General features: G+C 39.9%; 42 protein-coding genes and 2 tRNA genes (1 of these 44 only partly in view). 23 read left to right on the top strand and 21 right to left on the bottom strand.

Annotation, left to right across the window (positions count from 1 at the left end; all coding sequences use genetic code 11):
- From DYI03_RS01900 to DYI03_RS01870, 6 genes are all read right to left on the bottom strand, one after another.
- Positions 1-1580, bottom strand: partial view of an inorganic phosphate transporter gene (locus DYI03_RS01900; RefSeq protein ID WP_021670294.1) — the 5' portion only. It extends 667 nt beyond the left edge of the window; only the first 1580 of its 2247 coding nucleotides appear in the window; its start codon is at positions 1578-1580; its stop codon lies off the left edge, out of view.
- Between the two features lie 175 nt (positions 1581-1755).
- Positions 1756-2616, bottom strand: a complete 861-nt coding sequence (locus DYI03_RS01895; RefSeq protein WP_004356564.1) for an OmpA family protein — start codon at positions 2614-2616, stop codon at positions 1756-1758.
- Positions 2617-2799: 183 nt separating this feature from the next.
- Positions 2800-3204, bottom strand: coding sequence for a hypothetical protein (locus DYI03_RS01890; RefSeq protein ID WP_004356544.1), 405 nt, complete (start codon positions 3202-3204; stop codon positions 2800-2802).
- Positions 3205-3413: 209 nt separating this feature from the next.
- Positions 3414-3911, bottom strand: a complete 498-nt coding sequence (locus tag DYI03_RS01880; protein ID WP_025064514.1) for a thioredoxin family protein — start codon at positions 3909-3911, stop codon at positions 3414-3416.
- 113 nt (positions 3912-4024) lie between these two features.
- Positions 4025-5362 (bottom strand): SLC45 family MFS transporter, encoded by a 1338-nt coding sequence (locus DYI03_RS01875; RefSeq protein WP_021670291.1) that lies wholly within the window; start codon positions 5360-5362, stop codon positions 4025-4027.
- Between the two features lie 48 nt (positions 5363-5410).
- Complete coding sequence (locus DYI03_RS01870; protein WP_021670290.1) at positions 5411-6436, bottom strand: LacI family DNA-binding transcriptional regulator; 1026 nt, start codon at positions 6434-6436, stop codon at positions 5411-5413.
- 263 nt (positions 6437-6699) lie between these two features.
- Here DYI03_RS01870 and DYI03_RS01865 point away from each other — a divergent pair, with 263 nt between their 5' ends.
- Genes DYI03_RS01865 through DYI03_RS01850 form a run of 4 tightly spaced genes read left to right on the top strand, consistent with a single transcriptional unit; the run spans position 6700 to position 14134 of the window.
- A complete protein-coding gene (locus tag DYI03_RS01865; RefSeq protein WP_021670289.1) occupies positions 6700-9798 on the top strand; it encodes a SusC/RagA family TonB-linked outer membrane protein in 3099 nt (1032 codons plus the stop codon).
- A gap of 19 nt (positions 9799-9817) precedes the next feature.
- A complete protein-coding gene (locus tag DYI03_RS01860) occupies positions 9818-11449 on the top strand; it encodes a RagB/SusD family nutrient uptake outer membrane protein (protein WP_021670288.1) in 1632 nt (543 codons plus the stop codon).
- A gap of 60 nt (positions 11450-11509) precedes the next feature.
- The gene (locus DYI03_RS01855; protein WP_004356557.1) at positions 11510-12697 is read left to right on the top strand and encodes a SusF/SusE family outer membrane protein; all 1188 of its coding nucleotides are present in this window, start codon (positions 11510-11512) and stop codon (positions 12695-12697) included.
- 24 nt (positions 12698-12721) lie between these two features.
- Positions 12722-14134 (top strand): Outer membrane protein SusF domain-containing protein, encoded by a 1413-nt coding sequence (locus tag DYI03_RS01850; protein WP_021670287.1) that lies wholly within the window; start codon positions 12722-12724, stop codon positions 14132-14134.
- A 290-nt stretch (positions 14135-14424) separates the two neighbouring features.
- Here DYI03_RS01850 and DYI03_RS13375 read toward each other — a convergent pair whose 3' ends face one another.
- Together DYI03_RS13375 and DYI03_RS01845 are read right to left on the bottom strand one after the other, a co-directional pair.
- Positions 14425-14565 carry a hypothetical protein gene (locus DYI03_RS13375; RefSeq protein WP_157755955.1) on the bottom strand — a complete coding sequence of 47 codons (141 nt, stop codon included), beginning with the start codon at positions 14563-14565 and terminating at the stop codon, positions 14425-14427.
- Between the two features lie 313 nt (positions 14566-14878).
- Positions 14879-16909: an alpha-amylase family glycosyl hydrolase gene (locus DYI03_RS01845; protein WP_025064578.1), complete on the bottom strand. Its 2031-nt coding sequence runs from the start codon at positions 16907-16909 to the stop codon at positions 14879-14881.
- Between the two features lie 593 nt (positions 16910-17502).
- Here DYI03_RS01845 and DYI03_RS01840 point away from each other — a divergent pair.
- From DYI03_RS01840 to DYI03_RS01830, 3 genes are all read left to right on the top strand, one after another.
- Positions 17503-18012 carry an isoprenylcysteine carboxylmethyltransferase family protein gene (locus DYI03_RS01840; RefSeq protein ID WP_021669693.1) on the top strand — a complete coding sequence of 170 codons (510 nt, stop codon included), beginning with the start codon at positions 17503-17505 and terminating at the stop codon, positions 18010-18012.
- 114 nt (positions 18013-18126) lie between these two features.
- The gene (locus tag DYI03_RS01835; protein ID WP_021669694.1) at positions 18127-19023 is read left to right on the top strand and encodes a leucine-rich repeat domain-containing protein; all 897 of its coding nucleotides are present in this window, start codon (positions 18127-18129) and stop codon (positions 19021-19023) included.
- 193 nt (positions 19024-19216) lie between these two features.
- The gene (locus tag DYI03_RS01830; RefSeq protein ID WP_004356581.1) at positions 19217-19651 is read left to right on the top strand and encodes a hypothetical protein; all 435 of its coding nucleotides are present in this window, start codon (positions 19217-19219) and stop codon (positions 19649-19651) included.
- 48 nt (positions 19652-19699) lie between these two features.
- On the opposite strand, the gene DYI03_RS01825 is transcribed toward DYI03_RS01830, so the two are convergent.
- Together DYI03_RS01825 and DYI03_RS01820 are read right to left on the bottom strand one after the other, a co-directional pair.
- Positions 19700-20482: a glycosyltransferase family 2 protein gene (locus tag DYI03_RS01825; protein WP_021669695.1), complete on the bottom strand. Its 783-nt coding sequence runs from the start codon at positions 20480-20482 to the stop codon at positions 19700-19702.
- Positions 20479-21747, bottom strand: a complete 1269-nt coding sequence (locus tag DYI03_RS01820; RefSeq protein ID WP_036870385.1) for a glycosyltransferase family 4 protein — start codon at positions 21745-21747, stop codon at positions 20479-20481. The genes DYI03_RS01825 and DYI03_RS01820 overlap by 4 nt, the downstream gene beginning before the upstream one ends.
- A gap of 811 nt (positions 21748-22558) precedes the next feature.
- Between DYI03_RS01820 and DYI03_RS01815 the strand changes: the two genes are divergently transcribed.
- The 4 genes from DYI03_RS01815 to DYI03_RS01800 all read left to right on the top strand — a co-directional run bounded on the left by DYI03_RS01815 (position 22559) and on the right by DYI03_RS01800 (position 28834).
- A complete protein-coding gene (locus DYI03_RS01815; protein ID WP_021669698.1) occupies positions 22559-23680 on the top strand; it encodes a hypothetical protein in 1122 nt (373 codons plus the stop codon).
- Positions 23681-23893: 213 nt separating this feature from the next.
- On the top strand, positions 23894-27637 hold the full coding sequence (gene purL, locus DYI03_RS01810; RefSeq protein ID WP_036870387.1) for a phosphoribosylformylglycinamidine synthase: 3744 nt from the start codon (positions 23894-23896) through the stop codon (positions 27635-27637).
- Between the two features lie 3 nt (positions 27638-27640).
- Positions 27641-28255: a chromate transporter gene (locus DYI03_RS01805; RefSeq protein WP_021669701.1), complete on the top strand. Its 615-nt coding sequence runs from the start codon at positions 27641-27643 to the stop codon at positions 28253-28255.
- Between the two features lie 3 nt (positions 28256-28258).
- Positions 28259-28834 (top strand): chromate transporter, encoded by a 576-nt coding sequence (locus DYI03_RS01800; protein ID WP_021669702.1) that lies wholly within the window; start codon positions 28259-28261, stop codon positions 28832-28834.
- Between the two features lie 249 nt (positions 28835-29083).
- Here the strand turns inward: DYI03_RS01800 and sucD are convergent, their stop codons facing one another.
- From sucD to DYI03_RS01780, 4 genes are all read right to left on the bottom strand, one after another.
- Positions 29084-29956 (bottom strand): succinate--CoA ligase subunit alpha, encoded by an 873-nt coding sequence (gene sucD, locus DYI03_RS01795; protein WP_004356600.1) that lies wholly within the window; start codon positions 29954-29956, stop codon positions 29084-29086.
- A 29-nt stretch (positions 29957-29985) separates the two neighbouring features.
- Entirely contained in the window at positions 29986-31119 is a 1134-nt protein-coding gene (gene sucC, locus DYI03_RS01790) for an ADP-forming succinate--CoA ligase subunit beta (protein ID WP_004356569.1), read from the bottom strand.
- A gap of 347 nt (positions 31120-31466) precedes the next feature.
- Positions 31467-32474 (bottom strand): 2-oxoacid:ferredoxin oxidoreductase subunit beta, encoded by a 1008-nt coding sequence (locus DYI03_RS01785; RefSeq protein WP_021669703.1) that lies wholly within the window; start codon positions 32472-32474, stop codon positions 31467-31469.
- Positions 32475-32491: 17 nt separating this feature from the next.
- Complete coding sequence (locus tag DYI03_RS01780; RefSeq protein WP_021669704.1) at positions 32492-34390, bottom strand: 2-oxoacid:acceptor oxidoreductase subunit alpha; 1899 nt, start codon at positions 34388-34390, stop codon at positions 32492-32494.
- A 509-nt stretch (positions 34391-34899) separates the two neighbouring features.
- Between DYI03_RS01780 and DYI03_RS01775 the strand changes: the two genes are divergently transcribed.
- From DYI03_RS01775 to DYI03_RS01750, 6 genes are all read left to right on the top strand, one after another.
- A complete protein-coding gene (locus tag DYI03_RS01775; RefSeq protein WP_021669707.1) occupies positions 34900-35631 on the top strand; it encodes a helix-turn-helix domain-containing protein in 732 nt (243 codons plus the stop codon).
- A 121-nt stretch (positions 35632-35752) separates the two neighbouring features.
- Positions 35753-35825 (top strand) — tRNA-Pro (locus DYI03_RS01770).
- Positions 35826-36024: 199 nt separating this feature from the next.
- Complete coding sequence (locus DYI03_RS01765) at positions 36025-37173, top strand: leucine-rich repeat domain-containing protein (protein WP_021669708.1); 1149 nt, start codon at positions 36025-36027, stop codon at positions 37171-37173.
- 40 nt (positions 37174-37213) lie between these two features.
- On the top strand, positions 37214-38077 hold the full coding sequence (folP, locus tag DYI03_RS01760; RefSeq protein ID WP_004356660.1) for a dihydropteroate synthase: 864 nt from the start codon (positions 37214-37216) through the stop codon (positions 38075-38077).
- 92 nt (positions 38078-38169) lie between these two features.
- Positions 38170-38946, top strand: coding sequence for a diadenylate cyclase CdaA (gene cdaA / locus DYI03_RS01755; protein ID WP_004356530.1), 777 nt, complete (start codon positions 38170-38172; stop codon positions 38944-38946).
- 396 nt (positions 38947-39342) lie between these two features.
- The gene (locus DYI03_RS01750) at positions 39343-40440 is read left to right on the top strand and encodes a mannose-1-phosphate guanylyltransferase (RefSeq protein WP_025064579.1); all 1098 of its coding nucleotides are present in this window, start codon (positions 39343-39345) and stop codon (positions 40438-40440) included.
- Positions 40441-40531: 91 nt separating this feature from the next.
- On the opposite strand, the gene DYI03_RS01745 is transcribed toward DYI03_RS01750, so the two are convergent.
- From DYI03_RS01745 to DYI03_RS01725, 5 genes are all read right to left on the bottom strand, one after another.
- Positions 40532-40927 carry an HIT family protein gene (locus DYI03_RS01745; RefSeq protein WP_004356536.1) on the bottom strand — a complete coding sequence of 132 codons (396 nt, stop codon included), beginning with the start codon at positions 40925-40927 and terminating at the stop codon, positions 40532-40534.
- Positions 40928-40953: 26 nt separating this feature from the next.
- On the bottom strand, positions 40954-41424 hold the full coding sequence (gene greA, locus DYI03_RS01740) for a transcription elongation factor GreA (RefSeq protein ID WP_036870384.1): 471 nt from the start codon (positions 41422-41424) through the stop codon (positions 40954-40956).
- A 214-nt stretch (positions 41425-41638) separates the two neighbouring features.
- The gene (secDF, locus tag DYI03_RS01735; RefSeq protein ID WP_021669711.1) at positions 41639-44653 is read right to left on the bottom strand and encodes a protein translocase subunit SecDF; all 3015 of its coding nucleotides are present in this window, start codon (positions 44651-44653) and stop codon (positions 41639-41641) included.
- Positions 44654-44760: 107 nt separating this feature from the next.
- Positions 44761-45861, bottom strand: coding sequence for an endonuclease/exonuclease/phosphatase family protein (locus tag DYI03_RS01730; RefSeq protein WP_021669712.1), 1101 nt, complete (start codon positions 45859-45861; stop codon positions 44761-44763).
- Positions 45862-45905: 44 nt separating this feature from the next.
- On the bottom strand, positions 45906-46853 hold the full coding sequence (locus DYI03_RS01725) for a rhomboid family intramembrane serine protease (protein ID WP_004356602.1): 948 nt from the start codon (positions 46851-46853) through the stop codon (positions 45906-45908).
- Positions 46854-47239: 386 nt separating this feature from the next.
- Between DYI03_RS01725 and DYI03_RS01715 the strand changes: the two genes are divergently transcribed.
- Positions 47240-47515, top strand: a complete 276-nt coding sequence (locus tag DYI03_RS01715; RefSeq protein WP_004356604.1) for an HU family DNA-binding protein — start codon at positions 47240-47242, stop codon at positions 47513-47515.
- A gap of 352 nt (positions 47516-47867) precedes the next feature.
- On the opposite strand, the gene DYI03_RS01710 is transcribed toward DYI03_RS01715, so the two are convergent.
- Positions 47868-49871: a KUP/HAK/KT family potassium transporter gene (locus tag DYI03_RS01710; RefSeq protein WP_021669716.1), complete on the bottom strand. Its 2004-nt coding sequence runs from the start codon at positions 49869-49871 to the stop codon at positions 47868-47870.
- A 227-nt stretch (positions 49872-50098) separates the two neighbouring features.
- Positions 50099-52915 (bottom strand): M16 family metallopeptidase, encoded by a 2817-nt coding sequence (locus DYI03_RS01705; RefSeq protein ID WP_021669717.1) that lies wholly within the window; start codon positions 52913-52915, stop codon positions 50099-50101.
- A 449-nt stretch (positions 52916-53364) separates the two neighbouring features.
- Between DYI03_RS01705 and DYI03_RS01695 the strand changes: the two genes are divergently transcribed.
- The 5 genes from DYI03_RS01695 to DYI03_RS01670 all read left to right on the top strand — a co-directional run bounded on the left by DYI03_RS01695 (position 53365) and on the right by DYI03_RS01670 (position 57620).
- A tRNA-Leu gene (locus tag DYI03_RS01695) sits at positions 53365-53446 on the top strand.
- A gap of 237 nt (positions 53447-53683) precedes the next feature.
- The gene (locus tag DYI03_RS01690) at positions 53684-54604 is read left to right on the top strand and encodes a hypothetical protein (RefSeq protein WP_021669719.1); all 921 of its coding nucleotides are present in this window, start codon (positions 53684-53686) and stop codon (positions 54602-54604) included.
- Positions 54605-54728: 124 nt separating this feature from the next.
- Positions 54729-55022, top strand: a complete 294-nt coding sequence (locus tag DYI03_RS01685) for a helix-turn-helix domain-containing protein (protein WP_007174946.1) — start codon at positions 54729-54731, stop codon at positions 55020-55022.
- Between the two features lie 3 nt (positions 55023-55025).
- Positions 55026-56216 (top strand): primase-helicase family protein, encoded by a 1191-nt coding sequence (locus DYI03_RS01680; RefSeq protein ID WP_021669720.1) that lies wholly within the window; start codon positions 55026-55028, stop codon positions 56214-56216.
- A gap of 474 nt (positions 56217-56690) precedes the next feature.
- Positions 56691-57620 carry a toprim domain-containing protein gene (locus DYI03_RS01670; protein ID WP_021669722.1) on the top strand — a complete coding sequence of 310 codons (930 nt, stop codon included), beginning with the start codon at positions 56691-56693 and terminating at the stop codon, positions 57618-57620.
- Positions 57621-57671: the final 51 nt, after the last annotated feature.

Below are 57671 nucleotides of genomic sequence, written 5' to 3'. Positions count from 1 at the left end.
AAGCGGAAAGTAGAGTCGCTCCCCTCTGCCAACATCTTCTTTTTATACTTACGATTGGAGTCAATTAATAGGAAAACAACCAATGCCATGAAACCCATTTGTGCCAAAATGCCACCATAAAACATGATTAAACAAACAACACCAGAGAGGAGAAAAGCAGCACCAGCAGTAATAAACCAACCACCAATGACCGACAAAACACCTGTAACACGGAACACTGCGCTCTCTCTTCCCCATGCTCTATCGGCTAAACTCGAACCCATTGCCACCATGAACGTAACGTAAGTAGTAGATAAAGGCAACTTCAAATTAGTACCAATGGTTATCAACATGGAAGCAAGAACTAAATTAACTGCTGCACGAACCACATCGAAAGCGACATCAGTAGGAGCATCTTGGGCTTTTTCTTTAAAGCGTGAATCTATCCAATTGACTATTCGAGCTGGAATAAGCCCCGACAACGAACTATTAGTTGTTTGAGATAGACGAACAATGGCACGTGCTGCACGTGAACTACCAAACATTTCGTCGCCTTCATCTTGCCGACTTAAATCGACACTTGTCTTGATAACGTTCTGCGCTTTCTTCGATGTTGCCATGGCAATAATCATAATGATACCTGCACTCAATAGCCAAATTGGCGTAGTAGAGGCACTTTCCATTAATGAAGTCATCATAAATCCCGAAGCAGCAACACCATTTCCGTTGGTAGCAAAGTCTTTATAAGTATCTAAACCTGCCAATGGCACACCAATAAAGTTTACTAAATCATTGCCAGCAAAGGCCATTGCAAGCGCAAAAGTACCCATGAGAACAACAAATTTGAAAATGTTTACACGCAACAAATAAAGCACTTCCATAACCAAAGTGGAAACGATGAATGTTCCGAATAGTAAACTTTTTATATTGACATCGATAAATTCACGAATATTATCAGGCAGATACGGACTTTTTCCCAATCCTTTCATAAAGATAAAATAGGATAAAGCCGTAAAGGCAATGCCCCCAAACAGGGCAATAGAGTAGCGAGAATGCAGCTTATAATTAAAGGTAAAAATGATGCGAGAAAGCCACATCACAATGACACCGAAGACAAAAGCAATCGCCACCGATACGAAAATGGCAATAATAACCTTCAAGGCTTGCTCGGTATTCATCAGGTTTGAGAACGTTGCATTGTCATCATGCAACAGTTTTACACACGCTATCACAAATGTTCCACCCAAAAGTTCGAAGACCAAAGATACGGTTGTACTCGTCGGCATGCCCAGCGTATTGAATATATCAAGGATAATTACGTCAGTAACCATTACTGCAAGGAAGATTGTTATCACCTCTTCAAAAGAATATTGACTCGGAGTCATGATGCCATGACGGGCTACGTCCATCATTCCAGACGACATTACTGCCCCCAAAATAACTCCTACTGAAGCGATAATAACTATAGTTTTATAGTTAGCTACACGCGCTCCAACTGCTGATTGCAAAAAGTTTACCGCATCGTTACTTACGCCTACAAACAAATCGAAGACGGCTAAGCAAAGCAGAAAGACAACGATACAAAGATACATTATTTCCATTTTACGAATTAATTTTTAGTGCTTGCAAAGGTATTACGACTATATTACAAGCAAATTACAGCTATATTACGATTTGGTTACAATCGTTTAAGTGGGCGCAAAAAGTAACCTCCAACCGCTTTTTATTGCGATTGGAGGTTCACTTTTATCTATGTTTTAACTATTTTGCTATGCTTTATTTTGCATCTTCGGTTTCTGGTGCTTTACCAATAAGCTCCATGAATTGGTCGAGCTTAGGAGTAATGATAATTTGTGTACGGCGATTGCGTTGCTTTCCAAGTTCTGTGTCGTTGGTAGCAAGCGGATTGTATTCGCCACGACCACCAGCTGTCAAACGCTTAGGGTCTACACCGAAACGAGTTTGCAAGTATTGTACCACTGAAGAAGCACGCAAACAAGAGAGGTCCCAATTGTTTCTAATGTTCTTCATGCGTTCGCTTTGTGCATTAACAGGCACGTTGTCGGTGTTACCTTCAATGAGAACATCGTAATCGCTGTAGTCTGTAATGATTTTAGCAATCTTGCTCAATGTTTCTTCTGCACGGTCGCTGATTTCGTATGAGCCACTCTTGTAAAGCATATTGTCGGCTAACGAGATGTAAACCACGCCCTTCAACACTTGAACATCAACCTCTTTGAGTTCTTCTTTGCTAAGGCTACGAGTCAAATTATTAGAGAGAACCAAGTTGAGCGAGTCGCTCTTGCTCTTTACCTCTACCAAGTGGCGAATGTATTGATTGCTTTCGTTGATTTGGTCTACCAACTTTGAGATGTTGATATTGGTTGAATTTGTGTTTGATAAACTCTTATCCAAACTGCCTTGCAATGCTTGTGCGCTTGCTTTGGCTTGTGCCAATTGGTCTTCAAGGCTCTTAATGCGTGCATTGTTTGCAGCGATTGTTTCTTTAGCATTTTGGTATTCGCTATTCAAACGGCGGTTGTCGCTTTGACAATTCTCTAAATCTTTCTTGCTGGCACAACCTGAAATAAGGAATGCACCTGTAAGTAAGGCTACAATTAAAAGATTCTTTTTCATATCAATTGATTTTTTGGGTTATACTTATTGTTCTTGATTTTTATTTTTAGGTTTGCTTTTGTCGGACAAGGCGGACGAATCTGTCAGGTCAGACTTGGCTATATTTATGCAAAGATATGATTATGACGCAAGAAAACGATAAAAGTAAAAAAGCTTTATAGTATTTTAAGTGAGTTTAAGCATTTATTCTATGGGTTCTATCTTAGGTGTTTTCACGTCAGGGGTGGTTGTTGTGTTAGGTTGCGCCTCCTCTTTTGGTGTTGGTGGCGGTGTACTTGGCACAACGATAGGCTCTGGTTCGGGTACATTTTCTATGTTGATTTTTTCTGTTTCCGTTTCAACATAGTCCACCTTTTTGTTTTCTTTCACTTCAACATCTTTAGCTTCTTCTTTTGTCAGCACAGGTATTTTCGAAGTCGTATCAATACCAATTACCGCTCCCGACATATCTACTTCGTATTTACGAGGGGGCGCCATATCTCTTGTTGCCATCAAAATTGATAGCAAAATTGAGCCTCCGAAAAGCACAATTGCACAAACTGCAACAGGCTTTGTGTAGGTTGGTTTTTTGTTTCCTTGTGAACTCATAATTCGTTATTGCCTGACGAAAGCGTAAGCTATATCGTTTCCGTTGGTACAAAATTAAATAAAAGATTCAAAACCACCAAAGATTTATCAGAAAAGTGCCATTGCCTTATCTGCCACATTGTTGTTTTAAAATCAAAAGAGCCTATTTTGGAGTTCAAAATAGGCTCTTTTGCATCGCAAAACAATAGGTTTTGAATTTTATCCCTTTCTTATTTAGAATTTGGCGCACCTGCTACGGCTTTTGGAGTCCACGAGGTGAAGAATTTAAGCACTCTTTTTGTGTCGTAACCTTTGCCTTCTTCAAGATAGCCACTATCTTGAATGTGTATAACCTTACCATTTCCATCGAGTACCACCATTACAGGGAAACCAAAACGTTGTGGATTGCCCAAACGGCGCAACAGTTTTTCTGGCGAAACCGCTTTGTTACGTGGGTCATAATTGACGTGAATATACACAAAATTGTCGTCTATAATCTTCGCAATGGCTGTATCTTTCTTGATAAAGTCAGCAAAACGAAGACACCATGGACACCAATTGCCGCCTACTTGACAAACAACATACTTGTTGGTTTGCTTGGCTTTTGCCACAGCGCAGTCAATCTGAGTCATCGGGTCTATCTTTTCGTCATAAACCTTGGCTAACTGTGCATTGGCATTCAATGCGAATAGCACAGTCATCAAGAGTAATAAAATTTGTTTTTTCATTGTTGTATGTCTCTTTTTTATCATTCTTATAAATCAGAATACTATTTTATTCGAACAAATCATCGTTATTAGATGTCTGTTTGATATCGTTTCTACACTTTCATTAATAATGTTTATTGTCTGTCTACATCTTTAATGATTGAAACAGACAGCGCACCCAAGACAAGGGCTATGCCTGCAACAAACATCATGTGGCTTTGCACAGAACCAACGAGGCTCAAAATGACACCACCCAAGGCTGCGGCAATAATTTGTGGTATGCAAATCGTACCATTGAACAAACCAAGATAAGCCCCCATATGACCATAACCTTCGAGCGCATTGGTTACAAAGGTGAATGGCATGGCTAACATGGCTGCCCAAGCGCAACCGATGAGCAAGAATGGAATGAACATTACATATTGGTTGTGAACAAACACGGTCATGGCAAAACCAATGGCACCCAAAATAAGCGAAAGACTATAAGCCAATTTGCGGTTCTTGAATTGTGGAAGTATCATAGCCCATAGAACAGACCCGATAGCTTGAACGGCAAAAAGAATGCCTACCCAGTTGCCAGCCTCTTGATAGCCGAGCGTTGAAGTAGCATTATGGGCACTCATATCCACATTCCAGCAGTTGGCAGCCACAGTTCCGTTGGTATAAGTCCACATGTACATGAAAGCAAACCAAGAGAAAAATTGAACTAAACCCACTTTCCAGAAAGTAGCTGGCGCACCTTTCAACAAGTCAATCCAATTGGCTTTCGACTCGTTGTCGGTTTCCGTTAAGTTATGATATTCAGCATATTCCTTCGGAGGCATTTCCTTTACTTTCGCCGTTGTGTAGAGTACGCAGAGAATAAGAATGGCTGCGCCAATATAGAACGAATAGATAACCGAATCGGGAATGACGCCTTTTGGGGCTTCGTTGGCAATTCCAATGGCGGTAAAGAAGAATGGAAATACATAGCCCGCTAAGGAACCAGCATTACAAAGAAAACTTTGAATAGAATAAGCCAAAGCCTTTTGCTTCTCGTTCACCTCATCGCCCACCAACATTTTGAAAGGTTGCATAGCCATATTGATGCTCGTATCAAGGAACATTAAGGAGATTAAACCGAAGACCATAGCCGTAGAAACAGCCATTCCGAACGAACCTGCATTGGGCAAAAGACACATCACAAGTACTGCCACAGCTGCTCCTATAAATAAATAAGGTATGCGACGCCCGAAACGAGTCCATGTTTTATCAGACAAAGTACCGACAATCGGTTGCACAATGATACCCATTAATGGGGGCAAAATCCAAAAATAGCTTAAGCTATGAGGGTCGGCGCCGAGCGTTCCGAATATACGAGAAATGTTTGCACTCTGCAAAGCGTAAGCAATTTGTACCCCAAAGAAACCGAAACTTAGGTTCCATAGTTGCCAAAAGCTTTTGTCGGGGCGGGTTTTTAGTTCACTATTCATATCCAAATCTTTTTATTTGAGTTTTTATTATTCCTAAACATCTTGTTATCAACGTGTTGTACCACGCACAATTAACCTTGTTCTTACCACACGTTTCTCAATAGAATCGATAGGCAATGCACCTTCTACCTTATCCATAAGGATATTAGCCGCCTCTTCGCCCACTCTTATGCCACGTTGTTCAACGGTTGTCAGCATTGGGTCGCAGGCTATGGCACGTTCACCATTGGTAAATCCACAAATAGAAATATCCTCTGGCACACGCAATCCCATACCTTTGCACGAATAAAGTATTCCGATAGCAGTGTCATCGTTTACTGCAAAAAATGCATCAGGTGGATTGGGCAAGTCCATTAATTCTGGTGTAATCGCCTCAGCATCAGCTCTATTATCACACATACGAATGAGTTGGTCATCAGGTTGTAGCCCATGTTTCAACAAAGCATCACGATAGCCATTATAACGATTCTTGCCAATTTCCAAATTAAGCGACAATCCGTAGTAAGCAATGCGTCTACAACCTGTTTTAATAAGGTGAGTAACTGCTCCAAGCGCACCCATATAGTCGTCAATAACAACACGGCTTGCATTCACACCCATACTAACACGGTCGTAAAAAACTAAAGGAACATGCTGTTCAATAAGGAATTGAAAGTGAGAATACTTAACCGTATTCTTTGCTTGCGACACAATGATGCCACAAACTTTATTCTCATAAAACGATTTACATATTTCAACTTCTCGCTCATAGCGTTCATCACTCTGTGCAACCATAATCCGATAACCACGAGCAGAGGCTTCTTCTTCGATGCCAGCAAGAACGGAAGAAAAATAAAAGTGTGAAAATTTTGGAACAATGACACCAATAATTTTCAATGGTTGCACTTTACTTTTGCGCAAAGCCTCTGCAATGATGTTGGGAGTAAAGTTGTGTTCCCGAGCATAACGCTTTATCTCGTCCCTCTTTTCTGCCGAAATGCGAGGACTATCCTTTAAAGCACGAGAAACAGTAGCCACCGAAACACCAAGTTCGCGGGCTATATCTTTCATCGTTACATTTCCTCCATCTTTCATATTTCAATTGGTTTTTTATTCTTGTTTTTATGTTAGTTATGCAAAAATACACAATTTTACATTAACATTGACTCATGTCAAGATTTTCTTTCATCTTTATTGATGCAAACGATTGCATCTGTTAATTAACGTTTTAAGCATATAAAAATTGACTTTATAAAATATTAGGCCTAACTTTGCATCAATTAGTCTATAAAAGACTATTAACCAATATTTTTAAAGCAGAACAATTTACACAATATTAATAACTTATCAATAAAAAGATGAAGCAGGTAAAAAGAAAATTCCCCGTCAGGCTAATGACACTTATGTTAGGTCTTATCCTGTCTATTGGTGCCTTTGCACAGTCGACTATCAAAGGTCTTGTAAAAGATGCTACGGGTGAGCCAGTTATTAGTGCGTCAGTTCTCATTACAGGAACTTCCAATGGCGTACAGACTGACCTCGATGGTAACTTTGAACTCAATGTAAAACCAGGCACTTCGCTTACCATTTCTTATATCGGATATGTTAAGCAAGTAGTAAGCGCTGCTAACGGAATGGTTGTTACATTACAACCAGATGGTGCAATGCAGATGCAAGAAGTTGTTGTCATCGGTTACGGTGCAGTAAAGAAAAGCGACCTTACAGGTTCGGTGCTCGCTATGAAACCAGATGGTAAAAACAAAGGTTTAGTAGTAAACGCACAAGACATGATGCAAGGTAAAATGGCTGGTGTGAACGTTACGAGCGAAGGCGGTACCCCTGGTGGTGGCGCACAAATCCGTATTCGTGGTGGTTCTTCATTGAATGCTTCTAACAATCCGCTTATCGTGATTGACGGAGTTCCAATGGATAATACAGGCGTAAAGGGTATGGCAAACCCACTCTCTATGGTCAATCCACAGGATATTGAAAGCTTTAACGTCTTAAAAGACGCTTCTGCAACAGCTATTTACGGTTCACGCGGTTCTAATGGTGTTATCATCATCACCACAAAGAAAGGTCGTGCCAACCAACCTCTCTCTATTTCATACGCAGGAAGTGTAACAGCAAGTATGAAAAAGAAAACTATCGATGTAATGAATGGCGACCAATATCGCAAGTTTGTTACTGAATTATTTGGCGAAGGTAGCCCACAGGTTGCTGCATTGGGTAAAGCTAACACTGATTGGCAAAACGAAATTTACCGCACAGCATGGGGTCAAGACCACAATTTGACACTCACAGGCTCTTTCGGAAACGATGCTTTTTCTGTTCCTTACCGCATCTCTGGTGGTTATACAAACAACCAAGGTATTCTCAGAACTTCACAATTTGAACGTTATACAGCTGCTTTGAATTTGAGTCCTTCATTGTTTGACAAGCACTTGACCTTCAATTTAAATGCAAAAGGAATGTATGGGAAGAACCGTTTTGCCGATGGCGCAGCTATTGGCGCAGCCGTTTCATACGACCCAACACAAAGTATTTACGACAGAGAGTCGCCTGATGCAGCTAACTTTGGCTTCTATCACACATGGCGTGGAAATGGTTTAAATCCAGCAGACGACCCTACTTGGCCTTCAACATTCAACTCATTGGCAACCAAAAACCCAATGGCTATCTTGAATTTGAAGAACGACCGTTCACACAGTCGTGATATTATTCTTAATGGCGAAGTAGATTACAAGGTTCACGGATTTGAAGATTTACGCTTGCATGTAACTGCTGGTGCTGACATTGCAGAAGGTAAACAAAATACACACATTGAACCAACTTCTCCATTGGCATCATATTATGGTTACGATGGTTGGAGCAAGCAATTGAAGCGTAACCTTTTGTTCAACTCGTACGCTCAGTATTTCCATGATTTCAAGGATAAATACAACAATCATTTCGACATCATGGCAGGTTACGAATGGCAACATTTCTGGAGAAAAGAAACAAGTCGCTCGTTCCAATACTATCCTTCTACAAACGTTAAGGCTGGTCAAATCTACAAAGATGGTGGCAAGGATTACAACAAAGACGGTATAAAAGATGATTATCGTTACCTCACTGAAAACTATTTGGTATCTTTCTTCAGCCGTGCTAACTGGAGTTTAATGGATCGTTACTACCTCACAGCAACTGTGCGTGTTGATGGTACTTCACGTTTCGAGCAACACTGGGCTACATTCCCTTCATTTGCATTTGCATGGAAGGTGAAAGACGAAAATAAATTCCGCGATATTAAGTGGTTGAGCGACTTGAAACTTCGCTTAGGTTGGGGTATGACAGGTCAGCAAGAAGGTATTGGCGACTATAATTACTTCGATATTTACCAAACTGGTAGCGGTACAAATGGCTTCTATCCTATCCTTGGCGATGGTACAATTGTACGTCCACAAGCCGTTAATAAGGATTTAACTTGGGAAACCACTACCACATATAACATAGGATTGGATTGGGGTATCTTCAACCAACGCCTTACAGGTAGCTTGGATTGGTATTACCGCAAGACAACCGACCTTTTGAATACTGTTTATGTACCAGCTGGTTCTAACTTCCGTAATCAAGTTTCTTCTAATATCGGTTCTTTGAAGAATACAGGTGTTGAAGTTGCATTACATTGGAGAGCTATTGAAACAAAAGACTGGACATGGGTACTCGATTATAACTTCACTTACAACCAAAATGAAATTACCGACCTTACAGGAAATAGCAACTCTAATTACTTCATTCCTACTGGTGGTATCTCAGCAGGTATAGGTGGTAACGCTCAAGCACACGCTGTTGGTCACCCAGCATCTTCATTCTATGTTTACCAACAGATTTACGACAAAAATGGCAAGCCTATTGAAGGCGCTGTTGTAGATAGAAATGCAGACGGAAAAATCACAGAAGCCGACAAATACTTCTATAAGAGTCCTATGGCTCCTGTAATAATGGGATTGTCATCTCGTGTAGAATATAAGAATTGGGACTTCGGTTTCGCTCTCCGTGCAAACATTGGCAACTATGTTTTCAACGATATGATGGCAGGACAAAGCAATGTTTCTCGCTCAGGTATATGGGCTTCGTCAGGATTCCTTTCAAATCGTCCTGTAGCTTCTGTTGAAGACAATTGGCAAACAGGTCATACCACAGCAATTCTTTCTGACCGTTGGGTGCAAAACGCATCTTTCTTGAAATTGGATAACGTAACTTTGGGCTACAGTTTTACAGACCTTTTCAAGACAAATGGTTGGCACGGACTTAGTGGTCGCCTCTATGGTTCAGCATCTAACTTGCTTACACTTACTAAATATAAAGGCATTGACCCAGAAGTATATAATAGTTTTAACAAATCCTATGGTATTGACAACAATCCCTACCCTCGCCCAATGTCATTTATCTTTGGTTTGAACTTGAATTTCTAACTCTAATTTGACAATTAACATGAACAAATATATTAAAAGAATAGCTCCCGTAGCGGCATTGCTGCTTACCATGAGCGTAACGTCTTGCGTTGGCGACTTAGATGTAACTCCTATCGACCCTAACTTGCAGACGGAAATCAACCCAGACCACTTGCTTAACAAATGTTATGCAAACTTTGGCTTGGCAGGTAATGGTGGTCCTGACGGCGATTGCGATATTGACGGACTCGATGGAGGTACAACAGGTTTCGTACGCCAATTGTTTAACTCAAACGACCTTACTACTGACGAGGCGATTTGCAATTGGACACAGGACGAAGGTATTACAGAATTCAACTTCAACAACTACGGTGCTTCTCACCCAATGTTGAAAGGATTCTACTATCGCTTGTATTTTGGTGTAACCATTTGTAACCAATATCTTACTAACTTTGGCGATTTGGATAAACAAAAGTCAGCAGAAGTGCGCTTCATTCGTGCTTTGGACTACTATTATCTAATGGACGCTTTTGGAAATATTCCATTTACAGAAGCTGTTTCGGCTCAAGCTGCTCCTCAATATTCTCGCAAACAAATTTACGATTACATTGAAAAAGAACTTTTGGCAATTGAACCAGACCTCATGCCAGCAAAAGCTAAGACATCAGCCGACCCTAATTATGGTCGTGTAGATAAGGCTGCTGCATGGTTGTTGCTCTCTCGCCTTTACTTGAATGCCGAAGTTTACACTGGCACTCCACAATGGCAAAAGGCAGCTGATTATGCTAAGAAAGTTATTGATTCACCTTACAAACTTTATAAAGGTGAAACAAAGAATGGTTGGACTGCTTACCAACAACTCTTTATGGGCGATAATGGTGAAAATGGCTCTTCTGTAGAAGCTATCTTCCCTATTCTCCAAGACGGAAAGACAACTGCTTCTTATGGCACATCAGTATTCTTAATCAATGCTTGCTACGATAAAACAGCAAGCGTAAACAAGAATGGCAAGATAGGCGGCAATCTTTACGACAATGCAAACTGGGCTGGTGTTCGCGCTCGCAAGAACCTCATTGATAAGTTCTTCCCTGTAAGTGCTCCACAAGTAACAGGTGCTGCGATGCCTGCTGAGGCTGGCGACGACCGTGCTTTGTTCGATGGTGTTGGCAGAGAGGTTAGCGCTCCAGAGTCTAAGGATATTTCTGTATTCACTAAGGGTTACGCAGTAGTGAAGTTCAATAACTTCCACTCTGACAACTCTTCTGCTCACGACCTCCGTTTTGCTGATACTGATTTCTTTTTGTTCCGTGCTGCTGAAGCTTATCTTACATACGCAGAAGCAACTGCGCGTTTGAATGGAAACCAAACAACTGCTGAAGGTACTGATTATATTAATCAATTGCACCTCCGCGCTCACGCAAAAGCAAGAACCAATGGTGCCTACACACTCGACGATATTTTGAATGAATGGAGTAAAGAATTCTACTTCGAAGGTCGTCGTCGTGTTGATTTGATTCGTTTCAATAAGTTTGGTGGTAATGTAAATTACAACTGGGCATGGAAAGGTGGCGACCCTAATGGTCGTAACTTTGCAAAGACACGCAACGTATTTGCTATTCCAACCAGCGACTTGACAGTGAACCAAAACTTAACTCAGAACCCTGGTTATTAAGATTTTAAAGGTTGAGGGGACTTATCCCCTCGCCTTCAACAACGTTAAAACATAACTATTATGACAAAGATATTTAAATTTGCCTTGCTGCTTCTCTTTTCTGTAACCTTGTTTACAGCTTGCAGCGATGACAATTCTGAGAACCCAGTGATAACGACACCAACAACGTTTCACTTGAATACACCTGCGCTTGCCGCTAATGGTGTTTATGATTTGGCTAATTCTAAAAGCGTTCAGCTTACTTGTACACAGCCTAACTATGGTTTCCCAGCCGTAACAAAGTACACTGTTATGGTGGGTACCAAGGCAGACATGTCTGACGAGAAGGCGATGTCTACCACCTTTACAACTGCAAAGATGGACGTAGACGCAGCGGAATTGGCAAATGTACTTACCGAATTATTTGTTAAGCAAGGCTATGATGAGAAACAATTTCCTCTTGATGTTCCTGTTTATATTCGTCTTGTAGCAGTTCAAACCACTGCCGATAGTAGAATGATTGAAGGAACTCAGATTACTTCCAACATCATTACTTTGAACAAAGTTCACCTTTTGTATACGCTCCCACCCGTAGAACTTCCTAAGAACCTCTACATTACGGGTAATTTCAACAAATGGTCATGGGATACAGCGTTGCAAATGATACCTTTACACAGCGCTCCAAATACATTCTGGCATCTTGTTTACATTGGTGGTCAAGGCAATGATGCTGGTATTAAATTCAATACTGAGAAGACATGGAGCAACAATGCTGCCGCAGGCTACGACCAAATCAAGATTAATCCTGCCAGTGAAAAGGGTGCTGATATTATCAATGCAAATGGTAACATTGCCTCTTCAAAACCAGGTTGGTACTTGATGATTGTTGAATGCGTGGTAGAAGGTCGCGATGTTAAGTATAATGTAACCTTCAATGCCCCTAAAGTTTATCTCCAAGGTCTTGCTACCGCTTCAGGTAAATGGGATTTGGTAGACGAAAACCTCTTCGAAGTTCCAGCAACTGCTGATGGTGAATTTATTTCTCCTGCTCTTTCACATGCTGTTTCGGGTGGTCCTAAAGACAGCGACCCAGGTGTACGCATTTGTGTTAAGGTTTTTGATGCAGATTGGTGGAAATCTGAATTCATCGTTTACAATGGTAAGATTGCTTACCGTGGTGCAGGTGGCGACCAAACTCCTCGTGTTGCAGGTGCAGTAGGTCAGAAAGTTCACTTGAACTTCACAACTGAAACTGGTGAAATCAAATAATAACAACTTCTCACATTTAAGTTTATGAAAAAAATATCATTATATATTACACTCGCAATTGTAAGCCTCGTCTTCGGGGCTTGCAGCGATGGCTATGAGCCTTGGGGAAATCCACAGGCTTATGAAGAGGAAAGTCCTATCACTATTCCTGGTCTTAAAGCTTTGGAAGTGCCTGCACAAGACTTAGCAACCGTAGGTACTGATGTACCAGTGTTCACGCTTTCAAGCAAGGAAGCACCTGAAGGATTTGAGTTGAAGAATGCTCGTGTGGAACTTCTTCCTAACGATATTAACCTTGATGGGGTTACTCCTACTATTATCGAAACTTCACTTGACGGTAAAGCAGCTACTGCCGCAATTCAAGAGGCTTTCATTAAATACTATGGCAAGCGTCCTGTAGCCCATCGTTTCAACGCTCACGTAGTTGTAAACGCAGTGAAAGACGGACAAGCAATACTGATTGACGCAGGCAATATCATGTACACCGTAACACCAAATTCACCATTCATTGACGAGGCTTATTACCTCATTGGCGATATGACAGGTTGGAATAAGGAAGGTGCTATCAAGTTTATACACAGCAACAAGGACGTTTACGAAGACCCAGTATTCTCTGTATTCGTAACAACTACTGCCGCTAACCAAACTTGGAAGATTACTACTGAAACCAACTACAAGGGAGAACTCCTTGCAACAGGTAAAACGGGTGTATTAGGCACTACAAAGGAAGGCGACACAAGTATGGAAGGTAAACTCACAACAGAAGGTGCTGGTGCTGGTAAGCTCGCTGAAGCAGGTAAATATCGCATCACTATCAATATGATGACCTATACTTATAAGGTTGAAAAACTCAACTTTACCGAGTACCTTTGGATGGCTGGCAATGCAAATGGTTGGACACATAACGACATCAACGTACTCCATGGACCAGCATTCGATGGTAAATACACTGGTTACATGTATTTGGACAACAAGGGCTTTAAGTTCTCTGAACAAAAAGGCTGGGCATCAAGCGTACCAAATGGTAAAGACTACGGCGAAAACTTCTCTACTGACGGTGGAGCAGGAAACATTATGATGACTGAAGCAGACGGATTCTATAAAGTAGAAGTTGATTTGGGAGCACTTTCTTACAAGCTCACTCCTATCAAGACTATCGGAATCATTGGCGACGCTACTGTGAATGGTTGGAATGGCGATATTGCAATGACTTACGACAATGCAACTCGTGCTTGGACGGCTCAACACGTTGTATTGAAAGCTGGCAGTATCAAGTTCCGCGCTAACGCTGCATGGGACATCAGTTGGGGTGGCACAGATTTGAACAAGCTCACAACGCAAAATGGTGCTAACATCAATGTTACAGCAGGTACATACACTGTTAAATTGACTCCATCATACGATGGTAACACAAAAGTTGAATTGATAGCAGAATAAAATCTGCCAACAACACAATACAAAGGGAACGCTTCCAACGAGGCGTTCCTTTTTTTTGTTGTATAAAGACTGCGGAAAAGGCTCAATTTCGTTAAGCCAAACGAACTATATAAATGAGCAAAGCGAAATTTAAACATGGTCATGACGAGAAGTATAACCTTTCGAGCAATGATACTTTGTAGGGGCGTGATTTATCACGTTCCTCTCCGCAAATTTTAGTGTATTAGGAACGTGATAAATCACGCCCTTACAAAGTATCATAACTTGCCAGAAAGCAGCTATTTTGCACTCTAAAAGAGAACGATTTCGTTAAGCCAAACGAAACGTGCGAATGAGCGCAGCGAAATTCGTACACGTTCGTGGCGAGAAATCGCACTTTTTATAAGAACGATTTCGTTAAGCCAAACGAAACGTGCGAATAATTCTGCCAAGAACAATAATAGCTTTTTAAAAAAACATGCTAACAAAAAAGCAATGTAAGCATGGAAAAAGGAAAACGGAGAAGGAAAATAGATAGACTATGAAGGCAATGCTGCTTCAGGCATTGCAGACGTAAAGGTAGAAAAGGAAGCAAACGCACCAATCTACAATCTATCGGGACAACTCGTAGGAAAGAACTACAAAGGAGTAGTAATCCAAGGCGGAAAGAAAAAGATTCAGAAATAAACAAAATTCATATATAAACACAAGGGGGCATAGCCGAAAGCTATGCCCCCTTTATTGTTAGGCAAAGAAACATTTAGTTTACTTTACGATTATCTTCTTTCCTTTGTGTATGTAAATACCTGCTTGCGTTGGTTTAGCAATGCTTTGTCCAAAAAGCGTGTAATAATAAGGGTCGTTGTTTGCAGGGTGCTCAATCTTTACATTGTCTATTCCTGATGGGATAGTCTTCACATCCACCTTATAATTTTTATCTTCCTTATCTGCTAAGATACTTATGAAGCTCGTTTCCTTTATATCTTTAATATCAACTGTTTGCGGTGTACCTGTTCCAACACTGAAAACAAAGTTTACTGCATCGGTAGTATTTGTTATTTCAAACGATTTTACAAACCATTTTTTGCCGTTTACTGTTTCGGTTGTCGTTACTGCATCGCCTGGCCAAGAACCTTTTGCTGTTGCATGGGTGCCGCCCCAGAACCAATAATTGATAGTAGGTGCATTGGCTGTCATCTTTGCGCTGTCCCATAGTGCATCTGCATCGTCTGCATTGACGTAAACTTTAATATCGTAGGGTTTGAAATCAATGATGTTGTAATTGCGTGTAATGATGTTTTTCACTACTCCATCGACCAATAAGCCCACTTTAAGAACCATTGTGCCGACTGGAACAGTGATTTGCTGCCCATTGGTAGCCTTTGCACTGTTGGCAGTAGGGTCGCTTCCGTCAGTGGTATAAACGATTTGTGCGTTTGTCTTGTCAGTAACCGAAGTTAAGGTAACCTTTTGTTCGCCGTCATAGTTGCCACTTGCATGACTTGCCCAAACCAAATCGGAATTACTCTTCTCTACATAGTAAGCCCAATGATAACCGCCTGTGAGTTTTTCCCAACGTGGCGACTGTACATAAGTCTTTGCTGGTCCTAACACGGTAAGCATTTGTTTGCCATTGCTGCCTGTTGTGGTGAAAGCATAGTAATCAGAAGCATTGACACCATATCTTGCGTATGCGCTTTGGTTGGTAATTCCCATGAGTTTGCGCACTGAAATCATGTTTTTAATGTCGCTTTTATAGGCTTGATAGTGCTTCAAGAAGACGCATGGAGTGCCAGGCATGGCCATGATGTAAGCGTTGGCAGCCAATGTGTCTTTGTAGATTGGGTCTGGATAAGCGTTGCTGTTACGCTTTTCGGTATCATGATTTTCTACAAACGTAACGGCATAGCGTGCCCATGCAGGGTCTTTTGCGAAGCCACTTCCGTCAAAAGCAGCCCAATTACCATTGTTTACCGCATCGCGCACCGTGTAACGAATTGGGAAATCGAAAGCCGCAGAAGTAGGAACACCATTGCTTTTGGTTGATTCTACCCAATTTTTCACCTTTGTGAAGTCGCCGTCCCAATACTCGCCAACCGAAAATTCAGGTTTCGCATCGTTGTTATAAAGGGCGGTATAAGAACCATTATATCCCTTTACCATATCGTAGCGAAAGCCAATGTAGCCAAATTTTTCTTTCAACATGTGAAGATAAGCCTTCACAGTGTTTTGAACGTTGAGGCTTGTATGGTCTAAATCACGCATACCAGGCCAATCGTCGCCAGTGTCTACATTGTCGCCCAATTGTAAACCTTGCTTTGTTGCTTCAGCGGATGCTGCCCAGTTATCATCGTTCTTTGCTACATCGCGCGAAGTCATCGTGTAGGTTACGTTGTTGTAGGTTTCAGTTGGGAAATCGAACCAATTTGTATTCGTAGCACGATGATTTATAACCACGTCAGCAATCGTACCGATTCCATTGTTCTTGAACGTTTTAATCATGCTAATGAGTTCAGCTTCAGAACCGAACGAACTATTGTAGTTACTGAACCAATAGTAGTCGTCGTAACCCATAGAAGTGAGGTTGCGCGCCTGCGCACTCTGTGGAATCCATACGAGGTCGAAGATACCAGAGAATTCTTTTGCTTGCGATTCAAGATTTGTCCATTTTGTGTCCTGAAAAGAATCCCAATAGAATCCTTGTAACATGACACCGCCATAATTAGCTTTCCAGCCTTGCGCAAATAAAGTTAGCGTAAGCAAAAAGGCGGAACATAGTGTAGAAATACGTTTCATAATTTTTAGTTGTTTGTTAAACCTAAAGTTATATCCTTTCGCAAAGATACAATTTTCTCCCATTAAAACCTCACAGCGATAGTGAATGCGTTGAAAATAGATTGCAAACGATTGCATTATCGACCGATAAATTCAGTCAGTTAGACAAGTAAAAAAATAAAAGAGCCTGTTTTGCACCTCAAAATAGGCACTTTTGAATGGCAAAACCGCCTATTTTGAAATTTAAAGTAGTCAGGAATGTTTGCGCAGTTTTTTGTTCTTAATAAAAAGTGCAAAATAGCTGCTTTCTGGCAAGTTATGATACTTTGTAGGGGCGTGATTTATCACGTTCCTAACACCCAATTTTACTGAGAGGAACGTGATAAATCACGCCCCTACAAAGTATCATTGCTCGAAAGGTTCTATTTCTCGCCACGAACGTGTACGAATTTTGCTGCGCTCATTCGCACGTTTCGTTTGGCTTAACGAAATCGTTGTAAAGTAAATATGTTTTAAAAAATATCTTAAAAGTTGGTTCTTTCTTAATCTTTTTTTCTTATCTTTGCAGCCATTTTTGAACAGTTTTAAGGATAAACAAACCAACTTATTTAAATATGAACGAAATTTTTATGATTATTGGGGCATTCTTTTGCTTGCGATTAACCACGCTTTTCTTTTCCATTCGTAACGAAAAACGCATCAAGGGACTTGGGGCTGTGGAGTATGGACACGGCAATTCTGCTTTATTAACCTTGGCACACATAGCTTATTATGCTGCGGCTATCTATGAATGTTACGCTTCGGCTGCGATGTTTGATAACGTTTCTATGGCTGGCGTGGGCGTTATGGCTTTTGCTTATGTTGTTTTGTTCTACGTTATTTATAAACTGCGCGATATTTGGACGGTGAAACTCTATATTTTAAAGAATCAACGCATTGACCGTAGCTTCTTGTTCCGCAATGTGCGCCACCCCAATTATTTCTTAAACATCATTCCAGAACTCATCGGTACAGCCTTGCTTTGCCATGCTTGGTACACACTCTGCATTGGTTTACCGATATATCTCGTTCCACTCTTCGTGCGTATTCGTCAAGAAGAACAGGCTATGAAGGGAATGATTTAAAAAGATACAAGCCAAAATTAGAAAATACAATATTTTTGATAATACATATCTACAAATTGAGTCGGTACTTCAATAGTACCAAAAATTAAACTATTTACAATTAAAACTTATTTTATGAAGAAATTATTTTTACTCCTTGCGTTCATGACCCTTTCACTCACACAAGGCATGGCTGAAAACGTAATCAAATTAACCACCGCTTTAAAGGCTGGTAACAAAATTTGTTTTAGTGTCAATGGCGAGAATGTGACAGTAGAAGGAGCCGACGAAGGAAGTCCAAATGAATACACTGTTAAGAATCAAACCATTACGATTAAAGGGAAAGTTTTCGTTTTAAATTGTTATGGAGCCGAACTTACAGCCCTTGATTTATCACATTGCACTACGCTAACAACTCTCCGTTGCCAAGATAACAAATTGACATCTCTGGATTTATCTAAGAATACAAAAATCCAGACTATAGATTGTTCAAAAAATAAATTGAATAGTTTGTCTAATTTGTCTACCAATACTGAATTAAGTACATTATATTGCTGGGGCAATGAATTAACAACCCTTGATTTGTCTAAAAATAACAAATTAGCAGATTTACATTGCAGCTCTAACAAATTAAAAGACCTTAAACTCCCTGCTAATGTAGCAAAGATGAATAACCTTGATTTCGGTAACAACAATCTTTCAGGAACTGTAATTGATAATATCATTAATTCGCTCCCTGTATTAGATGCGTATAGGGATTTTACTTGCTACTATGTTGGAGCAACAGAAAATAATGTTATAACAAAAAAACAAGTAGAAGCTGCTAAAAAGAAAAATTGGATTGCTCAGTCTTTTGACCCCAAAACTATAGAAAGGAAAGATTATGAAGGTGCAATTGATGCAAGCATCAATGGTGTTTCAGTGGGTATCAACGATGAAAACGCACCAACCTATAATCTCTCTGGTCAGAAAGTAGGCAAAGATTACAAAGGCGTAGTAATTAAGAATGGTAAAAAGTTCATACAAAAGTAAGAACTTCCATACAAGAATAGATAAAAAGCCCTGAAAGAAAAACTTTCGGGGCTTTTCTTTGAATAAAGTTAGTTCGTAAAAAGACGTTATAGATTATTAAATGTGCGGTCGCAAATTTCAAAATTGAAGAGGTTTGCATTATCTTTGCACCCATTGACAATAGAATAATAACCCCACAAAAGTATTGAAAGTTATGGAAAAAAGATTAATCGGTTATTTGTTTTTTATATTTTCTGCATTGGGCTTTTGCACAAACTTGCAGGCTCAAAGCAAAACCAATGCTGTGCTGGACTATCCTAAGCCCATAAAACATGTGAAAGAGAAGGTAACAGTGCCTAAAGTGATTGATAAGAAATGTGCAAAATGCGACACTTGTAGAAAGGATTCATCTGAAAAAAAGATTCAAAAAGGTTTGAATACCATTGGTGAAGGCATGGGAGAATTTATGCAACGTGAATCGAAAGCTATCAATAAAATAACCAAGAATGTAGAAAAAGGTGGTAAAAAATTCTTTAAAAAGCTCTCTGAAGCAGGCAACAAATTGGGCGAAGGAATTGGGAAAACACTCAATAACGTAAGTGATGCAATATCAAACCATCAAATTAAAAATAAGAAGAAAGAAGAATAAAGATAAAGACGAAGTCTTCAGACTACTCAAACCTGTCCAAAGACGCTGTTATTTCTTCAAAAACTTTCTTATAACAAACCAAATGTGCTTGCCAATCGTTGGTAACACACCATAATGGTGGCACATTACGTTGAAACGCTCACAGAGTGAAGCACGATGATGCTTGGTTGTTTGCCCTTCTTCCATATAAAGGGCAACCACAGCGTGAACATTTCGCAGCAACAAACCTTGTTTTTCTCCTTCTTTCATCACCTTTATGCACCAATCAACATCAGCCGAATAGCGATAATGTAAGTCGTAAGGAATCTTTCTTGCTATGTCCAATCGGGCGTAAAATGCTTGATGACAAACCAACATACCATCACTAAAAGAACGCCATGTAAGGGATTCTGGTAGTTGTAAACGTCTGTGATAAAGGAATTTTCCTTCGCTATCAACAATATCAGTATCGCCAAATATCACAACGGGCAGGTCTTCTCCGTCGCCAACTTCGGCAGTCAATGCTACTTTTTCCAATGTATCAGCCTCTGGAAAGCGGTCGCCAGCATTGAGAAACACCACATAATCGCCTTTGGAACGCACCAATCCTTTGTTCATTGCATCGTAAAGTCCACGGTCAGGCTCACTTTTAATATGAACTTTATGCCCATTTTCAGCATTGTCCGACAGTTCTTTGTAGGCTTCAGCAATGATGACAGTGTTATCTTTCGATGCGCCATCAACGATGATATGCTCAATGTTGGGAAACGTTTGCGACAGAACACTATCTAAAGTGGGCTGCAAAACTGCTGCTGCATTGTAAGTTATGGTTACTACTGAGAATGTTATCATAGCGCGTAATGGGTATTAGAAAGTGCTTTTTCGTACACTTCAATATAGCGTTCTGCCACACTTTTTTGCGAATAACATGCTTGAACTTTCTCTACTGCCGCCCCCGAAAGTTTTTGATAGTCGGCTTCTTCCAACACCCAATGTATGCCCGAAGCCAAATCGGTTGCGTCTTGCGAGGCTGCAACATATCCATTTACGGTATGTTCTATCATCTCTGGAATGCCGCCAACGCTAAAGCCAACACAAGGAATGCCACAAGCTAAAGCCTCCATTATGGTGTTTGGCAGATTATCTTCCAACGAAGGAAGCACAAAAACATCAGATGCGCTATATACTAATCTTATTTTTTGGGGGTCATTAACATAGCCCAATGAATTTACCTTCAATGCCAATTTCCCTACCAATTCCTCGGCATGACCACCTAAAATAGCTATTTCTGTCGTATTTTTCATTTCTGGATATTGTTCCGACAGTTTGCTTATGGCTTCAACAAAGTATTCCATACCCTTTCGTTTGTCGGTAACTCGTTGTGAAACAAACAGAATTATGCGTTTATCGGTAGGTAAATTCAATTGCTTTTTAGCCTCTATTTTGTCGTTTGGACAGAAAAAAGAAGAGTCGATTGGGTTCGGAATGCTTGTAATAGATTGGTCAGTGATGAGTCCACTCTCACGTGCTTGTCCTGCCAACCATTCGCTACATGCCACAAACGATAAGTTTTTACCTTTATACATATTCTCCTTCCGCTTATAAATGCGTGCTGAAAGGTCGTTCTTCGTCTTTGGTAATAGTGGACAATTGCCACAACCCATCTTAAAACCATCGCAACCATGCGCATAATGGCAGATTGACGAAGCTGGCCAAAGGTCGTGCATGGTCCATACAACAGGCTTTCCCGAACGTAATATCTTTCGAATATTCCCCAAAGACAACATTCCCTGATTCACCCAAGAGAGATGTATCACGTCAGCCGCCTTAAAAGCCTCCATTTTCGTTATATCGGTACCTGCATTGGCTATATCAATAGCAAAAAGATTGTTCTTTTTAAAGTGTAAATGCCAAAATATGCACCAACGTTCCCATAATAAATTCCAATGCGTACGCCACCCTTTCTTGATGGTTATCACATCTTTATCGTCGGTTTGCCTATCGCGTACCAACATTTTTGCGGTTACACCGTTGTTGTTCAAAGCATCTTTGAGTCGGTTTGCTGCAACTGCTGCCCCGCCTGTTAATTCGCTTGTATTTACAATTAGTACTTGCATCATTTTACAATTGACTCACAAAGATACAAGTTTTCAGGGAAATAACTCCATAAAAAACTAAAAATCATTTTTAGTCTTAGGAAAAACAACTTTCGAAACGCCTGCTGTGTCCGAAAACAACCTACATTCTTCTTACGGTTTGATATATATCAAGAAATAGTAAATTTATAGCATTATCCACCAAAAATATTTGTGTAGTTTCCAAAAATCGCCTACTTTTGCACCATCAAAAGGTTAATAGATTGTTTAGGTTAGTAGTAATAGATTTAGGTTTTTAGTTAGTTAGAAGGTAAAAGTTTAACAGATTATATCAGAGATAACAAAGAAACCGTGAGGCTTCTTCTCATAATAGATTTAGATAAATGGTTAAACAAAAATAACGCTGAAGCTCGTTGAGAGTTTTGGCGTTTTTTTATGCACAAAAGGAGTTGTTTTGGCGAGCAAAGAACGCGAATCTTCAACCAGATTTCCCTCATCATTATTCAATGCCGATTGTTCCGTTTTTCAAAAGAGCCTATTTTGAAGCTCAAAATAGGCTCTTTTGACATGAAAAACAATAGGTTTCAAAAATGCTGTGCCCTCCATCGCCACATAAAACATATCTATCCATAAGCTTTTTTCTTATATATATAATGTGCAAATTCATTTTAACTCAACTCTATCACAATCAATAATATCAAAATTTCATTTTTTCAACTTTTTTGCTTGAAATTATTTTATTTTTTATTTCTTTTTTATTATATTTGCAGCATACAATAACTTATCAAGTGATATAACTTGATATTAAACAAAAACTTAAAACAATTTTATTATGAAAAAATTATTACTCCTTGCTATTACAGCAATTCTCGGAATTAGTGCATACGCACAAAATGCCCCTATTACAGAGCAACCTAAAGGTACTCTCACAACTTATGCTCGTTCAGGAAAGGCTTTTGTAGTAAATAGTAAAACTAACGAAATCCAAGACGTGCCTCAAGAAGGACAAGCCCTTAACATCGTAACCGAAGCAGATGGTAAGACCGTATGGGTGCAAGACCCAGTTGCTCTTACAGGCGCAGGAACATGGGTAAAAGGTGAAAAAACAAATAACACTATCACTGTAAAAAGTGGTCAATTAGTCTTAGTTCTCAATGGTAAAGAAGGACCAATTTCTATATACGCAGGCATGCTACAAAACGATAATGGAAATTATACTTTGGGTGGTGATATCACTTATACTATTGCAGGCGATAACATTACATTGAATGGAACAAATGAAGATTTGTCAAGCATATTAGGTCTTTATATCGAAAATAAAGGAAACGCTATATTTATTGGCTATGGTGAAGTTGGTTCTACTTATGCCAAGTTTACAAAAAAGCCTGTTGCCATTCCAGAAGATATAAAACTTGATGAATATACATTAACAGCTGCAAATGCAAAAAAAGAGTTTAACGACAAAATGGCTATCGGTAAAAAAGGTAACGATATCTATTTCAAAGGTCTTTTAGCAGGTTTCAACGATGGTGCCATCAAAGGTACATTTGATGAAAAGACAAATATTGCAACATTCGATGCAAAACAATTTATGGGTATTCACGAAGGCTATTTTATTTACTTATTGGGTAGCAACGATGGAAATACAGAAACAGATAAAATTCAATTCCAATATGACCCTGCAGCTAAGGAATACAAAGCTATTACTAAATTCCTCGTATTTAATTGCGGTGAAACAGCATTTAATGGCTTTACTTACTACACAACGTGTACATTGAAAAATGACCCAGCAGGTATTGAAACAGCAACAGCTGAAACAGCTAAGCAAATCGCTTCTGAAAAGTATTTCGACCTCTCTGGTCGTGAAATCTCTAAGCCTGCAAATGGTGTTTCTATCAAGAAAGTAACATTCACAGACGGTTCAACAAAGGCAGTAAAGTTCATCGGTAAATAATAATTATCGAAACTAAATATATTCGCCATAGGAAGGGTTCTCCTTTCTATGGTGTTTTTTATATATCACAATTGCAAAGGAATTGAAAAAAAAAAGCCTTTTCTTTGTTCTTTCCTCGAATTGATGTACCTTTGCATATAGAAAATTCATCATGGGGGAATGTTTCTCATAATATTCAATCCCCAACTTAAATTCCTTATACAGAGCAACAAAATGATTCTATTTTTCTTAGCAACCGCAGACACAGTCATTGCAACCGAGATTGACCATTGTCCTAACAAAGACGAAGTCAAGAAGTTAAGCTGGCTATATGGAAACGCAAAAGTATTAGACGACAAAGAATTGTCAGGCTACTACTTAGGTCCACGCCGCGAAATGATTACTCCATGGAGTACAAATGCCGTTGAGATAACACAGAATATGGGTCTTAGCGGCATTTTGCGTATAGAAGAATACTTCCCTATGCAGTCAATGGACGCTAATCCAGACAGAATGATATTCAGAAATTACGACGGATTAGACCAAAATATATTCAAAGTGGATTTGCAACCAGCAGCCATAAAGGTTGTAAACGACTTGGATAAATTCAACGAAGAGGAAGGATTAGCACTGTCGCTCGAAGAAATAGAATATTTAAAGAAGGTAGCAAAGCAAAACAACCGCTCATTAACCGACTCGGAGGTATTCGGTTTTGCACAAATCAACTCGGAACACTGCCGCCACAAAATCTTTGGTGGTGAGTTTGTGATTGACGGAAAGGTTATGGAAAGTAGTCTTTTCAACCTTATTAAAAAGACAACAAAGGAAAATCCTGGTAAGATTCTGTCTGCTTATAAAGACAATGTAGCGTTCGCTGAAGGTCCTGAGATAGAACAATTTGCTCCAAAAAATCAAAGTACATCAGACTTTTTCCGTGTTAAAAACATCGAAAGTGTCATATCTTTAAAGGCTGAAACCCACAATTTCCCTACTACTGTAGAACCTTTTAATGGAGCTGCAACGGGAACAGGAGGCGAAATTCGCGACCGTATGGGTGGCGGCGTAGGCTCATGGCCGATTGCAGGAACCGCTGTTTACATGACTGCTTACCCACGTTTGCGCGATAATAATGGTAAACAACCTTTGTTGCGTGATTGGGAAGAAATCCTCCCAGTGCGCCAATGGCTCTACCAAACACCTGAACAAATCCTCACAAAGGCATCAAATGGTGCAAGTGATTTCGGAAATAAGTTCGGGCAACCACTCATTGCGGGTTCTGTTTTGACATTTGAACATCAAGAAAATGGTGAAAAATATGCTTACGATAAGGTTATAATGTTAGCTGGTGGCGTAGGATATGGTGCAAAACGCGACTGCTTAAAGAAAGAACCACAACCAGGAAATAAAGTAGTGGTAGTAGGGGGCGACAACTATCGCATTGGACTTGGAGGTGGTTCTGTATCATCAGTAGACACGGGACGTTATTCAAATGGCATCGAATTAAATGCCATTCAACGTGCTAACCCTGAAATGCAAAAGCGTGCTTACAATCTTGTGCGCGCTTTAGTAGAAGAAGATGAAAACCCTGTTGTGTCTATCCACGACCATGGTTCAGCAGGTCACTTGAATTGTTTGAGTGAGTTAGTAGAAGAATGTGGCGGTAAAATCGATATGGCAGAATTGCCTATTGGCGATAAAACATTGAGCGCAAAGGAAATTATTGCCAACGAGTCGCAAGAACGCATGGGCTTGCTTATTAACGAAAAGCATTTAGACCATGTGCGCAATATTGCTGAACGTGAGCGTGCGCCAATGTACGTTGTAGGCGAAACAACGGGCGATGCGCATTTTTCATTTGAACAAAAAGACGGCGTAAGACCGTTCGATTTAGATGTTGCACAGATGTTTGGTCATTCTCCAAAGACTATCATGAATGACGAAACTGTGGAACGCAAGTATGAAAACGTGTCATACGACCTTCAAAATATAGACGATTACGTTACACGCGTACTCAAATTAGAGGCAGTTGCTTGTAAAGATTGGTTAACGAACAAGGTAGACCGCTCGGTAACAGGTCGTGTAGCACGCCAACAATGCCAAGGAAAATTACAGTTACCACTAAGCGATTGTGGTGTAGTAGCATTGGATTATCGTGGCTATAAAGGTATTGCTACGGCTTTGGGGCATGCTCCACAAGCTGGATTAGCATCACCAGAAGCTGGTTCAGTGCTTTCGGTTGCCGAATCATTGACCAATATTGTGTGGGCTCCATTGGCTGACGGAATGGATAGTATCAGTCTTTCTGCTAACTGGATGTGGCCCTGCCGTGCGCAAAAGGGAGAAGATGCACGACTTTATAGTGCTGTAAAATCCTTGTCAGACTTCTGTTGTGCCATTGGTGTGAACGTTCCAACGGGTAAAGATTCGTTGTCATTGACACAACAATACCCTAACGGAGAGAAAATTGTTTCACCAGGAACTGTCATCGTTTCAAGTGGAGCAGAGGTAAGTAATGTGCGCCAAGTGGTTTCACCAGTATTGGTAAACGACAAAAATACACGTCTTTATCATATCGACTTTAGCTTTGATGAACAACGTTTAGGCGGTTCTGCCTTTGCACAGAGTTTAGGCAAGGTTGGTTCTGACGTACCTACCATAAAAGAACCACGCTATTTTTGCGACTGTTTCGATGCCATTCAAGAGATGATTCGCAATGGTTGGATACTTGCAGGTCATGATATTTCAGCTGGTGGTATGATAACAACCTTGTTAGAAATGGCTTTTGCCAACACCGAAGGAGGCTTGAATATCAATTTGCACGACATCAATGGCGATGACACAATGCGTAAATTGTTTGCTGAAAACCCAGGTGTTATCATTCAAGTTGCCGATGAGCACAACGAAGAAGTGAAGGCTTTCTTGGAAGAAAACTGCATTGGTTTTGCGCGCATTGGCTATCCTAACACAAAGAATCGCACGCTTACAATTACTGACGGAGCGTGGAAACACGAGTTCGACATTGATAAAATGCGTGATGCTTGGTATGAAACTTCTTATTTGTTTGAACGCAAACAAGCTGCCAATGGTATGGCTGAGAAGCGTTATAACCACTATAAGAGTCAACCAATCGAAATGAAATTCAATACCGACTTCACTGGAAAATTGGCACAATATGGTTTAAATCCAAACCGTTGGAAGGACAATACGCCTATCACGCATAAGAGTCCAAAGGCAGCTATTATAAGAGAAAAAGGAACAAACGGTGAGCGTGAAATGGCTTACAGTCTCTATCTTGCTGGATTTGAGGTGAAAGATGTAACCATGACCGACTTGATTACGGGACGTGAGAACCTTGAAGAAGTAAATATGATTGTCTTCTGTGGCGGTTTCTCTAATTCTGATGTGTTGGGTTCGGCTAAAGGCTGGGCAGGAGCTTTCCTTTACAACGAAAAAGCAAAGCAAGCACTCGATAATTTCTATGCTCGTGAGGACACACTTTCGCTCGGTATTTGCAATGGTTGCCAATTAATGGTGGAATTAAACCTCATCAATCCAGAGCATAAAAACCGCACTCGCTTGGTTCATAACGACAGTCATAAGTTTGAAAGTGCTTTCTTGAGTTTGAGTATCCCTGAGAACAAGAGCGTAATGTTAGGTTCACTCAGCGGCAATAAACTCGGAATTTGGGTGGCACATGGCGAAGGAAAGTTTATGTTGCCTGAGCCTGAAGACCATTACAACGTAATAGCAAAATACAATTATGCCCAATATCCTGGCAATCCGAATGGTTCTAACTACAATGTGGCAGGTATCTGCTCGGCAGACGGACGACATTTGGCAATGATGCCTCACTTGGAGCGTGCTATTTTCCCATGGCAACAAGCATGGTATCCACAAGATAGACGTTCTGAAGAGGTTACACCATGGATTGAAGCATTTGTAAATGCTCGCAAATGGGTAGAGGAACGAATAAAATAATAGATGATAGATAATAAAAAAGATAGATTAAACAACGCAAGTCCGACTTCTTCTGCATCAAAGAAGGAGTTCGGACTTGATGTTTATTGGAACGCTTTCAAAATATTTTTTAAGATTGGCGCTTTCACTTTGGGTGGAGGTTACGCCATGATACCCATTATTGAGAGTGAAGTTGTAGACAAACAAAAGTGGATTTCGAAGGAACAATTCCTCGACCTCATTGCTGTTGCGCAAAGTTGTCCAGGGGTTTTTGCTGTGAATATTAGCATTTTCATAGGCTACAAGTTGCGCAAAACACCAGGGGCATTGTGTTGTTCTTTGGGAGCGGTGCTACCTTCGTTCCTCATCATTCTGATGATAGCCCTTTTTTTCCACCAATTCATGGATATAAAATGGGTGGAAGCCATGTTTAGGGGCATTCGTCCTGCGGTTGTAGCATTGATAGCAGTACCAACATTTAACCTCGCCAAGAATGCAAAAATCAATTTTTCGAACTGCTGGATACCCATTGCAACGGCTATATTGATAGCTTATATGGGCGTAAATCCTATCTACGTTCTCATTGCGGCAGGCTTAGGCGGCTACGTTTACGGAAAATATATTGCACCAACAGAATAGCTTATGATATTTCTTCAACTCTTTTATACGTTTTTTGTTATCGGCTTGTTCGGTTTCGGTGGCGGTTATGGTATGCTTTCTTTGATTCAAACCGAGACAGTAGTCAATCATCATTGGCTTTCAACGGCAGAATTTACCAATATTGTTGCGATTTCACAGATGACCCCAGGGCCGATAGGAATTAATTCTGCGACCTATTGCGGCTACACGGTGGTACATAATGCTGGTTACACGGGGCTCATGGCTATCGTGGGAAGTGCTACCGCAACATTTGCCTTAGTATTGCCGTCATTGATATTGATGCTACTCATCAGTAAAATGTTCCTAAAATACATGAATACGCCCACCGTGCAATCCATTTTTATGGGTTTGCGCCCTGTGGTAGTAGGACTTTTGGCTGCTGCTACCCTACTGCTTTGCAATGCAGAGAATTTCTCTTTACCAAGCGTGAACATGTGGCAATTTTGCATTAGCATTGCCCTTTTCCTTGCAACCTTTATCGGAACCATGTGGTTAAAGATAAATCCAATCCGCATGATTATCTATTCCGCCATAGCAGGCTTAGTTTTGCTTTATTAGACACGACCAAAAACGAAATAGAGAACCGCAGTTCATCGCAATAGAGATGGGCTGCGGTTCTTTTTTATCAGTAACAGCGTAGTACTTAAACGATTAATGGTGTAGTACTTGGATGCTTACGCTGTTTGGCAGCATAAAGGGAAAATAGGAAAGTTTTTTATCAAACAGGGAGGAAGATAAAAAGAGGGAATGTCGATTTTGACACTCCCTCTTTTATGATGACTATTGTTTAGCCCTAAAGTTAAATGCTTATTTACCTAACTTTTGTTTCAAAAGTTCAGGAATTTCGTGAGTTTCACGAGCAACAGGGATACCAGCAGCTTCGAAAGCAGCAACCTTCTCAGCAGCAGTACCTGAACCACTTGAGATAATAGCACCAGCGTGTCCCATTTGCTTGCCTTTTGGTGCTTCACGACCAGAGATGAAAGCTACAACAGGCTTTGTAACGTATTGCTTAATGTATTCAGCTGCACGTTCTTCAGCGTCGCCACCGATTTCACCAATGAGGGCAATAGAATCGGTTTCAGGGTCGTTTTGGAACATTTCGAGCAATTCTTGGAAGTAAAGACCTACGATTGGGTCGCCACCAACACCGATTGCTGAAGATTGACCCATACCAGCTGCTGTAAGCGAAGCAACTACTTGGTAAGTCAATGTACCTGAACGGCTGATAACACCAGTATGTCCCTTCTTAAAGATGTTAGTTGGCATAATACCAACCATGCTCTCGTCAGGAGAAATCAAGCCTGGGCAGTTAGGGCCAATGAGGTTTGCACCCTTGATTTTAATATAGTTGTAAGCCTCAACTACATCGAGTGTAGGCACACCTTCTGTGATGCAAATAATCAATTTGATACCAGCATCAGCTGCTTCAAGCATAGCGTCCTTTGCAAACGCAGCAGGAACGAAGATAACAGAAGTGTTGGCGTTGGTCTTAGCTACGGCATCTTTAACGGTGTTGAATACTGGAATACCAGCCACTTCTTGACCTGCCTTGCCTGGAGATGTACCACCTACAACGTTAGTACCATATTCTTTCATTTTTGTAGCGTGGAAGCTACCGTCACGACCTGTAATACCTTGAACGATAAGTCGTGTATCTTTGTTAATTAAAATACTCATTTTTTTCCAAAGTTTTTAAACGAATAAAATTACTTGCAGAGGTCAACTGCCATGTGTCCAGCCTCGCTCATAGTTGTAGCAACGTGGAACTTTGTGCCTTTGAGCAATTCACGACCTTCAGCTTCGTTAGTACCAGTAAGACGGATAACGATTGGCATATTTGTGTCGATAAGTTTGAATGCTTCGATAAGACCTTTTGCAACATCATCGCAACGTGTAATACCCCCGAAGATGTTGATAAGCACAACTTTTACATGCTCGTCAGAAAGCAAAAGCTTCATTGCTTCAACAATCTTTGTTGGGTTAGAGCTACCACCAATGTCAAGGAAGTTAGCAGGGTTGCCACCATAAAGCTTAATCATATCCATGGTAGCCATAGCCAAACCAGCACCGTTTACCATACAACCGATTTCGCCACCGAGGTTTACATAGCTGAATCCCTTTTCCTTAGCAAATTGTTCTTTCTTCTCATCTTCTGTTGGTTCGAAGAGCTCGAATACGTCTGGGTGACGGAAAAGCGCATTGTTGTCGAATGTCATCTTAGCGTCTACTGCAACAACTTCGCCTTGTTCAGTGATAACGAGTGGGTTGATTTCTGTCAAAGAAGCGTCCTTTTCAAGGAAGAGTTGATACAATTTCTTGAACAAAGGTACTGCCTGCTTAACATATTGCATATCATCGAAAAGCTCGAAAGCTATTTCGCGTGCTTTAGCATCGGTTAAACCAACGGTTGGATCAACGGAAATTTTAGCAATTTTCTCAGGAGTTTCCTTTGCAACTGCTTCAATATCCATACCACCTTCACGGCTTACCATAAAGATAGCGGTCTTAGACTTGCGGTCTGGAAGGATACTTACATAGTATTCTGACGCAATATCAAGTGCAGCACAAACGAGAACACGGTCTACAATGAAACCTTTAATATCCATACCGAGGATATTGGTAGCATGAGTGCGTACTTCTTCTGCTGTCTTACCTAATTTAACACCACCGGCCTTACCACGACCACCTGTGTGTACCTGTGCCTTAATAACGGCAAGTTCTACGCCCAGTTCTTCGTAAGCTTTTACAGCTTCTTCAGGAGTGCGGCAAACGATACCGCGTTGTACTGGAATCCCATAACTTGCAAAAAACTCTTTTGCCTGGTATTCATGAACTTTCATAGTAAATGTAATTTGTTAATACTATATTTTTTATTTTAAATGTCGTTTCCGAACTCTAAAATGGAGTTTCATAACATCGTGTCAATCGTATTGGATAATTGCTTTTGCTTGAAAACTCGTAGTTTTTTATCGTGTCAGAACTTACGTTTCTTTACGCTACAAAATTACAAAATTCATTTTAGATAATGCGCTTTTGGATTCATAAATTATGTTATGCAATCATGAAAACGCTCTCGGAGAAAAGGAAAGTATTGCTTTAACTTGATAAGCTATAAAACAAGAGAGGGTTTTCCCTGATGTCAGGGAAACCCTCTCAGGATATTTTGCTTATCGCTTTCAAGTTTCTTTTACTTAACTTCCCAAATATCGTTAGTTTCAAGCAATTCGTTGAAGTTGTGATATGGCTTCTTAGCTTTCACGTCTTCTATTTGTTGCCAAACAGCTTCGTTGTAAGTAGGAGCTTCAACATCACGAATCACGCCCAAAGCTACTGGGAAACCTTCTTGCATATCCATCATTGCTAACTTCAATTGCAAAGTATCGTCTTCGCAATGAGCATCGTGTACGAGAATATCTTCAAGTTTCACACCATTTTCGCCAATCTTTACAACCTTCAAACCGAATCCTTCTTGTATCAATCCAAATTCGTTTTCTGGACCAAATACTAATGGTTTGCCGTGTTCAACGTAGATTGCATTGTTCTTACGACCTTCTTTGTTGTAAACAGAGTCGTGGCAACCATCGTTAAAGATTACGCAATTTTGGAGAATTTCGCAAACAGCTGCACCTTTATGCTGCTTTGCTGCTTTCAAAATTTCGATAGTAGCTGGTGCATCAGTGGCTACGGCACGAGCAAAGAACTTACCACGAGCGCCAAAGCAAAGCTCTGCTGGGCGGAATGGGTCTTCTACTGTACCATAAGGACTTGATTTAGAAACAAATCCGCGTGGACTTGTTGGTGAATATTGTCCTTTTGTGAGTCCATAGATGCGGTTATTCAGAAGAATTATGTTTAAATCAATGTTTCTTCTCAACGCATGAATAAAGTGGTTACCACCGATTGCTAATCCGTCACCGTCGCCAGAGATTTGCCAAACAGTGAGATTTGGATTTGTAACCTTTACACCTGTTGCGATAGCAGCGGCACGTCCGTGAATGGTTTGCATAGCGTATGTGCTAACATAGTATGGCAAACGGCTTGAACAACCGATACCTGAAATGACGGCAGTTTCGTGTGGTGGTACACCTAACTCTGCCATTGCTTTATGTAAACTCGCCAAGAAGAAGTGGTCTCCACAACCAGGGCACCATCTTGGCTGACCTTTCTTATAATCTTTGTCTGTATACTGAGTCATCTTGTGTTCCTCCTTATTTATTGTAAGATTCGTGAATAGAACATACCACTCTCGTCTTTAGGTGCAGGGAGTGTCAACAAGCGCTCGAAACCTTGTACAAGTTCTTGAACAACGAATGGTTGTCCCTTTACTTGGTTGTACTGATATGGCGCAAAGTTGTTGATTCGGATACGGAGCAATGCTGCAAGTTGTCCTAAGTTTTGCTCTGCTACTACTACCTTCTTGTATTTAGCCAATACTTCTGCGGTGTTCTTTGGCAATGGATTAACGTACTTGAATTGTGCAAGTGCGATTTTATGTCCTTTTGCACGAAGTTCTTGCATTGCAGAGTAGAGGTGTCCGTATGTACTACCGAAACCTACGATGAGCAAATCAGCGTCATCTGCATCGCCTTGTACTTCCAAATCTGGCACAGGAATGCGTGCAACCTTGTCGAAACGCAAGTGATCCATAAGGTTATGGTTCTCTGCATCGGTTGAGATAGCACCTGTCTTGCCGTCTTTTTCAAGTCCACCAAGTATGTGTTCAAAGCCTTCCATACCTGGAACAGCCCAATAGCGCACGTTGGTGTAGTCTTCACGTTTATAAGGAGTATATTTAAATTTTTGTGATTCTGGAGCAAAGTGTGGTTTAATGGTTGGAAGTTCGTCCATTGAAGGAATCTTCCAAGCTGAAGAACCGTTTGCAATGAATGCGTCAGTAAGGAGAACAACTGGTGTCATGTGTTCCAATGCAATTTTACAAGCCTGGAAAGCTGCGTCAAAGCAGTCGGTTGGACTTGTTGCTGCGATTACAGGCATTGGACTTTCACCATTACGACCATAGAGTACTTGCAAAAGGTCAGTTTGTTCAGACTTTGTTGGGAGTCCAGTTGATGGACCTCCACGTTGAACATCGATTACCACGAGTGGCAATTCGTCGATAACAGCGAGGTTGAGTGCTTCACTCTTTAAGCAAATACCAGGTCCTGAGGTTGATGTTGCTGCTAATGCGCCTGCGAAAGATGCTCCGATAGCTGATGCAGCACCTGAGATTTCGTCTTCACATTGTACAGTTACTACACCCATTGACTTGTGTTTTGCCAATTCGTGGAGAATGTCTGTTGCAGGAGTGATAGGATATGAACCTAAGAAGAGGGTCAAACCTGCCTTTTCAGCGGCTGCCATTAATCCGTATGCGGTAGCTTTGTTACCTGTAATATCCATGTAACGACCAGCTACTTTCTCTTTTGTTTCAATGCGATAGGTGTTTGGAACTGATGCGTGAACATTGTGTCCATAGTTGTAACCAGCTGCTACAACTTTAATATTTGCTTCAGCTACGGCTGGCTTCTTCTTAAATTTATCGTTCAAGAAGTTGTTTACCAACTCTAAGTCGCGGTTGAACAACCAGCAAACCAATCCGAGTGCAAACATATTGCGGCTCTTCAACATGGCTTTGTTGTCCATTCCTGTATCAGCAAGGCAGTCTTTTACCATTTTAGTAATAGGACAAGCTACTACACGGTCTGAATCGATGCCCATTTCTTTCAAATAGTCATCGGTTTGGAACTCAGCTTTCTTCAAGTCGCGTGCGCTAAAAGAATCTGTATCAATGATGATAGTTCCTTGCGGTTTACAATTTTTGTACTGAGTTTTCAAAGCAGCTGCGTTCATTGCTACTAACACATCGCACTTGTCGCCTGGTGTGTAAACCTTACCTGCACCGATGTGTACTCTAAATCCACTAACGCCAGTGAGCGAGCCTTGCGGGGCGCGAATGTCGGCTGGATAGTCTGGGAATGTTGAGATGCCATTACCAACTGTTGCTGATACATTTGAGAAAATGTTACCAGCAAGCTGCATACCATCACCCGAGTCTCCAGAGAACAACACTACTACGTGTTCAAGCTCTTTCACTTCGATTTGTTCTTCCATAGAATTATTTCTTTGTTTTTATTTATGGTTAGATTTTGATGGTAAAGGTCTAAATAATTATTGAATTGGCAAAATATTTCACGATAAATTTTTATAATAAGTTTATGCGTTTTTTATATAAAATATCTCATTTTGCCTACAAAATCATTATAACACCTTTCTTTTTGGCACGAAAAATAAAATAATTCTATCCTTAATTTCTTATTTTGTGAAAAATTTCACCAAAAAGTAAGGTAAAAATAATCAACTTTTTTTGATGAATTATATCTTGATTTAACGATAAATGAGCAAATATAGATTTTAAGCAGTTGTTGTTTCATTTTCAAAACAGGCTCTTTTGAGGTGCAAAATAGGCTGTTTTGAGGCTCAAAATAGGCTCTTTTGAATGTCAAAGGATTTTTGTGATTGCTTTTTTAATGAAATTAAACACCAAGGGAACGAAAATTCTACTAAAAAACTATACCTTTGCAAGGTTGAACCTAATGTTACATTTTTAAAATAATGCCAATATGAAACCTTATCTATCGGTTATTGTTTTCTTATTTTTGGTGCTATCATCGGCAACGATGAGCATAAAAAGTTACAATGGTGCAAAAGATACGATTGTTGCAGACATGAATCAGGCGTTGGAACAAACACTACAAACAAAAACGGAAGCATGGATAACGCCTGACACCATTATAAATTATCGAAAAAACCTAAAAATTGAAACATTGCGCAATGAGTCTTTCTTAACTTATGCAGCAGCAAAAACACCGCAAACACTGTGTAGCCGCCGCATGGAATGGAAAAATAGGGACAAAGAAAATATAGTTTTCCAATCTTACGCCACCTGTTCTGCGCTTACTATTTGGCAACTTTCCGACCAGCGTTATTCTACTTTTACGCTCCTACTCGCCTTTGTTTGGCTTGCAAGTTCTATTTATTGGATACGCAAAAGCAAATTGGGAACAATCGTTTTAAATAGTTTCATTTATTCAAGCGACACACAAATGTTCTACGATTTAGAGCAAAAACCTATTCCGTTCACCCCGATGCAGCTGCAACTCATGCAACTTTTTCTTGCAGCCGACCACCATCAACTTTCCAAACAAACCATTTGCGACACACTTTGGCATAAGAAACCCGATGCAAGCGAAACCCTTTACACTCTCATTCGCCGCACAAAAGTTGTCCTAAAAGAACGTGTCGGATTAAAGATTGTAACCGAACGAGGAGGCAATTATAGATTGGAAAAGTAGTAAACAGAGGCTTCGATTCTTCTATTCGTATGCTAAATTATTGGGAAATGTATTTAAAATTCGCAAGTACAACACCTCCAATTTCTAATATTTTTGTACCTTTGCACTATCGAAAGCTATTCGAGATGTAGCGCAGTTGGTAGCGCACTACGTTCGGGACGTAGGGGTCGGGCGTTCGAATCGCCTCATCTCGACAAAAATTCAAAGCAAGCAATGAGCCAATCGTTGCTTGCTTTTTTATTCTATCCGATATTTCCTTTCATTTGAAACCATTTTTTCTTTTCATTTATAGGGATAAAATACTATCTTTTTAGAAAGATTACTGTCATTTTTAAGGTTATATTGTTAGTTTTTGTTACATTTGCCCATAATAATCAATTCAATATAAAACTTATGAAAAAGAATTTACTCATTATTTCAGCATTTTTGCTTACTTGTCTGAATATTCAAGCTACCTCTAACTGCCCAAAAGGGAATGTCGAAAAGGGTAAAACAAAGGCTGTTTCGGTAGCTTTAGCAGGCGAAAATCAAGTACAAACATCTATCGTTGAGATGACTACGGCAGCTGGTATTGGCGAATACATTATGCTTTCTATCAACGCTGACGGACCATTGGAGGTTACTGGAGCCGAACTAAAGTATGGAGGCATGGCTGAAGTCAAGGACGCTCATATCGTTATCAAAGGCATCATAACGGGAGTTGATTGCACGGAGGCACAATTAACATCGCTCAATTTGTCGCAAGCCCCTAATCTTACAACCCTTATTTGCAATAGTAATAGTTTGGAAAATCTTGAAGTGGGCAACTTGAAAGACCTCAAAATACTTTATTGCAATCAGAATAAAATAAAGGCTTTGGACGTGAAAAACAATCTAAAACTTGAGGAATTAGATTGCTGTGAGAACGAATTGACAACACTCGATGTTACTGCTAATAGTGCATTGAAAATACTTTTAGCTTACCACAATCAACTTTCAGCAATCAATGTTGCCCAAAATCCGCTTTTAATAGGGCTTGATATGTCGGAAAACAAACTTTCAGCATTAGACGTAACCGCAAATACGAAACTTGAAACCATTTATTGTAACGGAAATAATATCAATGGTGCAGCCATGGAAGCATTGGTAAAATCATTGCCTAATAGAACCGATAGAGCCGAAAAATGCCACTTCTTTGCGATAGATACCAAGAATGCGAACGAGAAAAACGTAATTTCCGATACGCAAGTGAAGGCTTCTAATGCCAAAAATTGGCAAGTTTTAGATTACTCCGCAGGCGATAACGACGGCAATGGCATAGAATATGGCGGTACAAGTGGGGTGAAGCCAGTCGCAACAACCTCTCCTGCAACTTTGAAAATAGCACATCATACACTTTCAATTCACAATCTTTTGCCACAAAGCAAAGTTAAAGTATATAGTGTTTCAGGTGAATTGTTGGGCGAAAAGAGCGTAAAAACCGACAGCACAGCATTTTATATTGGAAACCAAACCATGGTTATTGCAGTGATAAATGGCGTGGCACACAAAATAAGCAAATAATATTTTTGCAGATTGGGCTACTTTTATTATCTTTGCGGATATGGAACACGAAAGATTTTCAGGGCAGATGCGCCCCATAAATTATACAATGAATGTCAGAGGCGAGTTAATTGATTTGTCGCACCCCTCTGTAATGGGTATCTTAAACGTTACGCCCGATTCGTTTTATGCCAATAGTCGTATGCAAACCGAGGCAGAAATCTACAATCGCGCTAACCAAATCATGGAGGAAGGTGCTACCATTATTGACGTGGGGGCATGCTCAACACGCCCAGGACGCCCAGGAGGAGAGGTTGTTGATGAGGAAGAAGAGATGCGCCGCCTCGCTATGGCACTGCCTATTATCCGCAAAGCCCAGCCCAATGCTATTATTTCTATTGATACTTTCCGTGCCTCGGTGGCTCGAAAGACAGTGGAAGAGTTTGGTGCTGATATAATAAATGATGTGGAAGAGGGCGCAGACCCAGATATGTTTCGCACCGTTGCCGACCTTGGTGTACCTTATATATTAATGTCAAAGGCTGCCAACTTGCACGATATGCTCATCGATTTTGCGCGTGAAGTGCAAGAACTCCGCAATCTTGGCCAAAAAGATATTATCCTTGACCCAGGTTTTGGCTTTGGTAAAGAGCCTGTCAATGGTAACTATGCACTCATGGGAGTCTTGGAACGTCTGCACACTTTGGAACTTCCTATCCTTGTGGGTATTAGCCGTAAACGCATGATACACCAACTTTTGGGCATTACTGCCAAAGAAAGTTTGAATGGAACTACCGCTTTGAATGTAATTTCACTGATGAAAGGTGCGAGCATTTTGCGTGTTCACGATGTGAAAGAAGCTGTTGAGGCTATTAAAATTTACGATTGTTTAGTGGCAAACACTCCGAAAGAAGAAGGCTTTTAAGCTGTTTTGCGAGTAAAAAGAAACCAAACGATTTCGTTAAACCACCGCAATTTGAACATGTTTGTGGCAAGAAATCGTATTTTTGAATAAGAATGTTTTTTGAATTTGGCATAAAAGATATTATCGATATAGTCATGGTAGCGCTCATGCTCTACTATCTTTATCGTGTCATGAAAGAATCGCGTTCGCTTAATGTCTTCGTTGGCATAATGGTGTTCGTTGTTGTCTGGCTTATTGTAACCCAAGTGCTTGAAATGCGCCTATTGGGAAGCATCATGGATAAGTTGGCTTCTGTTGGAGTTATCGGACTTATCGTGCTTTTTCAAGAAGAAATACGCCACTTCCTTTATAATCTTGGTGCACATCAAAAGATGATTCGTTTCCTCAAATTCATTCGTCACAACAAAGAAAAGAAAAGTGTAGACCGTGAAACCATACTCCCTATTGTTATGTCGTGCATGAATTTGGGAAAAGGAAAGGTGGGTGCGCTCATTGTGATTGAGCGTGGTATCATTTTGCAAGATATTGTTGAAACAGGTGATTGTATCGATGCACGAATCAATCAACGTCTCATTGAAAACATATTTTTCAAGAATTCTCCACTACACGATGGGGCTATGGTGATTTCAAAGAAGCGAATCAAAGCAGCGGGGTGCATTCTCCCCGTGAGCCACAACCAAGATATTCCAAAAGAATTTGGACTCCGCCACCGTGCCGCAATGGGCATTTCGCAAGCCTCCGACGCTGTGGCTATCGTTGTTTCAGAGGAAACTGGAAAAATTTCGGTAGCCATAAAAGGAAAATTCCAAGTGCGCTTGTCGGCAGAACAATTAGAAAGTATATTAACAAAAGAATTGGCAGAGTTGTAAAATTCTGCCTTTTTTCGGTTGAAGTAACTTTGTAGAGGGTGTTCAAAATTGATATTCCCTCTTTTTTATCTTCCTCCCTTTTTAGTTAAAAATCTTTCCCTGTTTTCTCTTTATGCTGCCAAACAGCGCTTATATGTTTCATTAATTTCCTCAAAGGGTAGTAAAAGGAGGTTGCAAGTTACAAAAGAAATTGAACGAAAGACCGAGAGAGAAATTAAACTTTTCTACTCCAAAGTGTGAATTCTTCAAATACGTTTTATAATTTTGCACTTGCTGGTTGACTCTGCGGAGAGGTTCAAGAAAACAAAAAATAAGAATTTGTTTCTTAAAACATTTGGAGAATTTGAATTATTTAAATACCTTTGGATAGATAATATACGAAAAATCTTAAGGTCTATGGAAATAACAGCCAATCAAAATAACTATTGTGTCATCTTGGCAGGTGGTAAAGGAAAACGTTTATGGCCTGTTAGCAGGGAGAATTACCCTAAGCAATTTATTGATTTTTTTAGCGAAGGTAGAACCCAATTGCAACAAACGTTTGATAGGTTTGCGGCATTTATTCAGAAAGAGAATATACTGATTGTAACAAGTCAGGCTTACATTGATATAGTTCGTGAGCAGTTGCCTGATGTGGCGGAGGATAATATCATCTCGGAGCCAGTCTATCGCAACACAGCACCGAGCGTGGCTTGGGCTACATGCCGCATTCGCAGGCGCAATGCAGATGCCAATATCATTATTACGCCTTCTGACCAGAGTATTTTGAAAGTTGAAGAGTTTCAAAAAAATATATTAGAAGGACTTGATTTTGTAGGAAAGCATAATACATTGTTAGCTTTGGGTGTTCAACCTACACGAGCTGAGGTGGCGTATGGATACATTCAGAAAGGTGAACCGAGTGGTATAGCTGATATTTTCAAAGTGAAAGCTGTTACGGAAAAACCCGATATGGAGTTTGCAAAGATGTTCGTTGAAAGCGACGAATGGTTGTGGAACACGGGCATGTATCTCGGTAATGTTCGTACTTTCAAGCAGAATTTAATGAAAAGTTTGGCTGCTGAGCAGGTGGATTTTGAGGCTTCGCCCGATGATTTTAACTGCAAAGATGAAAACGAATTTAAACAAAAGGCTTTTCCTTCATTCCCCAACATGTCGATTGATGATAGTGTTTTAGAGAAATCGGAGAGTGTTCATGTTCTAAAATGCGATTTTGGCTGGTGCGACCTTGGTACTTGGTATGGCATGTATGAGGCTAAAAATCGTAGCGAAGGTGATAATGTTATCATGAGTGGTGATGTTTTAATCGATGAAGCATCAGATAATCTTGTAAGAATACCTAATGATAAGTTTGCTGTTATCAATGGTTTAGAGGGCTTTATTGTTGCCGAACATGATAATGTTTTGTTGATATGCAAGAAAGAAAATTCGGCTTCGTTGATAAGAAAATATGTGAATGAGGCTCAATTGAAGAAAGGCGAAGATTTCGTATAATGGGTTGAAGACTCAAAAGCATATAAAAAAGCAGCAAAAGAGTGAGGTTTCCTCATTCTTTCGCTGCTTTTATAGGGTTAGAGCAAGTGGATTATAGCTTTTGGAATGCAGCGTAAATGCGTGCTGCAATAGCCTTTTGCTCTTCGTCGGCTATGGTTATGTGATTTCTAAAATTCACATCAGCCTCGCTATTGATAGGAATAAGATGAATGTGCGCATGTGGAACTTCAAGCCCTAACACGATTTGGGCTACTTTTTTGCATGGGAATTCTGACCGAATAGCTTGCGCAACCTTCTTTGCAAAGAGTTGAAATTCAGCTAAATCATTATCGTCCATATCAAAAATATAGTCTACCTCCTTTCGTGGAATTACCAATGTGTGCGCCTTTCCTACAGGATTAATATCCAAAAAAGCATAGAACTTGTCGTTTTCGGCACACTTATAGCTTGGGATTTCACCTGCTGCAATCTTTGAAAATATAGTCATAGCTGTTTTGTTTTTAATTCTTTTAATTAAAGGTCAATCGAAATTTTGTCAACTCTGAGTTTAATTTTTCCGCGTGGAATCTCAATTTCTACTTCGTCGCCCACTTTTTTGTTCAACAATCCTTGCGCAATAGGGGTTTTAATCGAAATCTTTCCTAATTTCAAATTAGCCTCCGACTCGCTTACGATGGTATATTTCATCTTCGAATTATTACCCAAATTTGTCATTTCCACCGTTGACATAATTTGAACAGCTTCGTTGCTCAATCGCGACATATCCACAATTTTGGCTTGCGCAATGGTCATCTTCATTTCGTTAATACGAGCTTCGAGATGCGCTTGTGCTTCTTTCGCTGCATCGTACTCAGAGTTTTCGCTCAAGTCGCCCTTATCTGCAGCTTCTGCAATAGCTGCTGACGCCTTTGGACGTTCTACAGATTCTAAATGTTGCAGTTCGGCCACGAGGTTATCGTAGCCCTCTTGTGACATGTAAGACATAATCAATATATTTTTTATTACGTTTTTCAAGCAGATATAAAAAGATAGAATCCTAGCATACTATATGCCAGAATTCCATAACTTTTTTATTCCTTGTTTATTAATACATCTGCAAAGATAAGCCTTATTTCTGAATTTACAAAACAAACGGATAAAAAAAATGGCAACTACTATTTTTAAGTAGCTGCCATTTATTATTTATTTCAATGTAAGGTTATGCCTTTTCTGTTTCGGCTGCAAGTCTGTTTTCAATCTTTCTTCCCAATACTAAGTAAGCTACTGGAGAAGCAATAAAGATAGAAGACAAAGTACCGAAGAATACACCGAGAATCATTGCGAAGGCAAAGCTGCGGATACTATCACCACCAAGGACAAAAATAGAAACCAACACTATCAAAGTTGAGAAAGAAGTATTGATTGTACGTGCCAAAGTTTGGTTGATAGAATCGTTGAACAATGTTTGGTAATCCATCTTTGGATGTAACTTCATGTTCTCACGAATACGGTCGAACACAACCACCTTGTCGTTGATAGAGTAACCAATCACAGTCAAAATAGCACCAATGAATGTTTGGTCAATTTCGAGCGAGAAGCCTATCCAACCGTAGCAAACAGAGTAGAAACCAACAACCACCAAGGTGTCGAATGCCAAAGCTACGATAGAACCAAAAGAGAAACCGATGTTACGGAAGCGGAGCAAGATATAAAGGAAGATGAATATCAATGCCAATGCCACACTAATCATAGCACCATGAGTGATATCTTTAGCAACAGAAGGACCAACCTTAGCCGAACTAATGATAGAGCCACCTTCGCGAATATCAGGATTCTTAAAGCTTTCTACATTTGCTTGACTTACAAAACCACCTTTTTTCAATGCAGTGTAAAGCACTGTTTCTGCGTGGTCGTCCTCAGCTGGGTCGTTTGACTCAATATTATAGTTGGTTGAAACACGGATAGTGTTACCTTCAGTACCCAATGCAATAACGTTCGTTGTAGCTGCTTTACCCTTATTTTCACCAATTGTATTGACGAAAGCGTTGCCCAATACTTTACGAACGTCCTCAACATGTACCTTCTTATTCAATGTAATAACGTAGTTACGACCACCTGTAAAGTCAATACTCTTGCTCAAACCTCTCACAAAGAGAATACTTACGAGGAAGATTATAGCTGCTACAATTGAAATTGAGAATGTTGTTTTATACATGCTCATGAATTTGTAGCGTGTATTTTGCATCAAATTCTTACTAAAAGATGTATGGAACTTTTGATTCAACCACTTATCTTTCTTTAAACGATTCTCGTAAACCAAACGTGTCAAGAATACAGCTGTAAAGAATGAACATATGATACCGATAATCCATGTTGTTGCGAAACCACGAATAGGACCTGTACCTGTAACAAGAAGAATGATACCAGTGATGAGCGAAGTGAAGTTAGAGTCAAAAATAGCAGAGAAAGCGTTGCTATAACCAGCTTGAAGTGCATCTTTTATGCCCTTTCCAGCTCGCATTTCTTCTTTAATACGTTCGTAAATCAACACGTTAGCATCGACCGCTGTACCCAACGTCAATACGATACCGGCAATACCAGGCATGGTAAGTGCCGATTGGAACGAAGCCAAAATACCAAGCGTGAAGAATAAGTTGGCTAACAAAGCTACATTGGCCAACATACCAGGAACAACATCGTACATCAAAACCATGTAAATCATCAAAAGAACGAAGGCAATCGCAAATGACATTAAACCTTGTTGAATTGATTGAGCACCAAGTGTAGGACCAACAACTTCTTCTTGTACGATGCGTGCAGGAGCAGGCATACGACCAGATTTCAAAGTATTAGCCAAGTCTTTTGTATCTTCAATTGTGAACGAACCAGAGATAGAAGATTGTCCACCTGTAATTTCTGAATTGATGCGAGGTGATGTATAAACAAGTCCGTCAAGTACAATAGCAACCGCCTTACCAAGGTTTGCCTTTGTAATGGCAGCCCATTGACGAGCACCATCTGAATTCATTGACATGCTAACTTCTGGGCGTCCGTACTGATCGAACTGGTCTTTAGCATCTGTAATCACGTCGCCTTCCAATGGCGCACGACCGTCTGAAGTTGTAACCTTCAACGCATGAAGTTCAAATACATTCTTTTGTTGCAAGCCATCAGCAGGTTTTGCACTCCAACGGAGGCGTAAATCTGAAGGCAAAACTTGTTGTGCCAAATGGCTATAGATAAGCTTATTGATAGCAGCTGTATCACGAACGCTTGCATAACCGACAACACTCAAAGCGTCACCAGGAATCAATTGCAACATAGAAAGCAATGGATTAGCTTTCTTTGCTGCTGCCATTTGAGCATTATTTTCATTCTTTGCACCAATTTTTCCACCTTTCAAAGAAAGTTTTCCAGCAGGTTTATTAGCCTTAGCTATTTGCTTTGTTGAAGTTTTAGCTGTATCGTTTGCAGAAACACTTGTCTCGCCGTTAGCCAATCGTTGGTCTAACTGAGTGAGATAAGGTGCAATTTCTTGGTTGTTATATGTTTCCCAGAATTCAAGATTAGCAGAACCTTGCAACAATTTGCGCATACGCTCTGGCTCACGGATACCTGGCATTTCCACCATAAGGCGTCCTTCTTGTCCTTCGAGCTTTTGAATATTTGGTTGTACAACACCAAATTGGTCAATACGATTACGCACTACGTTGTAAGAGTTGTCAATTGATGCTGTAACCTCCTCACGAAGAGCTTTTTCAACGTCCTTATCAGAACTTTGTGTCGTTACTTTACCCTTCAACTGTTGTGTTGCGAACACTTCAGCGAGCTTTCTTCCAGGTGCATTCTTATGGAAAGCATCAATGAAAAGCGTGATAAAGTCGCTTTGACTTGTAGTTTCTTGCTCTTTTGCCTCCTTCATTGATTTGAGGTAAGCTGCATCAGTTTTGTGATCAGCGAGTACATCAACAACATCAGGTACTGAGATTTCGAGGATAACGTTCATACCTCCCTTAAGGTCAAGACCTAAACCAATTTGGGTCTCAAGGCACTTTTGATAAGAGTAAATGCCTAAATACTTTACAGAATCTTTATAATCCTGTTGTGCAATGGGGTCTTTAATCTTTGCTGCCTGACTATCATAATAGCTTGTTGCTACTGAGAACGACAGGTAGAAAATACTTGCGAGTGTCAACAAGACGGCTACACAAATTACTAATCCTTTGTTTTGCATTTTATTTATTTTATTTTAATTATTTCCTTTTTCAAAAACGGATAGTCGTGCAAAGATAGTTATTTTTTCACATTTTGGAAAATTTAAGTGCTTTTATTCGTCTATTTTTAAGGTTTTGGGCGATATTTTAACCACACATATATTGGATAGTGGTCTGAATTTGTTATTTTGTCATCTACTTTTGCACCATAAGGGACAAAATCATCGGAACAGAAAATGTTGTCAATCCTCACGTACATTCCACTTTGATGGTAAGAAATGCCAGGTCCATTTCCAGAAGCTACATAGCAATCGGTCAGCCCTTCAGAGATGGTTCGCCGTGCATAGCTTATCGGACTATCATTGAAATCACCACAGAGAATAACGGGAATTTTCTTATCCAAATAGGTTTTCACATATTTTGCAACGATTTCGACTTGTTGAGCGCGTATTTTTGCAGCTGTTCCAAGTTTATCTAAGAGGCGTTCACTTCTATCTTTTGTTTTATTTCCCTTAAAAGGTGATTCCACCATACGCTTGTATTCTGCTTTGTCTTCACTGCTTAAATGATTGCTTTCCAAATGATTATTCACCAAAAGCACGTCTGTTCCGTTGTAATCTAAAATATAAGCCATGGTAATATTGCCTACCGATTGATACTTAATTTGCTCCTTTTTTTTAATTGGGAACTTACTTAAAACCATCATGTGTTGGTTTCCAGGCGAATGGGCGTGTAGTATATGATAGTAGGGATATTTTGAAACTAATGCCTCATAAACATTTCTTCCACCTGCTTCGCTAACATCCGTTTCTTGCAAACAGACAATATCAGCGTTGCTTTGTTGAATATATTTTATGATAGGATTATTAGAAAGGTCTTCCAAATCCCATGGAGAAAACATGTAAACATTGTAAGAAAGCACTTTAATAGCCCTTGCAGGGTGTTCCTTTGTGATATTAAAAGGAGTGTATTTCCTGATTGGCACATAACAAATGAGAAGTCCTAAGACTGGCAACCATATTGTTCGAAGACGCACGCATACCCAAAAGAGTAAAAACAGAAGATTAATAACCAATAAAACTGGAAAAATTAAGCCTAAACACGATAACCATGGGTGTTCGGAAGGGTGCAGTCTGTCCACATTGCCCACTAAAAACATCGCTAAAATGGCGATGATATTGGCAACAAAAGCTAACCAATAGGCAGTGTGTTTAATTCTTTTGACCATTTTTTTTACTTCACCTTATTCCTTGGAAATTTCCCCCTTCTCTTCTATTTACTACTATCAAATAGCTTTTGCTTTTCTTCTTTGCTCAAGCTGTCATAACCATTTTTACGAATCTTATCGAGTATTTGGTCTATTTCTTCTTGTTCTTGCTTCTTCCTTGCATTGTATTCCCAATCGCTTTCAGTTCGTGTTTTCTGCTCGTTTCGGGTGGTATTCTGTGTCCAACCATTTGTTGTTCGCTGACTATGTGTTGAGTTTCCTCTTCGATTCTCCCAATTTGTACGCATATTGTCAAAGAATTGTCGCCCATTTCCCCCAAACGAATTATTATTGTAAGGACGTTTGCGCCAATATCTTATCAGAATATAACCGAAGAGCATACCTCCCAAGTGAGCCAAATGGGCTACACCATCGTTGCTTGTCGCCATTGCCGAGAACAATTCCATCGCAATTGAACCCATGATTATCCACTTTGCTTTCAGCGGAATAGGGATAGGAATGATGAACATTCGTTCGTTTGGGAACGTCAAACCAAACGCTAACAACACGCCATAAACCGCTCCAGAAGCACCAACTGTAGTCCATAAATTCAAATAACTATCCATTGATATGCGCCCCATTTCCGTTGCAACGTATTGATAAGCACTCAATCCTTCATACATATAAGTGCCATATTGCGCCAATTCCTGACAAATACCTGCCCCAATACCACACACCATATAATATAAAAGGAACTTTTTACCGCCCCAAACATTTTCCATGACCATGCCAAACATCCACAGCATGAACATATTCATTAGAATGTGCATGAAGCCACCATGCATAAACATGTAGGTAACCAACTGCCATAGGTGAAAATCTTCCGAGAGAAAGAAGTGCAACCCCAATATATTATTCAAATCAATCCCCATTCCTCCCAATAAAATGCTTGCCACAAAGGCAATAACATTAAGGAGAAGCAAATTTTTTGTTACAGTTGGTATATTACGCATTTTAAATAACTTTTCGTTTTATAGAAACATTTTTCTGTTCCTCATCTTTTTATACAACAAAAATAGTGCCAACGAGTGCAAAAAAATATTTTTCAATTTGCCGAATGTAGCAATATCTTCTATAAAGTCAATGCTCAAATATTGCATATATCCCCCTAATTCAAAAGAACTATAAGACATTGCACCGCTCCAAGCACTTTTTCTTTGTGCTGCAAAAATACTATTTTTTTCCATTATATGACATATTTTCAGGCAATAACGGACTTTTTTTACCAAAAAGTTTAGATTTCTTTGCTTTTTTATTTGTTTTATGAAAGTAAACAAGTATATTTGCAAAAACGTTGAAACATTTTTTTAGTAAATTATAAATCAATAATTCAAGAATTATGAACAAAACAGAACTTATCGAGAAAATCGCAGCTGGCGCAGGTTTAAGCAAGGTTGACGCAAAAAAAGCATTAGATGCAACTACTGCAGCCATTAAAGAAGCACTTGTAGCAGGTGATAAAGTTCAATTGGTAGGTTTCGGTACTTACTCAGTAACAGAACGCCCAGCACACGAAGGTATTAATCCTGCAACTAAGGAAAAGATTCAAATCGCAGCTAAGAAAGTTGCTAAGTTCAAGCCAGGAGCTGAACTCGCTGACGCTGTAAACGCATAATAATACAGCAACCCAATATAAAAAGCGATACCTCTCTATTTGAGGTGTCGCTTTTTTATATTCTCAGTTTAGTTTGTAATGATACGGAAAATGAAAGCGGCTGTTTTGAGGTGCAAAATAGGCTGTTTTGAGGCGCAAAAGCGGCTGTTTTGCGTTGGAAAGTGGTTTGATAGGAATATTGTCGAATGCCGAGCGGTGGCAAATATGGATTTGGAATTTGCAGAATAGAAAGATTGAGTTTATGGAATTGGGGATTTGAATTTGTAAAAGGAGGCGATTAGCAGATGGTATAATACACCAAACGGAGTTAAGCGGTATGGCTTAACTCCGTTTGGTGTATTATTTTATAGGCTTAAATGCCTTGTATGTCTTCTTCTATTGGGTCAAGATTGGTGATGCGCACTGGTGAAATGGTGTGCGCTGTGGACTTTACGGGAATGTTGAGTGGCACGTTTTCTACAATTACATTGCTGGTATCGAGTCCCAAGGAGCGCGAAACGTTAATGCGCATCTTGCCAATGATGCTATAAAGGTTCATGATGAAATGTTCCTTCATAGAGTACATGTTGAGCGCAACGTAAATACGATTGATAAGCACAAAGATGAAGTTGGCTGGAATGTTGTGCTTTTCCAATGACGGATAGCAGCTATCGAGGGTGAACTCGCCATTTTGCACCAACTCTTCAATGATTTGTCGGAAATAACGGCTCACGAATGGGTGAACACGGAAACCTAATTTCAAGTTAATTCGATACAAAGTATCTGGCACGAGGGTGAAAAATTCGTATGCCAACGTTGATGGTTCGTCTTGATAATCAATGTGCAAAAGAATGTAATGGTCGGCTCGCATGGGGTGTTTATTGATGATAGAATAGAGTATTTTTTGCTCTATTTCGTACTGCCCTGCCAATTTGCTGAGGAAAACCATATTGGTAGCAAACTTAGGAATGGACTTATCGTTCTTTATATCCGATATGATTTTGTATTGTTCGCGCACGTCCATACTGTTCACTTGGCGGCTTCTGAGCTGTTTACCATTGTGCCAAACATACATTACAAGGAAGAGTAAGCTGGCAATAAGCACTGTTACCCAACCGCCATGGAAGAATTTGAACATGTTGGCGGCACAGAAAATGCTTTCTAAACCAATGAAAATAATTCCGAAAAGCGCAATGACAAACTTATTAACGGCTTTCTGTGAGAGGTAAGCCAAGAGCAAAAAGGTGGTCATCAGCATGGTTATGGTAATGGAAAGACCATAGGCTGCTTCCATGTTTTCAGAACTTTGGAAGAACACAATAACGATGATGCAAAGCACCAAAAGGGCAGAATTGACCATCGGTATGTAGAGTTGCCCTTTTAATTGCGTTGGATATTTTATTTTAATGCGGGGCCAAAACTTCAAGTTCATGGCTTCGCTAAAGATTGTAAACGACCCACTGATGAGTGCTTGGCTCGCTATGACAGCGGCAATGGTTGCCATGACTATGCCAAAGAATAGGATTCCGCGCGGAATAATGGCATAAAAAGGATTGATACCTGGCGTTACAGCTTCTGGATTGCTGATAATCCATGCGCCTTGACCTAAATAATTCAACACAAGCATGGTTTTTACAAACACCCAACTAACACGAATATTCTTTATTCCGCAGTGTCCTAAGTCGGAATAGAGGGCTTCTGCTCCCGTAGTACAAAGGAAAACTGCTCCAAGAATGATGAACCATTCAGGACTTTGTATCAATAATTCTAAGGCATAATAAGGATTGAATGCTTTTAAGATGAGCCAATAGTCTGAAATATGAATGCTGCCTACAAATCCCATCATTGCAAACCAAACCAACATTAAAGGTCCAAAAAACTTACCAATGGCACGTGTTCCAAATTGTTGGATAAAGAAAAGCACAGAAATAATGCACAAACAAATAGGGATAACAGGCGTTTCGGGTTCGTAAGTCTTTAATCCCTCGATTGCCGAAAGCACTGTAATAGAAGGCGTTATTACTCCGTCTGCCACCAAAGTACTTGCTCCAATTATGGCTAAGAGATACAGCCATGCCTTGCTTCGCTTGCGAATGAGCGCATAAAGGGCTAATATTCCACCCTCGCCACGGTTGTCTGCTCTCAACGCAATGAGTACATACTTCACAGTTGTCTGCAAAGTTAGCGTCCAAATGATGCACGATACCGCCCCAATAATATAGTTAGGGTCGAACACATTGCCCGCTCTCACGATTGCTTTCATTACATATAAAGGTGAAGTACCAATGTCGCCATAAACAATACCTAACGTTACAACAACTCCAATCAGGCTAAGCGATTGAAAATGTTTCTGCTTTGAATTACATTCTGATGTCATTTTTTTATCCTTATAAAACGTGTGCAAAGGTAATAAAAAAGTGGAATATGCAAACTTTAAGGCAGATAAATTATGATTACAGCCATAATTTATCTTTTTCAACTCGAAGGATAAAAGAAAATACCCCCACGAGAGCAAATGCAATCGTGGGGGTATTTATTTGTATTTTAGGTAATTATCTTCACTCAGGGCGAGTTTGATTTACCTAAAATAAATTATGTTCTTGCTTATTTAGCAGGTGTCATTACCACTTCAATTTGGTTGCCTGATGCGAGCAAGCTCTTGAAGAAGTCGGCAATCTTTTGTGTTGTCAAACCTTCGACAGCAGCTTTATAGCCTGAATACATATCAACGTTGTTCCAAAGGTAATCGTCAATGATGCCAATCCAATAGCCATTTGTCTTCATGCGAATGTCTATTTGCTTGAGCATAAAGTCCTTCACCTTTTGAAGTTTGTCTTCGTCCACCTTGATAGAGTTATTCTTGATACCGTCGTTCAAGAGTTTCACAGCCAATTCAGCCTTGTTAGGGTCCATAGGGCATTGTGCTTGAATAATAGCAATCACATTATTGCCACGCTTAGCAAGAACACCACTTGCACCAACAGAGTAAGCTGCGCCTTGGTCTTCACGAATATCCTTCAAGTAAACCATTGAAAGGATTTGTCCAGCAGCATCAATCAATACATCGTTTTCAACGTTATATTGACTTGGTTTGCTCCAGAATTCGAAACTTTGCGCCTTTGGAGTTTCTGATTTCATTGTAAAGTGGTTCTTAACCTTACCCTTTGCAAACATAGGAATTTCCTTCCAATTTTCTACCTTACCCTTTGGTAAGCAACCAATGTACTTTTCAATTAAAGGACGGATAGTGGTTTCATCATAATTACCAATAATTGTGAAAATGAATTGTCCAGGGTTTGCGAAACGTTCTTTCCACATTTGAAGAATGCGGTCGTAGTTTACTCCGTTCAATGTCTTCACACTAAGTGGTTGATGACGTGGACTATTGCCGAAAAGTGTAATGGTTACAGAATCGCCGAATACGCTTTCTGGCGAGAGGCTCTTATGCTTCAATGCTTCTTCGTATTGCTTCATCATTGCATCATACGATGCTTGGTCTTTCTTAACATTGGTGAAGTTGAGGTAAACCAATTGCATCATGGTTTCAACATCCTTTGGGATAGCATGACCAGAAACAGATTGCTTGTAAGTATCGAGCGAAATGCTTGCCCCAGCTTGTTTGCCATAGAGTGCCTTAGTAAGTTCTTGGTTAGAGAAATTGCCCAATCCACTGGCACCAATTACACCATCAAAGAAAGTGATATTGTCGTAATCGCCCTTTCCATAAAGGCTGTTACCACCCTTAGAAGAACCAAAGAGGCGTACTTCGTTGGCTTTATAGTCAGTCTTTTTCAAGATGACGCGTGCGCCATTGCTCAAAATAAGTTCCTTGTAACCGAATTTCTTATTTTCAGTTTCCTTAACAATCTTACCAGCCTTTGGCAATTTTGTTTCATCAACCAATGGTTCGCTCTTTACGTTATCAACGTATGCTTCAATCTTTTCAGCACGAACGTCCTTGATAGCCTTTGCCATTTCGTCTTCAGTAACATAGTCCTTACCAGCTTTTTCTTGTGTAAAGATGTAAGCTACGAGGTTGCTATCATTGTCAGAGATAAGTTCCTTAACATATTCGTTTACTACTTGGTAGTTGAGTGCAGGCATTTCGATGAATTGCTTCATGATTTTGTACTCATCTTCGATAGTTGGAATAGGCTCATTCTTCAAGAAGTGGTCGCGCAATTCATCGCCATACTTGTTGTTTGTAATCTTATCACGGTTGCTGTAAGATGATTCAAGTTGTGAAAGATATTCAGCTTTCATACGTTCGAACTCTGTTGGAGTGAAACCATATTGGCGTACTCTTTGAGCTTCACGATATATAGCCTTGAATGCTTCCAAGTCTTTACCTTCTTTAGCTTGTGCACTTAATGTGAAAGCATCCTTTGTGCTTGAGAGCATGAATCTTCCATCATATCCGTATGCGCTTGTGAAAGGACATTCTGACTTTTGTTTCATTTCTTCCAAACGTTGGTTGAACATCATGGAAATCATGTTCTTCATGTAATTGTCGATATAGTAAGCCTGATTTGATTTCATTTCATCAGGGAAAGCATCGTGCTTCATCATAATGCTGATAGTAGCGTTTTGCATTTCCTTATCCTTGTCGAAAACAAAGATAGGCTCATCGTTGTCAGCCACTTCAAGTTTGGTTACTTGAGCTGCATTAGCAGGAACAGTTACGTTAGCCCAAAGTTTCTTGATTTGAGCTTCTGTGTGGTCTACATCAATATCGCCCACTACGATAATACATTGGTTGTCTGGACGATACCATTTCTTGTAGTAATCGCGCAAGGCTTGATATTTGAAGTTATCAACCACGCTCATCAAACCAATAGGCAAGCGCAAACCATATTTATTGTTAGGATACATCTTTGGCAAAGCACGGTCGTAAATACGCATAATAGCATTTTGACCCAGTTGCCATTCTTGGTGAATCACACCACGTTCCTTGTCGATTTCCTTATCAGCAAGCGTAAGACCATTTGACCAGTCTTTCATAATCAACAAGCAAGAATCTAACGCTGTTTGATTCTTTGTAGGTACGTTGCACACACGATAAACCGTTTCTTCGATTGAAGTGTATGCGTTAAGGTCGCTACCAAACTCTACGCCCAAAGAGCGAGTAAATTCTAATAAAGTAGAATCTGGGAAATTCTCAGAACCATTGAATGCCATGTGTTCCAAGAAGTGAGCCAAACCACGTTGGTTTTCTTCTTCCTGAATAGAACCAACACGCTGCGCAATGTAGAAGTTGGCAACTTTTTCAGGCCAATTATTACGCAAAATGTAATAAGTCAGACCATTGCTGAGCTTACCTTGCCTCACGTTTTTGTTCACAGGAATAGAACCAAACTGCTGTGCATTAGCCAATCCTACAACAAAGAGTAAAGCAACTAAAAGAAAGTGTCTTAGTCTCATTTTAATTCGTTATTTTAAAATTTGAATTGATTATCTATTCGCAAAGGTAAGTAAAATCCTGTAAATAAATCACTTTTTTACTATTTTTTCGTTCCTCTACAATATTTTCGTAATTTCTATGAGTTGGAAAACAGAATATAATGTAAGAACATGCAACAAGAATGAAATTGCTAAAGTGTTATTTTTAAGCAAAATACTATTTAAAAAGAATGAACCATATTTTACGCTTTTAACTTTTACTACCCCTTTTCCACCTACAGAATCATTTTTATTACACATTAAAACAGATCTTTTTAATTCCTTCAAAACCATCGAATTTTCCATTTTAAACAACATTCTAAGCCTTTAAACCCAACATCTACACAATTAACCACAATATTTTTATCAAAAAATTTGCTTTTTCCATATTTTCTATATACCTTTGCACCGCTTAATCAAAAAGGCATTAAGCCCAGATGGCGGAATAGGTAGACGCGCTGGTCTCAAACACCAGTGGAGCAATCCATCCCGGTTCGAGCCCGGGTCTGGGTACCGCAAATCCCTTGTAAGTCATTGATTTACAAGGGATTTTTCTTTTTCGATGCGTACTAAAAGTGTACTATATAACAATACAATGAGAAAGGTGTACTTTTATAGTTTCTCGTCACTCAGATTTATATTTAATTAACGACAACTCTTCCCTTTTATTCTGTTTGTTTCCCTTTCTTGGCTTTTTCTCCAACGAATGCCCTATCTTTGTAAACAGTACCCACCATAGAAAATTACAAAATGGAAAATGACAATCTAAAGATACAGCTTGACAGTATTCAACGAATATTAAACTACTGCATTACTCAGACCTACAATGTGCTCATTGGAAATATTCTGAGGAAGAAGAGTTGCATAAGCAATATACAGCTCAAAGAGATTTTGCAAAAAGAATATATCCGAATAACTGACGAACTTTCTTCCATTTATCAGAATCATCCTACTCTTACATGTGTAGAGGAGTATTACAACGATGATGACTTTTTGTGGGAAAGCACTTTCTTTGAATCACTGACCAAAGAACAAAAACAGAAATATACCTCCTTCTCCATTTCTTTATTTGAATATGCCAAGTACATTGAGGAACACACCGTATATAATGATGTTCTACCGATGTTCTCGTATCTTGTTGATGCGATTCTATATGAGCGATACGCAAAATATCTCATGGCAGAAATAGAAAGAATTGAATTGACAGAGGTACAAACCGATCGGACTCGCTCTTCAGTCTTGATAAACGACGACCCATGTAAGCAGAAAAAGAAACCGGTCATCATTGGTAAAGGAACAAATCCATTTCAATCTGATTTTACAGATGAGCAAATTGAGGTTCTAACCACTTGCATCAACGAAATTCAATTATTCACTACTCGCATATCTCCCAAGATACTTAAAGACTTTTTTGCTTGTAAACTAAAAGGTGTTCTGAAATCAAACAATAACCGCCAACTGGCATATCTCATGCAAAGTCTTAATCTTCGAGGGTTCATTACTGATGAATGGCAATCTGCGATTGCTCGTAATGAACTTGTCTTGGGGAAAACAAAAGATACGCCACTGACACGCACCGACCTTTCCACTGCAACAGATCAAATCAATATGAAGCAGCCGAAAGGATGGGAAACCATTGATAACTACATCAAACAACTGAAAAAAGGTTGAGCATAGATTGACACCTCAAACATCGCTCAACGCCATTTACTTTTATCGTTTCTAATTTTGCCATCGTTAACAAATAATTAGCGAAGGTGCACCTTCATATTGTTTAATTCAAAATGTTTACAATATGGAAAAAACATTAGAAACCCGAGTTGAAGAACTCGAACAAATGGTATTCATGAATAAGAATGTGCTGAGTTTTGAAGAAGCCAGCAGGTTCTTAAACCTCTCAAAGAGTTATCTCTACAAACTCACATCGGGTAATCTGATACCGCATTACAAACCACAAGGCAAAATGCTTTACTTTGAGAAAGCAGAACTTGAAGCATGGCTACGCCAGAATCCCATTAAAACTTCTGCGCAGATAACGCAAGATGCACAGCGGTATATCATGGGCAACAAACCTTTAATGCAGAAGTAGTTCATGGCACAAGAAGAATTTATCCGTGTTGGCACGACCTTATACAAGATCGTGAACCAACCACGCATCAATGGCGGTTTCGTCAAGAAGCGTATCGTATGGAACAACGAAACGCTACGGCAAGACTATGGCAAGGACTTCATTGCCACTGTACCGAAGTATGATGGTTTCTGTACTGTTCCTAACCATGTGAATTATCAACCAGTTATTGACAAGTTTCTCAATCTCTACGAGCCAATAGGACACCAACCAAAAGAGGGAGAGTTTCCGCACGTTGAATCCCTTATAAGTCACATCTTCGGGGAACAATACGAGCTGGGTATGGATTATTTGCAGTTGCTCTATCTACAACCCGTGCAGAAACTACCCATCCTCCTAATGGTGTCAGAGGAACGCAATACTGGGAAGAGTACATTCCTCAATTTCCTTAAAGCCGTTTTCCAGAACAATGTAACTTTCAACACTAACGAGGATTTTCGCAGTCAGTTCAATTCGGATTGGGCAGGAAAGCTGCTCATTGTTGTGGACGAGGTATTACTCAACCGCAGGGAGGATAGTGAACGGTTGAAAAATCTCAGTACAACGCTTTCCTATAAGGTGGAAGCAAAAGGCAAAGACCGAGATGAAATCTCCTTCTTTGCCAAGTTTGTGCTCTGTTCCAATAACGAGTTACTCCCTGTCATCATTGACGTGGGAGAAACCCGATATTGGGTCAGGAAGATAGAACGTCTTAAAAGCGATGATACCGACTTTCTGCAAAAGCTGAAAGCCGAAATTCCAGCCTTTCTCTATTTCCTACAGCACCGCACATTATCTACTAACAAAGAGAGTCGTATGTGGTTTGCACCCAAGCTGACCTTTACGCCAGCCTTGCAACGTATTATCCGTAGTAACCGAAACAAGATTGAGTTGGAAATGTCCGAACTCTGTTTGGAAGTGATGGATCAGATGACTGTTACCGAGTTTTCCTTCTGTATCAATGATATGGTGTGCTTGCTGAACAACACTGGATGCAAGGCTGACAAGAGCCAAGTCCGCAGGATAGTGCAGGATATATGGAAACTCACTCCTGCATCCAACACGCTGACGTATCTAACCTATCAGATAGACTATAACAGCTTGCGGAACTACTCACCCATCAAACGGACTGGTAGGTATTATACCGTAACCAAAGAACAACTCGCGAACATTTAATCATTATTTTGATGAAATGATGAAAGAAGCATATAAATTCCTGATTGGCAACATCTTGCTCATTCATCCTTTTGCTCATCAGTATAAAGGAATGATGAAAGAAGTATTCTGTACTATCCAAAAGAAAAATACATCAAGTTTCTCTTTTGGTTGGCTCCTTTACGTGAGTTGCGCCTCCCCCTTCCCGATTTCACGAAATCGGCAACACTTTTGTCCGCACAAAAGTACAACTTGCTAAACAAAGTCAGGTATGCAATAAAGGAGAAATCTCAGTATTTCGGGAAAATGTTAAGAAACGAGATAGGGAAATAACGAAATCATGCAATCGAGATATTGGTACTTCTAAGAAGTATCTTCTACTTCGATAAGCATTGCGATGAAGCAACGATGAGTATATAAGCCTTTTATAATTAGCATATTATGTTTCATTTCATCAAATCATCAATTTTTCATACCATTCAACTTCACTTTAATATGAACATTCAAGAAATCAAAACAATAAAGCTGCAAGATTTTCTTGCAAGTCTGGGACATACTCCCACTAAGCAACAAGGCAACAAGTTGTGGTATCTTTCCCCCTTTCGTCAGGAGAGCCATGCTTCATTCAAGGTAAACACCGAGCGTAACCAATGGTACGACTTCGGAATTGGCAAGGGTGGAAACATCATAGACTTAGCAGAACTGCTCTACAAATCCTCTGATGTGTCGTATCTTATTCGCAAGATAGAGGATAATGTTCCCAATTGTACATCCATATTTTCTACATCATTTGCAGATATTAAGGAGAAACAGCAAACAAACTATTTTGAGAATTTACAAATACTTGCTTTATCTCACCCAGCTTTGATGAGATATCTCTGGGACAGATGTATTGATCTGGAGGTGGCAGCTTCTGTATGTAAGGAACTACATTATGACTCCAATGGCAAACATTACTTCGGTATTGGTTTTCCCAATATCGCAGGTGGCTACGAATTACGCAATCCATTCTTCAAGGGCTGCATTGCACCGAAAGATATCAGTCATTTCTATGCCGACGAGCCAAAGAAAGTCTGTTTTCTTTTCGAGGGTTTCATGGACTTCCTGTCACTCATGACACTGAAAAGGAAAGAAAATCCACAGAATACTGGACTAAGGCAACAGGATTATTTGATACTCAATTCTGTAACGAATATTCATAAGGCGATAGAGAGATTATCACGCTATGACAGTGTTCAATGTTTCTTAGACAATGACGATGCAGGAAGAAATGCCTACCTGCAATTATCAAAAAGACTACGAGATTCTGTTACGGATTCATCAACTATATACAATGGTTTCAAGGACTTGAACGAGTATCTGTGTGCTGAATTCAAACGTTCTGAGAAAGCAGAAATCAAGAAAACCAAAGGGATTAAGCGATGATTACAGGAATATGTTCCGCATAATCTATTTTTCGAGGAGCAAGTTTATGTT

The sequence above is a fragment of the Prevotella disiens genome (assembly GCF_900454955.1).
GTDB classification, from domain to species: Bacteria; Bacteroidota; Bacteroidia; order Bacteroidales; family Bacteroidaceae; genus Prevotella; species Prevotella disiens.
Note: the sequence above shows the minus strand (reverse complement) of the source record. Positions and strands in the feature narration are given on the sequence as shown.

What these genes read in the sequence shown, in the direction of transcription:
- DYI03_RS01895 (WP_004356564.1), bottom strand. Translation starts at nt 2,616, where the DNA reads ATGAAAAAGAATCTTTTAATTGTAGCCTTACTTACAGGTGCATTCCTT.
- DYI03_RS01890 (WP_004356544.1), bottom strand. Translation starts at nt 3,204, where the DNA reads ATGAGTTCACAAGGAAACAAAAAACCAACCTACACAAAGCCTGTTGCA.
- DYI03_RS01880 (WP_025064514.1), bottom strand. Translation starts at nt 3,911, where the DNA reads ATGAAAAAACAAATTTTATTACTCTTGATGACTGTGCTATTCGCATTG.
- DYI03_RS01875 (WP_021670291.1), bottom strand. Translation starts at nt 5,362, where the DNA reads ATGAATAGTGAACTAAAAACCCGCCCCGACAAAAGCTTTTGGCAACTA.
- DYI03_RS01870 (WP_021670290.1), bottom strand. Translation starts at nt 6,436, where the DNA reads ATGAAAGATGGAGGAAATGTAACGATGAAAGATATAGCCCGCGAACTT.
- DYI03_RS01865 (WP_021670289.1), top strand. Translation starts at nt 6,700, where the DNA reads ATGAAGCAGGTAAAAAGAAAATTCCCCGTCAGGCTAATGACACTTATG.
- DYI03_RS01860 (WP_021670288.1), top strand. Translation starts at nt 9,818, where the DNA reads ATGAACAAATATATTAAAAGAATAGCTCCCGTAGCGGCATTGCTGCTT.
- DYI03_RS01855 (WP_004356557.1), top strand. Translation starts at nt 11,510, where the DNA reads ATGACAAAGATATTTAAATTTGCCTTGCTGCTTCTCTTTTCTGTAACC.
- DYI03_RS01850 (WP_021670287.1), top strand. Translation starts at nt 12,722, where the DNA reads ATGAAAAAAATATCATTATATATTACACTCGCAATTGTAAGCCTCGTC.
- DYI03_RS01845 (WP_025064578.1), bottom strand. Translation starts at nt 16,909, where the DNA reads ATGAAACGTATTTCTACACTATGTTCCGCCTTTTTGCTTACGCTAACT.
- DYI03_RS01840 (WP_021669693.1), top strand. Translation starts at nt 17,503, where the DNA reads ATGAACGAAATTTTTATGATTATTGGGGCATTCTTTTGCTTGCGATTA.
- DYI03_RS01835 (WP_021669694.1), top strand. Translation starts at nt 18,127, where the DNA reads ATGAAGAAATTATTTTTACTCCTTGCGTTCATGACCCTTTCACTCACA.
- DYI03_RS01830 (WP_004356581.1), top strand. Translation starts at nt 19,217, where the DNA reads ATGGAAAAAAGATTAATCGGTTATTTGTTTTTTATATTTTCTGCATTG.
- DYI03_RS01825 (WP_021669695.1), bottom strand. Translation starts at nt 20,482, where the DNA reads ATGATAACATTCTCAGTAGTAACCATAACTTACAATGCAGCAGCAGTT.
- DYI03_RS01820 (WP_036870385.1), bottom strand. Translation starts at nt 21,747, where the DNA reads ATGCAAGTACTAATTGTAAATACAAGCGAATTAACAGGCGGGGCAGCA.
- DYI03_RS01815 (WP_021669698.1), top strand. Translation starts at nt 22,559, where the DNA reads ATGAAAAAATTATTACTCCTTGCTATTACAGCAATTCTCGGAATTAGT.
- purL (WP_036870387.1), top strand. Translation starts at nt 23,894, where the DNA reads ATGATTCTATTTTTCTTAGCAACCGCAGACACAGTCATTGCAACCGAG.
- DYI03_RS01805 (WP_021669701.1), top strand. Translation starts at nt 27,641, where the DNA reads ATGATAGATAATAAAAAAGATAGATTAAACAACGCAAGTCCGACTTCT.
- DYI03_RS01800 (WP_021669702.1), top strand. Translation starts at nt 28,259, where the DNA reads ATGATATTTCTTCAACTCTTTTATACGTTTTTTGTTATCGGCTTGTTC.
- sucD (WP_004356600.1), bottom strand. Translation starts at nt 29,956, where the DNA reads ATGAGTATTTTAATTAACAAAGATACACGACTTATCGTTCAAGGTATT.
- sucC (WP_004356569.1), bottom strand. Translation starts at nt 31,119, where the DNA reads ATGAAAGTTCATGAATACCAGGCAAAAGAGTTTTTTGCAAGTTATGGG.
- DYI03_RS01785 (WP_021669703.1), bottom strand. Translation starts at nt 32,474, where the DNA reads ATGACTCAGTATACAGACAAAGATTATAAGAAAGGTCAGCCAAGATGG.
- DYI03_RS01780 (WP_021669704.1), bottom strand. Translation starts at nt 34,390, where the DNA reads ATGGAAGAACAAATCGAAGTGAAAGAGCTTGAACACGTAGTAGTGTTG.
- DYI03_RS01775 (WP_021669707.1), top strand. Translation starts at nt 34,900, where the DNA reads ATGAAACCTTATCTATCGGTTATTGTTTTCTTATTTTTGGTGCTATCA.
- DYI03_RS01765 (WP_021669708.1), top strand. Translation starts at nt 36,025, where the DNA reads ATGAAAAAGAATTTACTCATTATTTCAGCATTTTTGCTTACTTGTCTG.
- folP (WP_004356660.1), top strand. Translation starts at nt 37,214, where the DNA reads ATGGAACACGAAAGATTTTCAGGGCAGATGCGCCCCATAAATTATACA.
- cdaA (WP_004356530.1), top strand. Translation starts at nt 38,170, where the DNA reads ATGTTTTTTGAATTTGGCATAAAAGATATTATCGATATAGTCATGGTA.
- DYI03_RS01750 (WP_025064579.1), top strand. Translation starts at nt 39,343, where the DNA reads ATGGAAATAACAGCCAATCAAAATAACTATTGTGTCATCTTGGCAGGT.
- DYI03_RS01745 (WP_004356536.1), bottom strand. Translation starts at nt 40,927, where the DNA reads ATGACTATATTTTCAAAGATTGCAGCAGGTGAAATCCCAAGCTATAAG.
- greA (WP_036870384.1), bottom strand. Translation starts at nt 41,424, where the DNA reads ATGTCTTACATGTCACAAGAGGGCTACGATAACCTCGTGGCCGAACTG.
- secDF (WP_021669711.1), bottom strand. Translation starts at nt 44,653, where the DNA reads ATGCAAAACAAAGGATTAGTAATTTGTGTAGCCGTCTTGTTGACACTC.
- DYI03_RS01730 (WP_021669712.1), bottom strand. Translation starts at nt 45,861, where the DNA reads ATGGTCAAAAGAATTAAACACACTGCCTATTGGTTAGCTTTTGTTGCC.
- DYI03_RS01725 (WP_004356602.1), bottom strand. Translation starts at nt 46,853, where the DNA reads ATGCGTAATATACCAACTGTAACAAAAAATTTGCTTCTCCTTAATGTT.
- DYI03_RS01715 (WP_004356604.1), top strand. Translation starts at nt 47,240, where the DNA reads ATGAACAAAACAGAACTTATCGAGAAAATCGCAGCTGGCGCAGGTTTA.
- DYI03_RS01710 (WP_021669716.1), bottom strand. Translation starts at nt 49,871, where the DNA reads ATGACATCAGAATGTAATTCAAAGCAGAAACATTTTCAATCGCTTAGC.
- DYI03_RS01705 (WP_021669717.1), bottom strand. Translation starts at nt 52,915, where the DNA reads ATGAGACTAAGACACTTTCTTTTAGTTGCTTTACTCTTTGTTGTAGGA.
- DYI03_RS01690 (WP_021669719.1), top strand. Translation starts at nt 53,684, where the DNA reads ATGGAAAATGACAATCTAAAGATACAGCTTGACAGTATTCAACGAATA.
- DYI03_RS01685 (WP_007174946.1), top strand. Translation starts at nt 54,729, where the DNA reads ATGGAAAAAACATTAGAAACCCGAGTTGAAGAACTCGAACAAATGGTA.
- DYI03_RS01680 (WP_021669720.1), top strand. Translation starts at nt 55,026, where the DNA reads ATGGCACAAGAAGAATTTATCCGTGTTGGCACGACCTTATACAAGATC.
- DYI03_RS01670 (WP_021669722.1), top strand. Translation starts at nt 56,691, where the DNA reads ATGAACATTCAAGAAATCAAAACAATAAAGCTGCAAGATTTTCTTGCA.